Origin of the sequence: Streptomyces sp. NPDC048172, assembly GCF_043202595.1 — a bacterium.
Classification (GTDB): domain Bacteria; phylum Actinomycetota; class Actinomycetes; order Streptomycetales; family Streptomycetaceae; genus Streptomyces.
Window position 1 is genome coordinate 278,689 of record NZ_JBIDAT010000007.1, and the last position, 57,671, is coordinate 336,359.

Here is a 57,671-nt window from a genome sequence, read left to right on the forward strand (position 1 = left end):
GATCTGCGTGCGCTCGCCGTTCTGGCGGACGATCATCTCCCGCTTGACCGCCTCGCGGCGCGCGAGGAACTCGGCCTCAGTGATGATCGGCACCCGGCGACGGCCCTGCTCGCGCCCCTCGCGGCGGCGCTGCTTCTTGGCCTCCAGACGCGTGGAGCCCTTGATGGCCTGCACCTCGTCGGAGGGCTCGCTGTCCTTCTTCTTACGAGGCTCGCGAATCTTGACGACGGTGCGCTCGGGGTCGTCGGCACCGGAACCAGAACCGGAGCCCGAACCGGAGCCGGTCCCCTGGCCGTCGGCCTGCCCCTCGCCGTCACCCGAACGACGACGACGCCGACGCCGCCTGCGCGAGCTGCTGCTGGAGCCGCCGCCCGAGCCGGACTCGCCGTCCGACGCGTCGCCGTCCCCGGCACCGTCCTCGCCGTCGGCGGTCTGCTCGCCGTCGGCCACGCTCTCGTCCGACTCGCCGTCCTCGTCGCCCTCGCCGCTCCCGGCGGCCTCGGCGCTCTCGCCCCGGCGACGGCGACGGCCGCCCCTGCGGCGGCGCCGCGCGGGACGCTCCCCGGCCTCGCCGGACTCGTCGGCGTCGGAAGCGGACTGCGCGTCCTCGTCGCCCTGCTCGGCGTCGTCGTCCGCCTCGGCGGACGCGGCGTCGGCGGTGGCGCCGGTGCCGTCGGTGCTGTCCTCGGCGCTCTCCGCGCGCCTGCGGCGGCGACGGCGCGACGCGGTGCCGCCCCGCTCCTCGGTCACCGGCTCGGCGGCCTCCGGCGTCGCCTCGGTCTCCTCTTCCTCCTCCTCGGCAGCGGTCTCACCGGCGAGCATCTCGGCGGCGGCGCGCTGCGGGGTCTGGAAGGCGGGCTCGGTGAAGACGGGCGCCTGGAACATCGCCACGGGCGCGGGCGCCTTCCGCTTCCTCCCCGCCGGAGCGGAGCCGGAAGCGGAAGCGGAGTCGGCCGACGCGGCCTCCTTCTCGCCCTTCCCGTCCTTGGCGTCCTTCGCGCCCTTCGCGTCCTTTGCCGCCTTGGCGCCCTTCGCGTCCTGCGCGGGCGCGGCGGCCTCGGGCTCCTCCGTCTTACGGGTCGCACGGCGACGACGGCGCGGGGCCTCGGCCTCGGCTTCCGCCTCGGCGGGCGCGTCGGCGGGCTTCTCGGCCTTCGGGGCGGGAGCGGCCTCCGCCGTCTCCTCGACGGCAGCCGCGACGGTCTTACGGGTCGCACGACGGCGCGTCCGCGGAGCCGGAGCCTCAGCTTCCTCGGCGGGCGCGGCGGCCTCCTGCGGCGCTTCCGCGGCGGGGGCCTCAGGCGTCTCGGGCGCGGCGGTCTTACGGGTCGCACGGCGACGCGTACGCGGAGCCGGAGCCTCAGCGGGCTCAGTCGGCTGCTCGGCCGGTTCAGCGGCCTCGGGCGCGGCGGTCGGCGCCTCGTCGGTCGCCTCCGCCGTACGGGGCGCGCCCGCGGGTGCGGTCGCCTTGCGCGTGGCCCGGCGCCGGGTACGGGCGGGCGGAGCCGCGGCCTCCGTGGGCTCGGGCCCGGATTCGGGCGCGGGGGCGCTCGGCGCCTCCGTCGCGGCCGTGACAGCCGTCACGGCCTTGTCCGCCGGGGCCGAGTCCGCGGCCGAGACGGCGGGCGGGCCCGCCGGGCGGCTCGCGGCGCGGCGGCGGCGCCGGGGCGGCAGGGTGTCGCTGGGGGTGGAGCCCGAAGCGGTCTCCGCGTCGCTCCGAGGAGCTGACTGTGCGGTGTCCGGAGCTTCTGCGGCTTCCGTCGATTCAGTTGGTTCGAGCATGCGGGCGGTTCTCCCGTCACGCTCCCGGGCGCCGCGCCTCGTACGTACCGGGGCGGCCCGCACGAGGTGCGTGGACCGCTCTCCGGGGCGCGGGCACCGCGCGGGAGCTTGTTGTCTCACTCGCCGGTTCCGGTCCTTCTCTGGCCCGGCTACGGCGAAAGTCTGCTGGTCAGTGCGCTCGCCTTCCGCACCGCGGCCCGGGTGGCTCCCTGGCGTGCGTCGGCGGCGGCGGCGCTTCCTACGACGGCGGTCCTACGCGGAGCCGCCTCGCACCGTCGCGGCGCTGGAAAGATCTCCTGAGCCGGTGGGCCCTGAGAGAGCGTCGCGGTCGGGCGCGAGCGGGTCGGTCACCGTGCCTGTCTCCTCATCGAGCGGCCCCTGCGCCAGCCTGGTCACCGCTGCGGGGACCGGCGGCGCCAGGCCGGCCGCAGCGCGGAGACCGGACAGGACGTCGTCGGGTCGTACGGCAGGTGTCAGGTGCCGTACTACCAGCCGCAGTATCGCACAGGGAGCGCCGCCCGGCCTATCGGCCCTGGTGGCGGAGGTGCCGTCGACGGCCTCCTCGGCCAGGGCCAGGGAGGTGACGGCGGCGCGCGCGTCGAAGGTACGGAGGCCCTTCTTCGTCTGCCGCTGGACCTCGACCGACTCCGCGGCGAGGAAGGCGGCGACGGCCGCGCGGGCCTCTTCGGGGGTGACGCCGTCGAGCCTCAGCTCCCACTCGGACGCCTGGAGACGGTCGGTGAAGTCGGAGGTTCCGGCCTCGACCGCGTCGATGATGTCGAGCCCCGTGGGCATGCACGTGTCGAGCTGTGCGCGCAGGCCGTCGGGGTCCTGGTGACGCGTGAGGGCGATCTCCAGGTACTCGGCCTCGCTGCCGGTGCCGGTGGGGGCGGCATTGGCGTAGGAGACCTTCGGGTGGGGGGTGAAGCCCGCGGAGTACGCCATGGGCACCTCGGCCCGGCGCAGCGCCCTCTCGAAGGCACGCTGGAAGTCGCGGTGGCTGGTGAACCGGAGGCGGCCGCGCTTGGTGTAGCGCAGTCGGACGCGCTGCACAGCGGGTGCGGGCGGCGGGCCTTCGGGCTGTCGCTTGCCCAGTGCTTCTCTCCTCGGTGCAAGGGCGGCACCCGGGGAGCTGCCGCCCTTCGTGGACAGGACGAAATACGGAGGCGGAGGTCCGCGGCCGCGGCGCGTCACGTGCCCGGGGCACGGGACGCGTTGTGCGTTTGTGCGGATGATCCTTCTGCCTAGGGTACGCGGCGGCCCTCCGGCAGCTGCTCCCGCTCCTGGGTTCGGCTGCCGCCGAAGAGGGCACGGCGTATCTCTGCCCGCGTCTCGCGGACCGATGCCCGTACGGACGCGAACGCTGCGCGTACCGACCGGGCGGTCTCCCTCATGGCCTGCGCGATCGGCCTGCAGACGGGGCGGACGACGTGTCGCCAGGTCCACACGAAGGGCGTCACGAAGACCGCGCGCAGCAGCCGTCCGAGGAAGCCGAAGACGGAGCGGGAGACGCGTCCCGCCGCGCGCCAGGCGAAGGCGAGCCCGGCGCCGGTCTCGCGCGCGACGACCGCGAGGACCCGCCCGACCGGGGTCAGTACGTAGCGGTACACCGCCACCACGGGGACCACGATCAGGTACCGGCCCAGCCAGGCGAGCGCCGCGCCCGTGCCCCGTACCACCGCGACCACGGCGTGTCCCACCGGAGTCAGCACATACCGGTACACCGCCACCACGGGGACCACGATCAGGTACCGGCCCAGCCAGGCCAGTGCCGCGCCCGTGCCCCGTACCACCGCGACCACGGCGTGTCCCACCGGAGTCAGCACATACCGGTACAGGGCCACGGCGGGCACGACGAACAGGTACCGGCCCAGCCAGCCGCAGCCCGAGCCGAAGCCCCCGACGAGGGCGGCGAGCGCGTGCCCTATGGGCGTGAGGACATGGGCGTACGTCCAGGAGAGCGGGACGACGACGAGGACGCGCCCGAGCCACGCGAGCCCGGCGCCGGTCCAGCCGAGGAAGGTGCCGATGCCACGCCCCACGGGGGCGAGGACGTACCGCCACAGTCCGACCCACGGCCAGACGAACAGGGCCTTGCCCGTCCACATCAGCGCGAGGCCGACGCCCCGGACGACCGGCATGACCAGCGTCCGCCCGAGCCACAGGAACGCGCCCCCGATCGCGCGCCCGCACGGCCGCAGCACGGTCCGGTGCAGCGCCTTGCCGCAGGCGGCGAGCGCGTCCCACACCATCCGCACCGGAAGCACCAGGACGAACATCACGATCCGTACGGGCATCCGTACGGCCGCCACCAGACACCCCTCTGACTCGCGCGCCGCAGCGGCCGGGTCGGCGCCGTGCCGAGGCCGGTAGGGCTTCTGAAATCGATCAGGGGTGTGGCTCATGCGTTCAACGACGCGCGTGGTGGGGCGCCGGTTCGGTCACTCCGTGGCGATCCAGTAACGAAGCTTCCGCCCCCGCCGGTCCTCCAGCACGCCCCCGCACCTCTCGATCACCGTGCGGGAGGCGTCGTTGTCCACGTCGCAGGTGAGCAGCACGGAGACGATCCCGAGCTCGCGCGCGTACGGGAGCGAGGCGCACAGCATCGCGGTGGCGTGCCCCTGACCCCGGGCCGAGGGCCGTACGTGGTACCCGATGTGCCCGCCCTGCTCGTACAGGTGCGTGGTGAGCCGGTGCCGGAGGGAGAGCCGCCCGAGGTACTCGTCGCCCTCCGTCCACCACAGCGTGGTGGAGCCGACCCAGCCCGGGTGCCAGGGCGTCCGCTCGTCCTCGGCGGCCCGCACCCGCTCCAGATACCGCCGGAACCCCTCGGCGCTCTCCCAGACCCCCGTGTACTCCTGGATCTCCTCCGCCGCCGTCGCCCGGGGGTCCCCCTCGCCCACCCTCTCGTCCTCGCGCTCCTTCATCGCGGCGAGGAAGGAGGCGTGGAAGGCGGGTGAAGGCTCTGTGAGACGCGGCATCGCGCCAGTGTCACCAAGCGGCACCGCGCGACGCGAGGGCTTTTCCGCGCGGGACGGCCTCGTGCCAAAAGGTGTTACGTGCACGGGAGTCGGGCACTACGGTGGCGGGCGTTCGCAGTCGGTATCGGTGTCATTCCGGGGGGCACGGGGGCGTGGTCGAGGCGTTGGGGCCGGAGGATCCGGCCGAGGTGGCCGGGTACCGGCTGCGGGGGCGGCTGGGTGAGGGCGGCATGGGTGCCGTGTATCTCGCGCACAGCCGCGGCGGGCAGCCCATGGCGCTCAAGGTGATCCGCCGGGAGTTCGCCCGGGACCCCGAGTTCCTGCGGCGCTTCGCCCGGGAGGTCGACGCGGCGCGGCGGGTGCAGGGCCCGTACACGGCGGCCGTCGTGGACAGCAGCGTCGAGGGACCGCGGCCCTGGCTGGCCAGCCAGTACGTGCCGGGTCCCTCGCTCTCCCAGGCGGTGGCCCGGCACGGCCCGCTGCCGCTGCGGACGGTGCTGTCGCTGGCCGCGGGGATCGCCGAGGCGCTCCAGTCCGTCCACCGGGTGGACGTGGTGCACCGCGACCTCAAGCCGTCGAACGTGCTGCTCGCGGCCGACGGCCCCCGCGTGATCGACTTCGGCATCGCCCGCGCCCTGGACGCGACCGCCCTGACGGGCACAGACGTCCGCCTCGGCACCCCCGGCTACATGGCCCCGGAACAGGTGTCCGGGCAGACCGCCGGACCGGCGCTGGACGTGTTCGCGCTGGGGCTCGTGGTGTTCTACGCCGCGTCCGGCGGCCATCCGTTCGGCGAGGGCGGCGGCGCGGCGATGCTCTACCGGATCGTCGAGCAGGAGCCGGACCTGACGGACTGCCCGGAACAGCTGGTTCCGCTCATCCGTGGCTGTCTGGCGAAGGACCCCGGACAGCGGCCCGGGCTCGACGCGTTCATCGACGCCTGCAACGGCGTCGCGCAGGCCAACGGCATCACCCTGCTGCGCGAAGCGGGACGCTGGCTGCCTCCGGCGGTCGCGGAGGCGGCGGGAACGGCGGGAACGGCGGCAGCCGAGGCGGCCCCGCCCGATACGGCTCCGACCGCCGCCGCGGCTCCGGCCGAGCCGCCGGTCCCCCCGGAGTCCACCTTTCCGCTGGGGCGCCGCGCGCCGTACACCCCCACCGTCCACGAGCCGGATCCCCCGCCCCGCAAGCGTTCGCGCGGCAGGCTCGTCGGCATCGGGCTCGCGGCGCTGGCCGTGCTCGCGGGCGGCACTCTCGTCGCCATGAAGCTGCTGGGGTCGTCGTCGGACGGGCCCAAGGAGTCGCCGGGCTGGACGATCACCAAGAAGAGCGTCCCGCTGACGATCCCGGCCCCGCACTACACCACCCACTCGGGATGGGCCAATTCCGGCAATACCTGCGACAGCATCAGCGACGGGGCGGCGCCGCCGACCTCCGTCTACGTCAGCCTCAAGTCGTTCGAAGCCTTCTCCCGGCAGAAGGACATGGCCGACTCCAAGGCCCAGGCCGACCGCACCATCCGCTACACCGACTGCGCGGACGGCAGCTTCAACATGCCCGGCAAGGGCGGCGGCGCGGGCCCCACCAGCGGCTTCAAGCTGCTCGACGGCCGCGGGAAGTGGGGCCTCGTCGAGAAGCACGACAGTTCGGCGGAGGACTGCCGCCGCTCGGCCCGTTCCGGCGCGCTGCCCAACAAGATCAGCATCAAGCAGATCCAGCGCGACTCGGTGCTCCAGGAGGGCAAGGGCCTCTGCGTCCTCGCGCCGGACGAGAAGACGGTGACCCTGCTCTGGATCACGAAGGTGACCCCTCAGCCCAAGAACGACAAGCTGAGGGAGTACGACGTCGAGCTGACCCGCTGGAAGCCGTCCGGGGACGCCAAGGGCTGAGCCGGAGCCTGAGCCCGGCCCGGCCCGGCCGCTACTTGTTGACCACGCTCAGCGGCAGCAGCTTCTTGCCCGTCGGGCCGACCTGGATCTCGGTGTCCATCTGGGGGCACACGCCGCAGTCGAAGCAGGGGTCCCAGCGGCAGTCGGGGACCTCCGTCTCGTCGAGGGCGTCCTGCCAGTCCTCCCAGAGCCAGTCCTTGTCGAGACCGGAGTCGAGGTGGTCCCAGGGGAGGACCTCCTCGTAGGAGCGCTCGCGGGTGGTGTACCAGTCGACGTCGACGCCCTGCTCGGGCAGCGTCTTCGCGGCGCACTCCATCCACAGGTCGTACGAGAAATACTCGCGCCAGCCGTCGAAGCGGCCGCCCCGCTCGAAGACCTCGCGGATGACGGCGCCCACGCGGCGGTCGCCGCGCGAGAGGAGGCCCTCGACGATGCCGGGCTTGCCGTCGTGGTAGCGGAAGCCGATGGAGCGGCCGTACTTCTTGTCGGCGCGGATCTTGTCGCGCAGCTTGCCGAGGCGGGCGTCGGTCTCCTCGGCGCTCAGCTGCGGCGCCCACTGGAACGGGGTGTGGGGCTTGGGCACGAAGCCGCCGATGGAGACGGTGGCCCGGATGTCGTTGGACTTGGCGACCTCGCGGCCCTTGGCGATCACGTTGACCGCCATGTCGCCGATCTGGAGGACGTCCTCGTCGGTCTCGGTGGGCAGGCCGCACATGAAGTAGAGCTTCACCTGCCGCCAGCCGTTGCCGTACGCCGTCGCGACCGTACGGATCAGGTCCTCCTCCGAGACCATCTTGTTGATGACCTTGCGGATGCGCTCGCTGCCGCCCTCCGGCGCGAAGGTGAGGCCCGAGCGGCGGCCGTTGCGCGTCAGCTCGTTGGCCAGGTCGATGTTGAAGGCGTCGACGCGGGTGGAGGGCAGGGAGAGGCCGACCTTGTCCTCCTCGTAGCGGTCGGCGAGACCCTTGGCCACGTCGCCGATCTCGCTGTGGTCGGCGGAGGAGAGGGAGAGCAGGCCGACCTCTTCGAAGCCGGTGTTCTTCAGGCCCTTGTCGACCATCTCGCCGATGCCGGTGATGCTGCGCTCACGCACCGGGCGGGTGATCATGCCCGCCTGGCAGAAGCGGCAGCCGCGCGTGCAGCCCCGGAAGATCTCGACCGACATCCGCTCATGGACGGTCTCCGCGAGCGGCACGAGGGGCTGCTTCGGGTACGGCCACTCGTCCAGGTCCATCACCGTGTGCTTGGAGACGCGCCACGGGACGCCGCTGCGGTTGGGGACGACGCGGCCGATGCGGCCGTCCGGCAGGTACTCCACGTCGTAGAAACGCGGGACGTAGACCCCGCCCGTCTTGGCGAGGCGCAGCAGCAGCTCGTCCCGGCCGCCCGGACGGCCCTCGCTCTTCCAGGCCCGGATGATCTCCGTGACCTCCAGGACGGCCTGCTCGCCGTCGCCGATGACCGCGACGTCGATGAAGTCGGCGATCGGCTCCGGATTGAACGCCGCGTGCCCGCCCGCCATCACGATCGGGTGATCGACGGTGCGGTCCTTGGACTCCAGCGGGATGTCCGAGAGTTCGAGCGCGGTGAGCAGGTTGGTGTACCCCAGCTCGGTCGAGAAGGAGACACCGAAGACGTCGAAGGCGCCGACGGGACGGTGCGCGTCGACCGTGAACTGCGGGACCTTCTGCTCCCGCATCAGCTTCTCCAGGTCCGGCCAGACGCTGTACGTGCGCTCGGCCAGCACCCCCTCGCGCTCGTTCAGCACCTCGTAGAGGATCATGACGCCCTGGTTGGGCAGCCCCACCTCGTACGCGTCCGGGTACATCAGTGCCCAGCGGACGTCGGTCTCGTCCCACTCCTTCACGGTGGAGTTCAGCTCTCCGCCGACGTACTGGATCGGCTTCTGGACGTGCGGGAGCAAGGCCTCAAGCTGGGGGAAGACCGACTCGACGGGCATCTCGGCGCGCTTTCGTAGGACGTGACAGGGTCAGTCCTCCAGCGTAACCCCCTCCCGCTCACGGGAACGACGCCGCGTCCCGCATGATCGCCGACCACAGGCCCGGCAGCGCGGCCTCGCGCTCCGCCGCGATCTCCCGCTCCCGGGCGTACACCAGGCCGTACGTGAAGGACGGCTCGCCCGCCGCGTGCGCCTGCCCGGCGAGGTCCCTCAGGGCGAGGCGCGCCACGACGCTGTCCTGGTGGTCGCCGAGCAGCTCCTGCAGCTCGGTCATCCGGGAGACGAACCGTTTGGCGTCCCGGCCGAAGGCGGGCCGCGCGGCCTCGGCCGCGTACCGCGCGCGCTTGGCGCACTTCCGCGCCTCGTGCACGGCGAGGTCCCGCTCGTCCCCGGGCGGTGCGGCCAGGGCCTCCCCGATGTGCGCGGCGAGCCGGTCGTAGTCGCGCCGTACGGCCTTGCGGATCACCTCTTCCGGGGGTTTGGCGGCCGACTTGACCCTGAGCGGAGGGTGAACGGCCAGCGCGTCCAGCGTGGTCAGCAGCTCCAGATGGCGCGCCCCGTCCAGGACGGCGAGCAGATGGCGGCGGGAGCCGGTGCGGCGGGCGTGCGAGAACGTGCGCAGCCGCCCGCTCACCGGGCCGAGCCGCAGCGGACGGGGCACCTCCGCGAGCCGTTCGGCCAGCCGCGCGGTCAGCACCTCGCGGTCGCGGTCCACGCCCAGCTCGGCGGCGAGCCACTTCAGCTCCTCGCCGACGGGCCGCGTGACGGACCGGTCCAGCACGGCGCCGTACGAGCGGAAGGCGCTGCGCAGCCTGCGGGTGGCGACGCGCATCCGGTGCACCGAGTCGTCCACGTCGCGCCGCACGGCGGGGTCCAGCTCGACGACGGCGGTGACCTGCGCGCGTACGTACGCCATCACGACGTCGGCGGCGGTCTCCCCGCGCGCCCCGTCCAGCTCCGGGGGCCCCTTCCTCCGGCTCTTCCGGTGCTTCCGGTGCTTCTTCTCCGCCTTCGGCGCGGTCTCGTCCAGCGCGCGCCGCAGTTTGGACGGGGCTGACGAACGGCGCAGCCCCGCGTCCCGGAGGCGTGCGTCGATCGCGTCGAGCAGCGCCGGGTCCTGCCCCTGGCCCAGCTCGGCCTCGATCTCGGTCCACGCGGCGGTCCCCCCGCCGGGCCCGTACCGCTCGGCGCGCACCTCGTCCACGCCGACCTCGGCGAGCGGGACGCCGTCCGCGTCGCGCAGCTCGCGCACGGTACGCCGCTGGCGCAGCCGCATCACGGGCAGCAGCGGCTCGCCGCGCACCCGCGAGCGTACGAGCGAGGCCAGCGCGGCGGGCAGCTCGTCGGCCACGGGGGCGTGCACCTCGTCGCGCACGCCGGGGTCCTTGGGGTCTGCGGGCAGCTTCAGGTGCCACCCGGCGTCCTGGCCTCCGACCCGCCGCCGGAGCGTCACATGCCCCTGAGCGAGCCGCTGGTCCTCGGTGTCGTAGTAGGTCGCGTCCAGTTCGAAAGGTTCTTTGTCGACAACGGATGCCACTCCGGGCAGCCCGCCGAGCTCCGGCAGCCCGCCGAGCCCTGTCCCGTCCGTGGCCTCGTACTTCCGCTCGATCTCCCGCACAACGTCCGCCATGTCCGGAACGTAGAACCGCGCCCCGCTCCCGGCAATGGGAACGGGGCGCGGAACGCCGAAGGTCAGCCGCCCGCTACGCGGCCACCGGCCGCTGGGTTCTGATCGACTGCAGCAGCCCCACCGCGATCCATACGGCGAACATGGACGTACCCCCGTAGGAGACGAAGGGCAGCGGGAGTCCCGCGACGGGCATGATGCCCAGGCACATGCCGATGTTCTCGAACGCCTGGAACGCGAACCAGGCCACGACACCGGCCGCGACGATCGTCCCGTACAGCTCCGAGGACTCCCGGGCGATGCGGCAGGCCCGCCAGATCACCACGCCCAGCAGGACGATGATGAGGCCGCCGCCGATGAAGCCCAGCTCCTCCCCCGCGACCGTGAAGACGAAGTCCGTCTGCTGCTCGGGGACGAACTGCCCGGTGGTCTGGGTGCCCTCGAAGAGCCCCTTGCCGCCGAGGCCGCCCGAGCCGATGGCGATGCGGGCCTGGTTGGTGTTGTAGCCGACACCGGCCGGGTCGAGCGCGGGGTTGGCGAACGCGGCGAAGCGGTTGATCTGGTACTCGTCGAGCACGCCGAGCGCCCAGATCAGCACCGCGCCGCCGGTCCCGGCCAGGATCAGCCCGAGCACCCAGCGGTTGGAGGCACCGGAGGCGAGCAGCACCCCCAGCACCGTGACGACCAGCACCATCACCGAACCGAGGTCCGGCATCAGCAGGATGACGACGATCGGCAGGGCCGCCATGCCCAGCGCGTGCACCACCGTGCGGTGGTCGGGGTGGTCGCGGTCGCCCGCGTCCACCTTCGCGGCGAGCATCATCGCCATGCCCAGGATGACCGTGATCTTGATGAACTCGGCGGGCTGGATGGTGAATCCGCCGCCGAGGTTCAGCCAGGCCCGCGAGCCGTTGATCGTGGCGCCCAGCGGGGTGAGCACCAGGACGGCGAGGAAGACCGAGACCCCGTACAGGACCGGCACCGCGCCGCGCAGCCGCCGGTGGCCGAGCCAGACCGTGCCGCCCATCATCGCGACGCCGATGACCAGGAAGATCGCGTGCCGCATCAGGAAGTAGTGCGGGTCGCCCTGGTTCAGCTCGGTGCGGTTACGGGTCGCGGAGTAGACCAGTATCGAGCCGATGACCGAGAGCGCGAGCCCGGCCAGCAGCATGATCCAGTCGAGCCGCCAGACGACGGAGTCGCGCGCGGTCAGCCTGCTCCACGTCGAGCGCCGCCGCGCGCTGTAGCGGCCGAGCGGGTAGGAGTGCGTGCTCAACGGACGTCCTCCTGCTCACGCCTGGCCGCCTGCGCCTGGTCCCCGCCCGCCTGCGCGGGGTTCCCCGCGTTCCCGGGCTGGTTCCCCGGCTTCGGCTTCTTCTTCCCGTCCGTGCCGAAGGTCTTGTCCTTCTCGGCCTCGATGGCGCCGTCCTTGTCGATCTTCGGCAGCTTCGTCGCCGGCTTGGGCAGCAGCGCCTTCTTCTTGTCGATGCTGCCGTCCTTGCCCACGCCGTATATGGCGTCGTAGATCTTCCGTACGGCCGGACCGGAGGCGCCCGATCCGGTACCACCCTGGGAGATGGTCATGACGACCGTGAAGTCGTCCGTGTACGTCGCGAACCACGAGGTCGTCTGCTTGCCCGCGACCTCCGCCGTACCGGTCTTGGCCCGCATCTTGATCTTGTTCTGCGGCCAGCCCGCGTCCCCGAAGCGCCAGGCGGCGGTGCCCCGCGTCGCCACGCCCTGGAGGGCCTTGTCCATCTGCGTGAGGGTCCGCTTCCCTATGGGCAGCTTGCCGTGCGACGTGGGCTTGATCTTGTTCACGTGCTTGCCGTCGGCGCTGATGACGGCCTTGCCGAGGGTCGGGTCGTAGAGCGTGCCGCCGTTGCCGAGCGCGCCGTAGATCGTGGCCATCTGGATCGGCGTCACCAGGGTGTCGCCCTGGCCGATCGAGTAGTTGACGCTGTCACCGGCGCGCATCTTCATGCCGGAGACGCAGTTCTCCTTGGCGATCTTGTCGGCGTACGTCTTGGCGTCCTTGGCCTGCGCGCACCAGGCGTCCTTGTTGGCCTTCCAGTAGTCGCGCTTCCACTTGCGGTCCGGGACGCGGCCCTCGACCTCGTTCGGCAGGTCCACGCCGGTCTTCGCGCCGAGGCCGAACTGGTGCGCCGTCTTGTAGAACCAGTCCTTGGCGCCCTTCCCCGGCTTGTTGCCGCCGTCCTTCTTCCACTGCTTGTACGCCAGGTCGTAGAAGACGGTGTCGCAGGAGACCTCCAGGGCGCGGCCCAGGTTGATCGTGCCGTACCCCTTCGACTCGAAGTTCTTGAAGACCTGTCCGCCGACGGAGTACGAGGAGCCGCAGTTGTAGCCCCCGTTGAAGTCGTAGCCCGCGTTGACGGCGGCGGCGGTCGGGATCACCTTGAAGATCGAGCCGGGCGCCGCGAGGCCCTGGATCGAGCGGTTCAGCAGCGGGTAGTTCGACTTCTTCCCGGTGAGCCGCGCGTACTCCTTGCCGGAGATCCCGCCGACCCACGCGTTCGGGTCGTACTCGGGGTTGGACGCCATCGCGACGACCCGCCCCGTCCGGTTCTCCATGACGACGGCGGCGCCCGCGTCCGCCTCGTAGTTCCGCCCGGTGTTCTTGTCGTGCTCCTTGCGGGCGGTCTTCATGGCCAGGTCGAGCTGCTTCTCGGTGACGGCCTGGACGCGGGAGTCCATCGAGGTGACGAGGTTCCCGCCCGGCTTCGCCTTGTCGCTCTTGGCCCGGCCCATCACCCGGCCGAGGTTGTCCACCTCGTAACGCGTCACGCCCGAACTGCCGCGCAGCTTGTTGTCGTACGACCGCTCCAGCCCGGAGCGCCCGATCTCGTCGGACGGCAGGAACGGCGAGTCGCTGTCCTTCGCCTTCTCGATCTCGTCGTCGGTGACGGGCGAGAGGTAGCCCAGCGCCTGCGAGGTGTTCGCGCCGTACGGAGCGGGGTAGCGGCGCACGGCCATGGGCTCGGCGGTGATGCCGGGGAAGTCCTCGGAGCGCTCACGGATCTGGAGCGCCTGCTTCGGCTTGGCGTTGTCCGTGACCGGGATCGGCTGGTAGGGCGAGCCGTTCCAGCAGGGCTGCTTCGTCTTCGCGTCGCAGAGCCGGACCTTCTCCTTGACGGTCTTCGCCTTCATGTCGAGGACCCGCGCGAGCCGTTCGAGCACGGCCTCGCCGTCGTCGTCCTGCTTCATCAGCTCGGTGCGCGAGGCGGAGACGACGAGGCGGGTCTCGTTGTCCGCGATGGCCACGCCGCGCGAATCCAGTATCGAGCCGCGCACGGCGGGCTGGACGACCTGCTGGACGTGGTTGCCCGCGGCTTCCTTCTCGTACTCGTCGCCGTTGCGGATCTGGAGGTACCACAGCCGTCCGCCGAGCGTGAGCAGGAGCGACATCACCAGGATCTGGATGGCGATCAGCCGGATGTTGACCCGCTGGGTGCGGCCGGTCTCCGGGATGTTGGTCACAGGCGCTTGACCCCCTTGATCTTCCCTGCCTTGTTACGGGCCGAGCGCCCCAGCAGATTGCCGCGCTGGCTGCCGATGCCCACGCCCTTGCTCCGCTTGCCCCCGAACAGGCCGCCGCTCCCGCCGCCCAGCCCCGCGCCGGAGGTGAGCCAGCCGTACGTACGGTCGCCGCCGCTCGCGCTGCCGCCCCCCGCGCCCGCGCCGTCGCCCAGCGGGTCCTTCTCGGAGCGCCGGGCCAGCGCCATGATCAGCGGCACCGTGAAGGGCGCCAGCAGCAGGTCGTAGATGGTGGCGGTGACCAGCAGCCCGGTGAGGCCGACCTGCCGCGCCGCGGTGTCGCCGACGAGGGCGCCCACCCCCGCGTACAGCAGCGTGGAGCTGATGGCGGCGCTGGCCACGACGAGCATGGGCACGGTCGCCGAACGGTGCTGGCCGTTGTCGGGCTTGGTGAGGCCCGCCGCGTACCCGATCACGCAGAGCACCAGCGCGTACCGCCCCACCGCGTGATCGGCGGGCGGGGCGATGTCGGCGAGGAGCCCGGCGGTGAAGCCGACCAGGGCGCCCGCCGTGTGTCCGTAGACCAGCGCGAGGCCGAGGACGACGAGCAGCAGCAGGTCGGGCACGGCGCCGGGCAGCTGCAGCCGGGCGAGCACGGTGACCTGGACGATGAGCGCGACGACGACCAGCGAGGCCGAGAGCAGAATCCGGTTGAGGATCATCGGGCGACTCCAGTGGCTCCGGGCGCCGGGGTGTTGGTGGCGGCGCCGCTCGGCTGTCCGCCGCCCGGCTGCTCACCGTTCCCCTTGTCCGCCTTCGGCGTCTTGGTGACGGTCACGGTGGGCGCGGGCTTCGGCTTCTTCGCCTTGAGCACCTCGTCCCGCGGGTCGGAGCGCGGCGGCTCGACGACCACGCCGACGATGTCGAGCTTGGTGAAGCCCACGTACGGGCGGACGCTGACGGTGCGGGTCAGATCGCCCTTGTGCCGGTTGACCTTGGTGACCTTGCCGACGGGCACGCCGGGCACGAAGGGCTTGTCGGCGCGGGAGCCGAAGGTGACGAGGCGGTCGCCCTTCTTCACCTTGGCCTTGCCGTTCATGAGCTGGACGTTGAGCGCGTTGCCCCCGCGGCCCGTGGCGAAGCCGAGCTCGCTGCTCTTCTCCAGCCGGGTGCCGACGGTGAAGTCCGGGTCGTTGGCGAGCAGCACGGTGGCCGTGGAGGGGCCGACCGTGGTGACGCGGCCGACGAGCCCGTCCCCGTTGAGCACCGTCATGTCGCGGCGCAGGCCGTCGTTGCTGCCCGCGTCGATGGTGACGGTCCAGGAGAATCCCTGCGCGGCGCCGATCGCGATGACCTGGGCGCCCTTGACCCCGTATCCCCCGGCGCCGGCCGTCTTGAGGAGCTTGTCCAGCTCCCCGGCGCGGGCGCGGTTCCGGTCCTTGGAGCCGATCTCGTGCTTGAGCTGCGCGTTCTCGCGCTCCAGGCGGCTGATCCTGTCGTGTCTCTCGCCCGAGTCGCGGACGGCGCCGATCGCGTTCCCGACGGGGTCCACCGCCGACGCTACGCCGTTCTCGACAGGTCCCAGGACGGACGCGGCCCCCGACCGCGCACCGTCGAGCGGTGACTGCTCGCCCCCTCTGAGATCCACCGTGATCAGTGCGAACGCGATGGCGATCAGCAGGACGAGCAGCAGCCGGCTTTCTCGTGTGTCCCTCACGTGCGGCGGCCGTGCCTTTCTTGGTCGGACCGTGTCGTGTCGTGCGCTCTTACGTATCTTCTGTTGTGGGTGCTGCCCCGGTGCGCGGGCGGCGGGCCGCGGGCGCGTCGCGATCACTCACACGGTCCCCGCGCCCCTGAAGCGCCCCTGTGGGGCACCACATACGGCTAACGCCTCGGCTGGGCGTCCAGTACCTGCTGGAGCGCCTCGAATTCCTCGACGCACTTGCCGGAGCCCAGCGCCACCGAGTCGAGCGGGTCCTCCGCGATGTGGATCGGCATGCCGGTCTCGCGGCGCAGCCGCTCGTCGAGGCCGCGCAGCAGGGCGCCGCCGCCGGTGAGCACGATGCCCCGGTCCATCACGTCGCCGGACAGCTCGGGCGGGCACTTGTCGAGGGTGGTCTTGACCGCGTCCACGATCGCGTTGACGGGCTCCTCGATGGCCTTGCGGACCTCGCCGGCCGAGATCACCACCGTCTTGGGCAGGCCGCTGACCAGGTCACGGCCGCGGATCTCGGTGTGCTCGTCCTTGTCCAGCTGGTTGGCCGAGCCGATCGTGATCTTGATGCTCTCGGCCGTGCGCTCACCGAGCAGAAGGCTGTACTCCTTCTTGATGTGCTGGATGATCGCGTTGTCCAGCTCGTCGCCCGCGACGCGGATCGACTGTGCGGTGACGATTCCGCCGAGCGAGATCACGGCGACCTCGGTGGTGCCGCCGCCGATGTCCACGACCATGTTGCCCGTCGCCTCGTGGACGGGGAGGCCGGAACCGATCGCCGCGGCCATCGGCTCCTCGATGATGTGCACCTGGCGGGCACCCGCCTGGGTCGACGCCTCGATCACCGCGCGGCGCTCCACTCCCGTGATGCCGGACGGGACGCAGACGACGACACGCGGCCGGGCGAGATACCGCCGCTTGTGGATCTTGAGGATGAAGTAGCGCAGCATACGCTCGGTGATCTCGAAGTCGGCGATCACGCCGTCCTTCAAGGGGCGCACGGCCACGATGTTGCCAGGGGTCCGGCCGATCATCTTCTTCGCTTCGGCGCCGACCGCGAGGATGCCGCCCGTGTTCGTGTTGATCGCGACGACGGACGGCTCGTTGAGGACGATCCCGCGACCCCTGACGTACACCAGCGTGTTGGCGGTCCCGAGGTCGACAGCCATATCACGGCCGATGAACGACATGTTGGTTGCCATGGATGCGTCTGGCCTTCCAAGTGGGGCGATGGTGTGTGAGGGAACGGCAGGAAGTGTGAACGCGCCGACACCGAGCCTGGCGGAGCGCGCGGGTTCCATCGTAGACGCGCTTGCTCGAACACGTAGAGACGGTTCCTCCGCCATTGTCAGCGGAACCCCGACCGTCCCCCGTAATGGTGACGTCGTGTCGGAGTGATGGGTTCCCCTGCCCTTCCCTCTTCAGCCCCCGTGAGGAGAGCCCCCGTCAGACGAAGTCGGGGAAGAAGATCTTCAGCTCCCGCTCGGCGGACTCCTCGGAGTCCGACGCGTGGATCAGGTTCTCACGGACGATCGTGCCGAAGTCACCCCGGATCGAGCCCGGCGCGGCGGCGATCGGGTCGGTCGGCCCGGCCAGCGTCCGCACGCCCTCGATCACGCGCTCACCCTCGACGACCAGCGCCACGGAGGGACCGGAGAGCATGAACTCGACCAGGGGCTCGTAGAAGGGGCGGCCCTGGTGCTCCGCGTAGTGCGTCTCCAGGGTGGACTTGTCGAGGGTGCGCAGCTCCAGCGCCGTGATCTTCCAGTCGGCCTTGGCCTCGATACGGCCGATGATCTCGCCGACCAGCCCGCGACGAACGGCGTCCGGCTTGAGAAGGACGAGGGTGCGCTGGGACATCGTGCGGACTCCTTGAGGGTGTGACTCTGCGGTGCGTAGAGGCTACACGGGTGAGAGGACGCCGTATTACGCAGCGTCCGGCTCAGGCCCACCCTCGGGTCCACCGCCGGGCCCGGCCCCGGACTCCGCCATCGCGGCGAAGCGGGCCTTGGCCTCGTCGATCTTGCGGCCGTAGTGCACCGAGGCCCACCACAGGCCCGCGAAGCAGGCGCCGAGGAAGAACATCGCGGGGACCACGAAGCCGCTGATGATCAGGCCGATCTGCAGGGCCCAGCCCAGCTCGACGCCGCCACGCCGGGTGATCATTCCGCAGAGCAGCACGCACAGCACCATCGCGACGCCGCAGACCGTCCAGACCGTGGCCTTGGACAGATCACTCGTCTGCATGGCGACCAGTCCCGCGAATGCCACGACGAAGAACTCACCGATCAGCGTCGACGCGCACAGCATCCGCATCAGCGCTTCCCTCCCAGCAGCAGCCGCGCCTCGCCGACCGTGAAGACGGAGCCCGTGACCAGGACGCCGGCCCCGGCGTACTCCCCGTCCTCCTCGGCCAGGGTGATCGCCTCCTCGATCGCGCTGTCCAGCCGCGGTTCGACCTGCACCCGGTCCTCGCCGAAGACCTCGACCGCGAGGGCGGCCAGCTCGTCGACGTCCATGGCGCGGTGGGTCTGGTGGCGGCTGACGACGACCTCGGCGAAGACCGGCTCGAACGCCTCCAGCACGCCGCGCACGTCCTTGTCCCTGCTCGGCGCGACCACGCCCACGAGTCGGCTGAAACCGAACGCCTCGCTCACGGCCTCGGCCGTGGCGCGCGCCCCCGCCGGGTTGTGCGCGGCGTCGAGCACGACGGTCGGGCTCTTCCGGACGACCTCCAGGCGGCCCGGGGAGGTGACGGAGGCGAACGCCTCGCGGACCACGTCGATGTCGAGCGTGCGGGCCTGCTGCTGGCCGATGCCGAAGAACGCCTCGACGGCGGAGAGCGCCACCGCGGCGTTGTGCGCCATGTGGGCGCCGTGGATCGGCAGGAAGATGTCGTCGTACTCACCGCCGAGGCCGCGCAGCGTGAGCTGCTGGCCGCCGACGGCCAGTTCGCGGGAGACGACGCCGAACTCCATGCCCTCGCGGGCCACGGTCGCGTCGACCTCGACGGCCTTCTTCAGCACGACCGAGGCGGCCTCGACCGGCTGCTGGGCCAGCACGACGGTGGCGTCCGGCTTGATGATCCCGGACTTCTCGACGGCGATCTGCTCGGGCGTCTCGCCGAGCCGGTCGGTGTGGTCGAGGGAGATGGGGGTGATCACCGCGACGTTCCCGTCGATGACGTTCGTCGCGTCCCAGGAGCCGCCCATGCCGACCTCGACGACGGCGATGTCCACGGGGGCGTCCGCGAAGGACGCGTACGCCATTCCGGTGAGGACCTCGAAGAACGAGAGCCGGTACTCCTGCTGGGCGTCGACCATCTCGACGTACGGCTTGACGTCCTCGTAGATCTCGACGAACTTCTCGGCCGGGACCGGGGCCCCGTCGATGCTGAGGCGCTCGGTGATCGACTGGACGTGCGGCGAGCTGTACCGCCCCACGCGCAGGTCGAAGGCGCCGAGCAGGGCCTCGATCATGCGGGCCGTGGTCGTCTTGCCGTTGGTGCCCGTGATGTGGATCGAGGGGTACGAGCGCTGGGGCTCGCCCAGCACGTCCATCAGCGCGGAGATCCGCTTGACGGAGGGCTCCAGCTTGGTCTCGCCCCAGCGGGTCGCCAGCTCGTCCTCGACCGCGCGCAGCGCCGCGTCGAGCTCGGGGTCCTCGGGGCGCGTCGGCACCACGTCGGGCTGCGGACCCGCCTGGGCGCGCAGCGTCCGGCTGCCCGCCTCGATGACGGCGAGGTCCGGGTCGCGGTCGGTCGCCTCCCCGACGATCTCCTCGAACGGGGAGGACTCGGGCTCATCGCCCTCGGGCTCGTGGGGCTGGGGCTCGTCGCTCACGCGGACCAGTCTACGTAAGCCCGCCGTTCCCTTCCGGCCGGGCGGCGGCCGGGCGGCGGGCGGGCCCTCCCCGGACTAGGGTGACCGCACGAGGGGGGCTCGGGGCAGTTCGCGGTGAGGAGCGTGGCCGTGGTCCGGGACCCCTTTCTTCCCTCCGTACCGCCCGCGCACGTACGGGTGCTGCGCGCGGCGCTCCAGGCGGCGCCGCTGGGCGTGCTGTGCCAGGGGACGGACGGCCGGATCGTGGCGTCGAACGACGCGCTCGGCACGATGTTCGGCCTCGGCCCGGAGTGCGACATCTCGCCGGGCGCCCCGGCCGTCGCGGTGCTGGACGCGATCGCGCTGCGCTATGTGCCGGGCCACCCGGCGGCGCGGACCTCGCCGCGCGACCACGGGCCCCGGATCCGCCGGGTGACCGAGATCCCGCTGCGCGACGGCCGGGTCGTCAACCGGGAGACCGTGCCGCTGCAGGACGGGGACGCGCACGTGGGCTTCCTCTGGACGTACCGCGACGTCACCGAGGCCAAGCGGACCGAGCACGATCTGCGGCGGGACAACGAGGACCTGGAGCGGGTGCTGCGGGAGCGGCGGGAGTTCACCGCGACCGCCTCGCACGAGCTGCGCACGCCGCTCGCCGCCGTCGTCAGCTTCTGCGAGCTGCTGGCCGACCCGGTGAGCGGCACGCTCGACGCCCACCAGCGGGACTTCCTCGCCGCCATCGCCCGCAACGCGGAGAACATGCGCCAGGTCATCGCCCGACTGCTGCCCACGTCCGGCGCCCCCGGCGGACCCGCCGGGCCGCACGGGCTGGAGCTGGGCGAGGTGCGGGTGCCGCGGCTGCTGGAGCACGCGCTGGACGCCCGGATGGCGGCGGTCGAGGAGGCCGGGGTCTTCCTCACGGTGCGCTGCGCCGACGGGCCCCCGCTGCGCGGGGACGAGCACCTGCTGGAGCGCGTGGTGACGAACCTGCTGGGCAACGCCGCGAAGTACACCCCGGCGGGCGGCGACGTCCGGCTGACGGCGGCGCCGCGCGGCGCGGCGTGGGAGATCGAGGTCGCGGACACCGGGATCGGCGTCCCGGAGGAATCCCGGAACGCGATCTTCCAGACCTTCGCGCGGGCCCCCAACGCCGAGCGCGGCGGCTATCCGGGCAGCGGCATCGGGCTCGCCGTCAGCCACGACATCGTGCGGCTGCACGGCGGCACGCTCACCGTCGGCGGCGCGGAGGGCGAGGGCGGCGCGGAGGGCGAGGGCGCGGTCTTCCGGCTGCGTCTGCCGATGGAGGGGCCGGACGGCGGGACGGGGGTCTCATGAGCGGCGTACGGATCCTCGTCGTCGAGGACGAGCCCGATCTGCGGCTCGCCCTCACCACGCTGCTGGGCCGCGCCGGGTACGAGGTGACCACTGCGGCCGACGGGCGCGAGGGGCTGCGGCTGCTCTTCGAGGCGCGCCCCGCGCTGATGGTGCTGGACATCGGGCTGCCGGGGCTGAACGGCTGGGAGGTCCTGGACCGCACCCGCGACCTGACCGACGTCCCCGTGCTGATGCTGACGGCGCACGGCTCCGAGCCCGACCGGGTGCGGGGGCTGCGCGCGGGCGCGGACGACTATCTGCCCAAGCCGTTCGGCAACGACGAGCTGCTCGCCCGTATCGAGGCCCTGCTGCGGCGCCGTACGCGCGACGCGGACGGCACGGACGGCGTGGACGGCACGGCCGACGCGGAGGCCGCCGGTCTCGTCCTGGTGCCCGAGCGGCGCTCGGCGGTGTGGCAGGGGGCCGAGGTGCGGCTGAGCGAGATCGAGTTCCGGCTGCTGCGGACGCTCGTACGGAACCGGGGGCGGATCGTCACCACCGAACAGCTGCTCGACATGGTGTGGGACGACCCGACGGGGACCGGCAGGGAGCGGGTGAAGTTCGCCGTGCTGCGGCTGCGCCGCAAGCTCCGCGAGGCGGGCGGCGGCGGCCCCGAGGACCCGCTGGAGGCCGTACGGGGCACGGGGTACCGCTTCCGGCCCCCCGAAGGCTGATCAGGGACTCGGAAAAAGCAACCGTCGCGCTACCGGAGCGCACCGGTCCGCGCGACCGTGGCCCGCCACTCTGGCCGCTGTACGCCGCCCGCGAACAGCACCAGGAGCCCGGATGCCCGCCCTCTCCCCCACGCCCCACGACAGCCACGGCAACGGCACGGCCGTCGTGCTCGGCACCCGGCCCGAGCTGGTCAAGGTCACCGAGCTGCTGCGGCTGCTCGGCCCGGAGGCCCGGCTGATCCACACCGGGCAGCACTACGACGAGGAGATGTCGGGCCGCTTCCTGACGGAGCTGGGGCTGCCGGAGCCGACGTTCCTGGACGGGGTCGGCGGCAGGCCGCGCGCCGGGCAGCTCGCGGCCGCGCTGGAGCAGCTCGACGCGCTGTTCGCCGCCGCTCCCCCGGCCTCCGTCGTCGTGCAGGGCGACACCAACGCCGCGCTCGCCGGGGCGCTCGCCGCCAACGCGCGGGGCATCCGGCTCGTGCACGTCGAGGCCGGGCTGCGCAGCCACGACCGCGCCATGCCCGAGGAGCACAACCGGGTGCTGATCGACTCCGTGGCCGACGTGCTGTGCGCGCCGACGGAGACCGACCGCGCCGCGCTGCGCGCCGAGGGCGTGCCGGACGAGCGGATCGAGGTCACCGGCAACACCGTCGTGGAGGCCGTGCGCCACCATCTGCCCTCGCCGGACGAGCGGGCCGCGCTGCGCGCCCGCCACGGCCTGCCCGTCGACGGCTACGTGCTGGCCACCCTGCACCGCCCCGAGAACACCGACGACACCGCGGCGCTGCGCGCCACCCTCGCCGAGCTGGGCGCGCTCGCCGCCGCCGGTACGCCCGTGCTGCTGCCCCTCCATCCGCGTACCCGCGCCCGGATCGACGCGTCCGGGCTCGCGCCGCTGCTCGCGGGGCTGACCGTCACCGGGCCGCTGGGCTACGGCGCGTTCCTCGGCCTCGCGCGGGAGGCCGCGCTGCTCGTCTCGGACTCGGGCGGCGTCCAGGAGGAGGTCACCGTGCTGGGCCGCCCGCTGGTCGTCGTCCGCCGCTCGACCGAACGGCCCGAGGCGCTGCGGGACTTCGCCGAGCTGGTGTCGCCGGGCGCGGCGGTCGGGGAGGCCGCGCGCCGCAGGCTCGCGCAGGGCGCGCTGGGGCTGCGCCGCCTCGCCGCGCTGCCCAGCCCGTTCGGCGACGGCCGCGCCTCGGAGCGGATCGCCGCGCTGCTCGACCCGGCGTCGTCCGCGTACCTCGCGGCCGCATGACCCCTCTTACGGAAGGAGCCCCGTTGCTCGTCGTCCTCCCCCTCCTCCTGCTGGGCGCTTTCCTGCTGCACTGGGTGAGCGTGCTGCACGCCCTCGCCCGCCGGAGGCCCTCGGCGCCGGGCGAACCGGCCGCCTTCGACTGGCACTTCTTCGTGCCGTGCCGCGACGAGGAGGCCGTCATCGGCACCACCGTCGCGCGGCTGCGCGGCAGCTTCCCCGACGCCCACGTCTGGGTGATCGACGACGACAGCGACGACCGTACGGGCGCGATCGTCGCCGCCCTCGCCGCCCGCGATTCGCGCGTACGGGTCGTGAGCCGCCGCCGTCCGCACGCCCGCCTGGGCAAGGGCGCGGCGCTCAACGCGGCGTACGGGGAGCTGAACCGGTTCCTGCCGGAGGGCACCGACCGTTCACGGGTGATCGTCTGTGTCGTGGACGCCGACGGGCAGCTCGACCCGCACGCCCTCGCCCCGGTCTCCGGCCCCTCCGGCTTCGGCGACGACGACATCGGCGGCGTCCAGGTCGACGTGCGGATGCGGAACGTGGACGAGCCGCACCCCCGCGCGCTGGGGCGGCTGCTGGTGCGGGCGCAGGACATGGAGTTCGCGATGGCCTGCTCGGGCACGCAGGCGCTGCGCTCCCGCTCGGGCGCGGCGGGCCTGGGCGGCAACGGGCAGTTCACCCGGCTCGCGGCCCTCGACCGCATCGCCGCGGCCGAGCGGCACCCCTGGCAGGGCGGCGCGCTGCTGGAGGACTACGAACTCGGCCTGCACATGCTGCTGAACGGCTACCGCACCACGCACCTCGCGGACACCCACGTCACGCAGGAGGGCCTGCCGGACCCGCGCAGGCTGCTCACCCAGCGCACCCGCTGGGCCCAGGGCAATCTCGCCTGCGCCCGCTACGCGCCGCGCGTCCTCGCCTCCCGGCACTTCTCGGGCACGGCCGTGCTGGAGGCGCTCTACACCTTCGTGCAGCCGCTCGCGCATCTGCTGGCGCTCGCGGTCGCCGCGACGGCCGCCACGCTGACGGGCCTCACCGTGAGCGCGTACGGCTGGGCCCCGGTGGGCGAACGGGCCGCCGCCGTATGGCCGTTGCTCGCGGCGCTGACGCTGGTCTCGGTGCTGCCGTTCCTGGGCTGGGGGCTGCGCTACCGGCGTACGTACGCGCCGACGCGCTCCTGGCCGACGGGACTCGGGTGGGGGCTGGTGCTGTGGCTGTACGCGTACCACCTCTTCCCGGTCTCCGTCCGCGCCCTCGCGCGCGCCGTACGGGGACGGGGTGGCTGGGCCAAGACCCGCCGCAACGCGGAGCGTTCACCGGCGGGTCCTGTCGCGCTCGACCACTGAGGGCCGGGCTCAGCCCAGCTTCTCGATCTGGCCCTTCAGCCGGTCGATGTCGGCCTCCGCCGCCGCCTTCCGGGTGCGGATCTTGTCGACGACCTGGTCGGGGGCCTTCGCGAGGAACGCCTCGTTGCCCAGCTTCGCCGTCGTCTGCTTCAGCTCCTTCTCGGCCGCCGCGAGGTCCTTCGCGAGGCGCTTGCGCTCGGCCTCGACGTCGATCGCGCCGGAGAGGTCCAGCGCGACCGTCGCGCCCACGACGGGCAGCGAGGCCGTGGCCTGGAAGCCGTCCTCGGCGGGCTGGAGGCGCAGGAGCTGGCGGATCGGCTCCTCGTGCGCCGCGAGCGGCGTCCCGTCCAGGTCGAGCCGGGCGGGGACCTTCTGGCCGGGCTGCAGGCCCTGGTCGGCGCGGAAGCGGCGGACCTCGGTGACGGCCTGCTGGACGGCGGCGAGTTCGGCCTCGGCCGCCGCGTCGCGGAAACCGGAGTCCGACGGCCAGTCGGCGACCACGACGGACTCCCCGCCCGTGAGCGTCGTCCACAGCGTCTCGGTGACGAAGGGGACGACCGGGTGCAGCAGCCGCAGCATGACGTCGAGGACCTCGCCGAGGACACGGCCCGAGACCTCCGCCGGGCGGCCGCCCGCGAAGAAGGTGGTCTTGGACAGCTCGACGTACCAGTCGAAGACCTCGTCCCAGGCGAAGTGGCGCAGGGCGTCGGAGAGCTTCGAGAACTGGTAGTCCTCGTAGAACGCGTCGACCTCGGCGACCGTGGCGTTCAGCCGGGAGAGGATCCAGCGGTCGGTGGCCGACATCTCGGAGGGGTCCGGGAGGGGGCCCTCGACCGTGGCGCCGTTCATCAGCGCGAAGCGCGTGGCGTTCCAGATCTTGTTGGCGAAGTTGCGGGACGCCTTGACCCAGTCCTCGCCGATCGGCACGTCGGTGCCGGGGTTGGCGCCGCTGGCCAGGGTGAAGCGCAGGGCGTCCGAGCCGTAGGCGTCCATCCAGTCGAGCGGGTCGACGACATTGCCGAAGGACTTCGACATCTTCTTGCCGTGCTCGTCGCGGACGAGGCCGGTGAGCTGGATGGTGTGGAAGGGGACCTCGTCCATCACGTACGTACCGAACATCATCATCCGGGCGACCCAGAAGAAGATGATGTCGTACCCCGTGACCAGGACGTCGGTCGGATAGAACTTCGCGAGGTCCGCCGTCTCGTCGGGCCAGCCGAGCGTGGAGAACGGCCACAGGCCCGAGGAGAACCAGGTGTCCAGGACGTCGGGGTCCTGGGTCCAGCCCTCGCCGGCCGGGGGCTCCTCGTCGGGGCCGACGCAGACGACCTCACCGTTCGGCCCGTACCAGACCGGGATGCGGTGGCCCCACCAGAGCTGGCGGGAGATCGTCCAGTCGTGCATGTTGTCGACCCAGTCGAAGTAGCGGGACGACATGTCGGCGGGGTGGATCTTCGTACGCCCGTCGCGGACGGCGTCGCCCGCGGCCTGGGCGAGGGGCGCGACCTTGACCCACCACTGCATGGACAGCCGCGGCTCGATGGTCGTCTTGCAGCGCGAGCAGTGCCCGACGCTGTGCTTGTACGGCCGCTTCTCCTCGCGGATCCGGCCCTGCTCGCGGAGCGCCGCGACGATCGCCGAGCGCGCCTCGAAGCGGTCCAGGCCCTCGAACGGGCCGGGCGCGGTGATCACGCCGCGCTCGTCCATGACCGTGACCATGGGCAGGTCGTGGCGGCGGCCGATCTCGAAGTCGTTGGGGTCGTGGGCCGGGGTGACCTTGACCTGGCCGGTGCCGAACTCGGGGTCGACGTGGGTGTCGGCGACGACGGGGATGGTGCGGTCGGTCAGCGGCAGCTTGATCTGCTTGCCGATCAGGTGCTGGCAGCGCGGGTCGTCCGGGTGGACGGCGATGGCGGTGTCCCCGAGCATCGTCTCGGCGCGGGTCGTCGCGACGACGACCGTGTCCTCCCCCTCGCCGTACTGGATCTGGACGAGCTCGCCGTCGTCCTCCTGGTACTCGACCTCGATGTCGGAGATCGCGGTGAGGCAGCGCGGGCACCAGTTGATGATCCGCTCGGCGCGGTAGATCAGCCCGTCGTCGAACATCTTCTTGAAGACGGTCTGGACGGCGCGCGAGAGGCCCTCGTCCATGGTGAAGCGCTCGCGGCTCCAGTCGACCCCGTCGCCGAGGCGGCGCATCTGGCCGAGGATCTTCCCGCCGTACTCGTCCTTCCACTGCCAGACGCGGCGGACGAACTCCTCGCGGCCGAGGTCCTGGCGGGACTTGCCCTCCTCGGCGAGCTGCTGCTCGACCTTGTTCTGCGTGGCGATGCCCGCGTGGTCCATGCCGGGCAGCCACAGCGCCTCGAAGCCCTGCATCCGCTTACGCCGGGTGAGGGCGTCCATCAGCGTGTGCTGGAAGGCGTGGCCGAGGTGCAGGGAGCCGGTGACGTTGGGCGGGGGGATGACGATCGTGTACGGAGTCCGCTCGCTCTTGGCGTCGGCCTCGAAATAGCCCCGCTCCACCCAGCGCTCGTACAGCTTCCCCTCTACCTCGGCCGGCGCGTACTGGGTCGGCAGATCTGCGGGGGTCTCTGGGCGCTGAGTGTTCTCGGTCACGACGGTCAGTGTACGGGCGTCAATGTCCCGGTCTCGAATCGGTTTGGGGACCGATGCGGCGCCCGCGCGCGGGATCAGTCAGGATGTACCGAGCGTATTCACGTATGCGAGATGGCATACGTTCACGGAGGGAATCGCCGCGTCACGGAACTCCCCGCCCGCACGGGCGGAGAGGTGCGGTCCGGGAGCGGGGTGTCCGAGCAAGGAGTTCTGATGAGCAACGACCAGCCCGGTCCGTACGGGCAGCAGCCCCAGCAGCCGGGGCCCTACGGACAGCAGCCCGGCCCCTACGGCCAGCAGCCGGGACCGTACGGCCAGCAGCCTGGCGGCCCGAACCCCTATGCCGGAGCGCAGGGCGACCAGGGACAGCAGGGCGGGTACGGCTACCCGCAGCAGGGCGGCCAGCCCGGCCAGCCCGGTCCCTACGGCCAGCAGTCCGGTCCGTACGGCCAGCCCGGCCAGCCCGGCATGCCGATGCCCCCGCAGGGCGGCGGTGGCGGCAAGGGCAAGACGATCGGCATCATCGTCGGCGCCCTGGTGGTCGTGGGCGCCATCATCGGCGGCGTCCTCCTCTTCACCGGCGGCGACGACGACGGTGGCAAGGGCGGCAAGGGCGGCGGCTCGGTCGCGGACGACGGCAAGAAGTACAAGCTGACGACCCCGGCCACGGTCGCCGAGGAGTACAAGAAGGACAACTCCTCGGGCGCCTCCGCCTTCGGCGGCAACGACACCGACAAGCTCGCCTCGTTCGGCGTCGAGAACCCGAAGTCCGTCAACGCCGCCTACAAGTCCGGCACCGGCGAGATCGCCAAGCAGCTCCACTTCGGCGGGGCCTACGGCAAGATCGCCGACCCGGACAAGGTCGTCGACGTCGCGTTCGCGGCGCTGGCCAAGGAGGCCGTGAAGGACCCGGACACGGGCGGCGGCGGCAAGGCGCAGCTGGAGGGCTCCCCCGAGGAGGTCAACGCGCCGGGCCTGGAGGAGGGCGCGGTCCTCAAGTGCCAGAACATCAAGTTCAGCGCACCTCCCGGCAGCAGCTCGTCCATCGACAGCTTCAAGATCCCGTTCTGCATGTGGGGCGACACCAGCACGATCGGCTTCGTGATGGTGGCCGACCCGGGCGCCGTCCTCACCGGCAAGAGCATGTCGATCGACGACGCGGGCGCGACCACCGCGAAGGTCCGCTCGGATTCCCGGGTGGAAATCAAGTAACTCCGGGGTCACAGAAAAAGCACAGTTGGCAGCGCCCGGCGGGTACCCGCCGGGCGCTGTCATTTCCCCATCTAGGCGGACATGCCACCCGTGCTTCTTCACGATCTCGCACCCGGGGGGCTGCGATTTCGCTCCCCCAGGGGCGGTGCCTCGCGTGATGGGAGAGGATGTGCGGCGCGCATTCAAGCATTTGTTCACGGAGGGGAAGCGCCACCATGAGTGACAACCAGCCTGGGCCCTACGGCCAGCAGCCCGGCCCGTACGGGCAGCAGCCCCAGCAGCCGGGCCCGTACGGCCAGCAGCAGCCGCAGTACGGTGGCGCGCAGGGTCAGCCCGGTTACGGCTACCCGCAGCAGGGCCAGCAGCCCGGCGGGTACCAGCAGCAGCCCCCGCCCCAACAGCAGGGCGGCTACGGCTACCCGCAGCAGGGCCAGCCCCAGCAGCCCCAGCAGCCGTACGGTCAGCCCGGCCAGCCCGGCATGCCGATGCCCCCGCAGGGCGGCGGCAGCAGCAAGGGCAAGACGATCGGCATCATCGTCGGCGCCCTGGTGGTCGTGGGCGCCGTGATCGGCGGCATCCTGTTCTTCACCGGCGGCGACGACGACGGTGGCGGCGGCAAGGTCGCGGACGACGGCAAGAAGTACAAGTTGATAACCCCGGCCACGGTCGCGGGCAGTTACCAGAAGAGCCCGTCCGGCGGCGGCTCCGGCTTCGACTCCGAGGCCAAGAGCGACTTCGAGGAGTTCGGCGTCAAGAACCTCAAGGACGTCAACGCCGCGTACAAGTCCGGCTCCGGCATGAGCGCGAAGCAGCTCCAGTTCGCCGGCGTCTACGGCGACATCGACGACCCGGAGAAGGTCCTGGACGCCGCCTTCGGCAAGATGGCCCAGGAGGCGTCGAAGGAGGGCGGCAAGACCAAGCTCGAAGGCAGCCCGGAGAAGGTCAGCCCCGCGGGCGCCGACGACGCGGTCATGAAGTGCCAGAACGCCTCGACGGAGGCCAGTCCCGGCAAGACCGTCAAGATCCCGTTCTGCATGTGGGCCGACCACAGCACCGTCGGCACCGTCATGTCGGTGGACCTCGCCGCGGCCATGACCGGCAAGAGCGCACCGATCTCCGAGGCGGCCGAGACGACCGCCAAGGTCCGTAAGGACACCCGCGTCGAGATCAAGTAGTCGCACACCACACTCGGGACGGCGTCCGGCGGAGCTCCGCCGGACGCCGTCCTCTTCACACTGACCGGCAGAGAGGACACGTCAGCATGAGCCAGCCACACGCCGGGCCGGGAATGCCTCCGCCTCCCCCGCCCGCGCAGCCGCCCGGCGGCGGGGGCAAGGGGAAGACGATCGGCCTCGTCGTCGGCGCCCTCGTGGTCGTCGGCGCCCTCGTCGGCGGCCTCTTCGCGACCGGCGTCGTCGGCGGCGGTGACGACACCTCGTACAAGCTGACGGCCCCCAAGACGGTCGCCGGGGACTACACGCTCAAGGAGAAGCCGAAGAAGGGCAAGAGCGGCGAGGTCTTCACCAAGGACGGTCCCGGCGGCGGCAAGAAGATCCCCGGCCTCAAGGCGGACGGCGACCTCACGGCGCAGTACCGGGCGGGCACCAAGCAGCTCCAGCTCGGCGGCGCCTACGGGGAGCTGGACGACCCGAAGGCGGGCGTCGACTGGCTCGTCCAGCAGATGCAGAAGGAGTTCGCGCCGATAGGCAAGCCCACGGGCAAGCCGAAGGCGTACAGCCCCTCCGGCTTCGACGGCGACTCCCTCAAGTGCCAGGAGTTCAAGGTCGACACCCTGAGCATGAAGATCTGCGTCTGGGGCGACTCCAGCACCATCGGCGCGGTCTCCATGGCCGACATGTCCGGCGGGCTCTCGCTCGACAAGGCGGCTCAGCTGGCGGCCGACGTCCGCTCCGACGCCCGTGTGAAGGTCTGATCGCGCGCACAGGCACGTACGAGAAGGCCCCGCCCCGGTTCTCCGGGGGCGGGGCCTTCTCGTACGTTCGTACGGCCGCGCTACGCGCTCTTCTCGTGGCGCTGGTCCGACTGTTCGGTGCCGCGGGCGCGCGGGACGAGGGTCGGGTTCACGTTGGAGTGCACGGCCTCCTCCGTGATGACGACGCGCTCGACGTCCTTGCGCGACGGCACCTCGTACATCACCGACTGGAGGACCTCCTCCATGATGGCGCGCAGGCCGCGCGCGCCGGTGCCGCGGAGGATCGCCTGGTCGGCGATGGCCTCCAGCGCGGGGCGGTCGAAGTCCAGCTCCACGCCGTCGAGTTCGAACAGCCTTTGGTACTGCTTCACCAGCGCGTTACGCGGCTCCATGAGGATCTGGAGCAGGGCCTCGCGGTCGAGGTTGTGGACACTGGTGATCACGGGGAGGCGGCCGATGAACTCCGGGATCATCCCGAACTTCACCAGGTCCTCCGGCATGACCTCCTCGAACTGGTTGCTCGCCTCGATCTCGCGCTTGGAGCGGATGTCCGCGCCGAAGCCGATGCCCTTGGCCCCGGCCCGGGACTCGATGATCTTCTCCAGGCCCGCGAAGGCGCCGCCCACGATGAACAGCACGTTCGTCGTGTCGATCTGGATGAACTCCTGATGCGGGTGCTTGCGCCCGCCCTGCGGCGGCACCGAGGCCGTGGTGCCCTCCAGGATCTTGAGCAGTGCCTGCTGCACGCCCTCACCGGAGACGTCCCGCGTGATCGACGGATTCTCGCTCTTACGGGCGACCTTGTCGATCTCGTCGATGTAGATGATGCCGGTCTCGGCCTTCTTGACGTCGTAGTCGGCGGCCTGGATCAGCTTCAGGAGGATGTTCTCGACGTCCTCGCCGACGTATCCCGCCTCCGTGAGCGCCGTCGCGTCGGCGATCGCGAACGGCACGTTCAGCATCCGGGCGAGCGTCTGCGCGAGCAGCGTCTTGCCGGAGCCCGTGGGGCCGAGCAGCAGGATGTTGGACTTGGCCAGCTCGATGCCGTCGTCCCGGCCCTGGCCGGTGGCGTTCTCACCGGCCTGGACGCGCTTGTAGTGGTTGTAGACCGCGACGGAGAGAGCCTTCTTCGCGGCCTCCTGGCCCACGACGTAGCTCTCCAGGAACTCGTAGATCTCACGCGGCTTGGGCAGTTCGTCCCAGCGCACCTCGGAGGACTCCGCGAGCTCCTCCTCGATGATCTCGTTGCAGAGATCGATGCACTCGTCGCAGATGTACACACCTGGTCCCGCGATGAGCTTCTTCACCTGCTTCTGGCTCTTGCCGCAGAACGAGCACTTGAGCAGATCGCCGCCATCACCGATGCGTGCCACGAGGAGCTTCCCCTTCGCCTGGGATCCGCGGGTGGATGCGGACCGAGGTACGTGCTCTCCGACGGTACCTTGCCCGGCCGCCGGAATGGGCCCCCCTTGGACGGACCGTCTGATCCTGCCCGGTCGGTCCAAGGGGGTGCGGGAACTTGTGCGGGATCCCTGAGGGAATCCGACGGATCGCCGTCAGACTCCGACCGAGGACTTACGGGTGGTCACGATCTGGTCGATCAGCCCGTACTCCAGGGACTCCTCCGCGGTGAGGATCTTGTCGCGCTCGATGTCGGACGAGATGGTCTCCCGGTCCTTGGTCGAGTGCTTCGCGAGCATGTCCTCCAACTGGTCACGCATGCGCTGGATCTCGTTCGCCGCGATCTCCAGGTCGGAGACCTGGCCGCGGCCGGTCTCGCTGTACGGCTGGTGGATCAGGATGCGCGCGTTCGGCAGGGCCATCCGCTTGCCGGGCGTACCGGCCGCGAGCAGCACGGCCGCGGCGGACGCCGCCTGGCCCATGCAGACCGTCTGGATGTCGGGCTTCACGAACTGCATCGTGTCGTAGATGGCGGTCAGCGCGGTGAAGGAGCCGCCGGGAGAGTTGATGTAGATCGAGATGTCCCGGTCGGGGTCCATCGACTCCAGGCACAGGAGCTGCGCCATGACGTCGTTGGCCGACGCGTCGTCGATCTGCACGCCGAGGAAGATCACGCGCTCCTCGAAGAGCTTCGCGTACGGGTCGTACTCGCGCACGCCCTGCGAGGTGCGCTCGACGAAGCGCGGGATGACGTAGCGGGACTCGGCGTTCGGGCCCGTGTAGAGCCCGGAGCCGGAGGCGTTGAGGGAGGTCATCGGAAGGTTCTCCTGGAGAGGGGCTGGCTGCGGACGGCGGACGGGCTGGACGGGGCTCACGCGCCCGTACCGCCACCGCCGGGGAGCTGCGCCGCGGAGCCGTAGACCTCGTCGATCAGGCCGTACTCCTTGGCTTCCTCGGCGGAGAACCAACGGTCACGGTCGGCGTCGCGGGTCCACTGGTCGACGCTCTGACCGCTGTGCGCGGCCGACAGCTCGGACATCTTCTTCTTGGTCCGCAGCAGCTGCTCCGCGTGGATCTTGATGTCCGTGGCCGAGCCCGCGAGACCCGCGGAGGGCTGGTGGATCAGGATCTCGGCGTTCGGCAGCGCGAAGCGCTTGCCCGGGGTGCCCGCGGTGAGCAGGAACTGCCCCATCGAGGCGGCCAGGCCCATGGCGATCGTGACCACGTCGTTCTTGATGTACTGCATGGTGTCGTAGATCGCCATGCCGGCCGTGATCGAGCCGCCCGGGCTGTTGATGTAAAGGAAGATGTCCTTGTCCGGGTCGGCCGCGAGGAGCAAGAGCTGCGCGGTGATCTTGTTGGCGATCTCGTCGTCCACCGGCTGGCCGAGGAAGATGATCCGCTCATTGAGCAGCCGGTTGTAGACCTGGTCGCCGAGGCCACCACCGAAGTTGGGCTCAGCGGCGGCGGAAGGCATCGGAAGCGTCACGTGTCCACCTGCTCGTATCCGGACGGCTGCCCGGGGGCCCGCCGTCACTGGGGTCTTCGTCTACTGGGACCCTAACGCGCACGTTGCCGGAGGCCATCCCGCGATAAGACCTGTTCGCTGTGAGCGCAGGTTGCGCCTTCTCCCTAGGGGCGCGGGGAACTGCGCGCGCAACCAGGGGCCGCTCGCGGAGGCCGACGGCGTGCGCCCGGCAGACGCGTCTGCCCCGGCCGCGCCGACGCCGGGTGCGGCACCCGGCCGGTTGCTCGCGCAGTTCCCCGCGCCCCTTACAGGGCGAAGAAGACCCCCGGAACGGTGTTCCGGGGGTCTTCGTACGAGCGGAGGAAGATCAGGCGTCTTCCTTCTTGGCCTCGTCCTTGGTCTCGGCCTCGGCCTCGTCGGACTCGGTGGCGGCCTCGGCCACCTCCTCGACGGCTTCCTCGTCCTCGTCCTCGTCGTCCAGGTCGACGACCTCGCCGTTGGTGTCCTTCACGGTGGCGGACTCGACGACAGTCGCCAGCGCCTTGCCGCGGGCGACCTCGCCCACGAGCATCGGCACCTGGCCGCCCTCGACAACGGCCTGGGCGAACTGGTCGGGGCTCATGCCGGAGGACTGGGCGCGGCGCATGAGGTGCTCGGTGAGCTCCTCCTGGCTGACGTTCAGCTTCTCCTTGTTCACCAGCTCGTCGAGGACGAACTGGGTGCGGATGCCCTTCTCGGCCTGCTCCTTCAGCTCGGCCTCGAAGTCCTCCTCGGTCTTGTCCTGCATCTTCAGGTACGACGCGAGGTCCAGGCCGAGCTGGCCGAGCTGGTGGTTGACCAGGTTGTGCTTACGGGTCTCGACCTCGTCCTGGAGGAGCTTCTCCGGGACCGGGATCTCGATGAGCTCCAGGAGGGCGTCGAGCACCTTCTCCTGGGCCTGGGTCGCCTGGTCGTACTTCTTCTGCTCGGCGAGGCGCTTGCGGCTGTCCTCGCGCATCTCCTCCAGCGTGTCGAACTCGCTGGCGAGCTGGGCGAACTCGTCGTCCAGCTCCGGGAGTTCGCGGGCGGAGACGGTCTCGACGGTGACCGTGACCTCGGCCTCCTGGCCGGCCGCGGAGCCGCCCTTGAGCTCGGAGGTGAAGGTGGCGGTGCCGCCGGCCTCCAGGCCGGTGACCGCGTCGTCGATGCCGTCCAGCAGCTCGCCGGAGCCGATGGTGTAGTCGACGCCCTGGGCGACGCCGTCCTCCAGGACCTCGCCGTCGACCTTGGCCTCCAGGTCGACCTTGACGACGTCGCCCTCGGCGGCGGCGCGCTCGACGACGGAGGTGGAGGCGAAGCGCTCGCGGAGCTGCTCGACGGCCTTGTCCACGTCCTCGTCGGCGACCTCGGCGGCCTCGACCTCGACCTCGATGCCGGAGTAGTCCGGGATCTCGATCTCGGGGCGGATGTCGACCTCGGCCGTGAAGGCCAGCAGCTCGTTGTCCTTCAGTTCGGTGATGTCCACCTCGGGCTGGCCGAGCGGGTTGAGCTCGCCCTCCTCGACGGCGGACTGGTACAGCTTCGGCAGTGCGTCGTTCACGGCCTCTTCGAGGACGGCGCCGCGGCCGAAGCGCTGGTCGATCACTCGCGCAGGGATCTTGCCCTTACGGAAGCCAGGCACCGTGACCTGCTGGTTGATCTTCTTGTACGCCGCGTCGAGGCTGTCCTTGAGCTCCTCGAAGGGCACCTCGACAGTGAGCCGAACCCGGGTCGGGTTCAGGGTCTCCACGGCGCTCTTCACGGTCGGTCTCCTTGGGGCTGGCTTCTTGGGGGTTGATCTTGAGGGGCGCCCCGTATGCGGACCATCGAGCACCGTGATCAGCAGCTGCAGCAGCGCGATCACGAGAATGCGGACACGGCACAGGCACGCGCGTCTCTCATAGTACGTGGTCGGGGTGGCCGGATTCGAACCGACGACCTTCCGCTCCCAAAGCGGACGCGCTACCAAGCTGCGCCACACCCCGTCGGTGCGACACGTAGAGTACATGCCGTACGATGCAGTCCGTGCCGCTCCGGGCCTGCCGGATGTCCGTCCGACGTCCAGGCAGAGCGGGTGCGGTCGCCACGCGGGCGTAGCTCAATGGTAGAGCCCTGGTCTTCCAAACCAGCTACGCGGGTTCGATTCCCGTCGCCCGCTCCACCCCTCCGGACGGAGGGAAGGCCCGGCCCCCTCGGGGGGCCGGGCCTTCGTCGTGCTCAGAAGTTGATCGAGTTGATCGAGTCCGCGAGCGAGCTGAGGAAGCGGTTGATCGACGGGGCCATGCCCGTGGAGGCGAGGAAGAAGCCGAAGAGCACGGCGACGACCGCGGGACCTCCCTTGATGGAGCCGTTCCGGATCAACATGACCAGGATGACTGCCAACAGCAGCACTACGGACAGTGAAATGGCCACAACTGCTCACACCCTCGTGGTCGGAACGCCTCACCCGCCCAGGGGGTCTGCCAGCGCTGCCACACCCCCGCGCCCGTCCATCGTGCCACCAACTTCCGCCCGGGTGGACCCGGGTGACGCATCATCGGGGGAAGCTCAGGGGCGATGACGACGGAGAGTGGCGACCGGGCCCGCGCGGCGCGGGTGCCTCCCCCGGGCGGGCACCGGGCGCCGGGGGCGTCCGTATAGACTCGCCGTTGGGTATACGTCCCTCATTCGGCCAGAAATTCGGCCTGATCAATGCGCCATACAGCAGGCGTGCACGTGGTGCATTACTTTCGGCACCCGGTGCCGCGAGCGGAAGTGAATTCCCGGAAGTGAACCGGGATTTGTGGCCTCGGTCACATGCGTCACAGACTTCCGCCAATGGGGCATTCCTCAGGCGTCCCACGCGGCACATATGCCCCCTTTAACCAGGACATACCGCTTGAAATCGAACATTCCTCGCAAGGAAAGCCAACTCCCTTCCGCCACGCGGGGAATAGGAAGCGGAGTACAGGGAAGACGTGCGGCGGCAGGAATTTACGACCCCCAGGTTTAGCCGCTATGGTGCGGCAGATGTTGCACGCTGGTTATGAGCGGGCGCCGCTCCCCCCGGTCCGCCAGGAGCCCCCCACCTCCGACACACCGCCTGTGGCGCAGAAGCCGCCAGCCCAGGCGGAGAAGAAGCCAGTAGCCAAGAAGCGTGACCCCTTCTTCGACAACGCGAAGTACCTCACCATCGTGCTCGTCGGCATCGGGCACGCCTGGGACCCGCTGCGCGACGACAGCCGCACGGCCGAGGCGCTCTACTTCGTGATGTACACGTTCCACATGCCGGCGTTCATCATCATCTCCGGCTATCTGTCCCGGAGTTTCGAGGGCAAGCCGAACCAGGTCAAACGTCTGATCACCGGCGTGGTCGTCCCCTACCTCGCCATCCAGTTCGGCTACACGTACTTCATGCGCTGGGCCAACGACGACCCCGACCGGGAGTTCCACTTCCAGGAGCCCGGGTTCGCGCTCTGGTTCCTGGTGGCCCTCTTCCTGTGGCGCCTCACCACCCCCATCTGGAAGAGCCTGCGCTGGCCGATGCCGGTCGCGCTGGGGGTCGCGGTCGCCGCGAGCGTCACGCCGTCCATCGGCGGCGACCTCAACCTGATGCGCGTCGCGCAGTTCCTCCCCTTCTTCGTGCTCGGGCTCCAGCTCCGTCCCCACCACTTCCAGCTCGTCAAGCGGAAGCAGATGCGGTACATCGCGGTGCCGGTCACGCTGCTCACCTGTGTCTTCGCCTACTGGGCCGTGCCCAGGATGTCCAAGGCCTGGTTCCTGCACGACAAGGCGGCCGCCGACATGGGCGTCCCGTCCTGGGTCGGCGCGGTGATGTACCTGGCGATCTTCGGCTGCGGCCTGGTGATGACCGCGTGCTTCCTCTCCTGGGTGCCGCGCCGCCACATGTGGTTCACGGCGCTGGGCGCCGGGACGCTCTACGCGTACCTGCTGCACATCTTCTTCATCCAGGGCTCGCGCCAGTTCGACTGGTACGAGATGGACTGGGTCGACCACCCGCTGAGCCGGGTCGCGATCACCGTGCTCGCCGGGACCATGATGACCGTGCTGTGCACGCCGTGGATCACCAGGCTCTTCCGGTTCGTCATCGAGCCGAAGATGGAGTGGTTCTTCAAGCGGGACGCCGCCGCGATGGCCCGCCAGCGCGAGTCCGTGCCCTCCCAGAGCCAGGGCGGCACCGGACGGCGGCCCGGCTCGCACCGCCGCCCCAAGTGACCGGATGAGCGTGCGGCACGGAAGCTGACGGAAGCTGTGAGCGGGCTGCGAGCCCCGGGGGACTCACAGCCCGCTCACAGCCCGAGCACCATGCGGGCGACCATGAAGTAGATGACCAGGCCCGTCGCGTCGACCAGGGTCGTGACCATGGGGGCCGAGACCACGGCCGGGTCGATGCGCAGGCGCTTGGCGAGCAGCGGCATCGTGCCGCCCACCGTCGCCGCCCAGGCACAGATGATCACCAGCGTGACGCCGACGACCAGGGCGATGTCCGGGCCGACGAAGACCGAGCCCACCGCCAGTCCGAGCGCCGCCAGGAGCAGCCCCAGGACCAGCCCGACGCGGCACTCGCGCCAGATGACCGCGAGCAGGTCCGAGCCGCGCACCTCGCCGACCGCGAGCGCGCGTACGGCGGCCGTCGCCGCCTGCGCGCCGGTGTTGCCGCCGGTGCCGATGAGCAGCGGGATGAACATCGCGAGCTGGGTGACCTGCTCCAGCGTGCCCTCGAAGGCCTGCGTCACGCTCACCGTCAGCGTCGCCGCCAGCAGCAGGAGCAGCAGCCACACCACGCGGTAGCGGGCGAGCTGCCAGACGGAGGCGGCCATGTAGTGGCCCTCCCACGGCGCGGAGCCGGACTGGCGCGCGACGTCCTCGGTGTCCGCCGCCTCGATCACCTCGACCGCGTCGTCGATGGTCAGCAGCCCGACGAGCCGGTCCTCGCTGTCCACGACGGGCAGGTCGAGCACGTTCGTCTCGCGCATCAGCCGCGCCGCGTCCTCGGCCGGGTCCGTCGCCTGCGCGCGCGGCGCCTCGGTGACGACCAGGTCGGCGACCGTACGGTCCGGGGGACTCAGCACCAGCTCGCGCAGCTCCACGATGCCGGTGAGGCGGCGCCCGGAGTCGACGACCGGGAGCGTGTAGACGGTCTCGGCGTCGGCGCCCCGCGCCCGTACGCGCGCGAGGGCCTGCTCGACGGTGAGGTGCTGGTTCAGCGGGACCGTCTCGGGCGTCATGTAGCGGCCGACGGAGCCCTCGGGGTAGCCGAGCAGCGCCGCGGTGAGGCGGCGCTCGCGGGCGCTGAGGCCCGCGAGCACGCGCTGGGCGATCTTCGCGGGGGCCTCGCGCAGCATGCGGACGCGGTCGTCGGGGTCCATGCCCTCGACGACCTCGTGGAACGCGGTGTCGCGCAGGCCCATCAGGATGGCCTGCTGGTCGACGGGTTCCAGCTCCTCGAAGACGGTGATCGCCTGGTCCTTGGCCAGCAGCCGGAAGGCGATCACGGCGTCGACGTTGTCCATGCGGGCCAGCTCGTCCGCGATCAGGTGCGGCGGGCTGCCGTCCAGCCAGCGCTGGGCGCCGGTCAGGTCGTGGTTCTCCAGGGCGTCCTGCAGGCCGGTGGGCAGCTCGTCGGGCAGCTGGGCTTGCGTCATGGCAGGGGTCCTCGTCAGACGGTGGGGAGGGATCGCTCACACGCACGAGTACGCACGCGCCGTCACCCACCGGTGAGGTGTCCGCCTACGGGGAAGGGGCTACGGCGTCCGCGTACCGGGGTGGTCGACTAGGAGGCTCACTGCGCATCGCGGACCACCTCCCTCTTCTCGCCGTCGCCGGTGCGACAAACCGCGGGCCAGGATACCGGGTTCCCCTTTCACGGCTGTTTCACCCCTTCCGCTCAGCGGGTTCAGCGGGTTCAGCGGGTCCGGGCCACCGCGCGCAGGGCGTTGCGGGCCGGGAGCGTGGTGGAGAGGAGGGCGAGGGCGAGGACCGACCCGGCGAAGGCGGCGTAGAGCGCCGGAGGGACGTACGGGTCCGCGTCGAAGAGGCCGTCGATCATGGGCACGAGCGTGGCGAGGGAGATCGCCGTGCCCAGCCCGATGCCCGAGATCGCGACCAGGACGGCCTCCCAGTGCACCATGCGGAGCACCTGGCGGCGGGTGGAGCCGATGAGGCGCAGCGTGCCCAGTTCGCGGCGGCGCTCGGCGATCGTCATCACGAGGGTGTTCGCGGCCGCGACCGCGGCGAAGCCCGCGAGGACGGCGGCCATGGTCATGTTGCCCCAGGCGTTGACCGCGCGGTCCCTGTCCAGGGCCTGCGCGTAGCTGTCGCGGTCGGCGACGTCGCCCAGCGGCGCGAGGGACCGCGCCACCTCAGCGCCGTCCGCGCCGGGCGCCTCGCGGACCAGCACCTCGCTGTCGTACTCCGAGTCCGCATGGGACGCCAGGGTGGCGCGGGGCAGGGTGACCGCCGGGAGGCCCGTACCGCGGGCGTAGACGGCGGCGAGCCTGGGGCGGGTCTCGGTGCCGTCCGGAAGGGTGAGGCGGACGCGGTCGCCGGGGTGGGCGCCCGCGCCCTTGGCGAGGAGCCGGTCGAGCGCGACGGTGCCCGCGCGCAGCCCGTCGAGGGAGCCCTCGCGCACGTCGAGGTCCTGGACGCGCGCGAGCGCGCGGCCGGTGCCGCCGACGCCCTGGGTCTCGGCGGACTGGAGGAGCGGCTCCCCGCCGGAGCGGACCTTGACCAGGACCTGGGTGCGCAGGACGCCGACCGCCTCGGAGACGCCGGGCGCCTCGGCGGCGCGGGCCGCTGCGGTCGTGGGCAGGCCGGTGTCGCCGCCGCTGACGATGTGGTCGGCGCGCATCCCCGCGCGCTGCTGGACCTCGGTCTCCCTGTCCTGGCTGGTCTGCAGGAAGACCAGCGTGGAGCAGAAGGCCATGGCGAGCACGACGGGCGTGACGGCGGAGGCCAGTCGGCGGGCGTGGGCCCAGGAGTTGGCCGCTGCCAGCTCCGTGGAGGCCGATCCGGCGCGCAGCGGAAGGCCGAGGAGCCAGGAGCAGGCCTTGGCGAGGTACTGCCCGAGCAGCGCGACGGCGAGCATCAGGCACATCACGACGCCGAGGGCGAGGTTCGCGGCGTCCTCGCCGCCCTCGGTCGCGGCGAGGCGGGCCAGCAGGAGGCCGCCGACCAGGGCGGCCACGCCGAGGAGCGTACGGACGACGCCGGGCCGGAAGCGTTCGACGGCGGACTCGGCGAGCGCCTGGCCCGGCTTGATCTTCGAGGGGCGGCGCGCGGCCATGTACCCGGCGAGCAGCGCGGTGCCGACGACGGTCCCGGCCGCGCTCCAGACGGGGATCGCGGACGTATGGAGCTCGACGCCCTCGGGGACGGCGCCGCGCGAGCGCAGTTCGCCGAACCACCAGCGGGCGAGGGCCAGTCCTGGCAGGCAGCCGAGGAGCCCGGCGAGGGGCGCGACGAACAGCGCCTCGGTGGCGATCGAGCGGCGGATCTGGCGCGGCGTCGCGCCGATCGCGCGGAGCAGCGCGAACTCGCGGCGGCGCTGCGCGACGGAGAGCGCGACGGTGCCGGAGGCGGTGAAGACGGCGGTCAGCGCGGCGATGCCGCCGAAGGAGAAGCCGAGGCCCTCCAGGGCCTCCTTCGCGTAGCCGACGTCGGAGCCCTCGGCCTCGCCTCGCCCGTCGCCGGTACGGACCGAGGCGCCGCTGGACGCGGTGGCCTTGTCGAACGCCTTGTCGTCCTTCAGGGCCCGTGCGACGGCCCCCGCCGAGGCGCCGCGCTCGGGGAGCACGGCGAGCGCGTCGGCCTTGCCGGGGTGCCCGGCCAGCGCCATCGCCCGCCGGTCGGTGAACCAGACTGCGGGCCCCTGCCCTGCCCCGCTCCCGCTGCCCTTGGCGGCGGCGATCCCGGAGACGCGGACCTTCCGGTCGCCGTGCGGGGTGGTGAGGGCGATCCGGTCGCCGGGCCGGGCGCGCAGCCGCTCGGCGGTCGCCGCGTCCACGACGGCCTCGTCGGCCGTACGGGGCGCGGAGCCGCTGGTGAGCCGGGCGCCGGTGAAGGCGTGGGAGCCCCAGCCGTGCGCGGTCAGAGTGGTGTCGCCGTGGCGCAGCGCGAAGGTGACGTCGGGCACGGCGCGGGCGACGCCGTCCACGGCCCGGGCCGCGCGCACGGCGGGCCCGGCGTCGAGGCGGGCGGTGCCGGGCAGCATGACGCCCTCGTCGGCACGGTCCTCGCCCTTGCCGGTGATCAGATGCGCCTTCTGGTCGGCGGTGGCGACGACGGGCGCCTCCGCGTACCGCTCGGGCGGCACGGAGGCACGGACGCCGGACTCGGCGAGGAAGCCGCAGGCCGAGATGATCATCGAGGCCATGAGGAGCGCGACGAAGGTGCCCGCGAAGGAGGCGGGCTTGAAGCGGACGGCCGCGCGGGCGAGGCCGTTGGGGACGAACGAGCGGGGATTCGGCATCAGGCGGCGACCCGGTCCGTGGTGTGCGGGGTCCCCGCGGGGGCCCCGGCGGCGGCGCGCGGCGCGGTCAGCGCCGTCATGCGGGCGGCGATCCGCTCGGCGGCGGCCGGGGTGCCGTGGCCGCCCTCGCGCTCCAGGCTGTCCGCGAGGACGCCGTCGGCGAGGAAGAGCACGCGGTCGGCCCAGGCCGCGGCGGCCGGGTCGTGGGTGACCATGACGACGGTGGCCCGGAGGTGGTCCACGGCGTGCCGGAGCAGGCCCAGCACCTCGGCGGCCGTGGTCGTGTCGAGGGCGCCGGTCGGCTCGTCCGCGAAGATCACGTCGGGCGCGGTGACGAGCGCGCGGGCGAGCGCGACGCGCTGCTGCTGGCCGCCGGACATCTCCCCGGGACGGCGCCTGGTGTACTCCCCCAGCCCGACCTGGCCCAGCACCTCGGCCGCGCGCCGCCGGTCGGGACGGCGCCCGGCGAGCCGCAGGGGCAGCAGCACGTTCTGCTCGACAGTGAGCGAGGGCAGCAGGTTGAAGTGCTGGAAGACGAAGCCGAGGCGGGTGCGGCGCAGCGCGGTGAGCTTGTTCTCGCTGAGCGAGGTGATCTCGGTGCCCCCGAGCCGTACGACGCCGCTGGTGGGCCGGTCGAGCCCGGCGGCGCACTGCAGGAACGTCGACTTGCCGGATCCCGAGGGGCCCATGACGGCGGTGAAGCTGCCGTGCGGGAGGGCGAGGTCGATGCCGCGCACGGCGTGCACGGTGCCGCGCGCGCGGCCGTAGCGGCGTGTGACGCCCCGCAGTTCCACGGCGCACGGCGGCTGCGCGTACGCCTGCGCGTGCGCCGCGCTCCCGGCGCCGTCCGTGGTCTCGCGCTTCGAACGCAGCCGCATGGGTGAGTCCGCCTCTCCTGTACCGGCCGTGTGGAGCCGGTGGCCCGTGGTCCGTGGTCCGTGGTCCGTGGTCCGTGAACCGTGATTCGTTGACGTTCACGAACGTACGGAGCGGGGGGCGGTACGGACCATGGCGGCTGCTGCCGGATCCGGGGTGGGGTAAACCCCCGGTCACCCGCTCGGTCGCGACCTCGGTCGCGGCCTCAGTCGCGGCAGATGAGGAGCAGCGCCCGGTCGTCGTTGACGTCGCGCGCGACGGACTCGATCAAGTGCCAGGCGGCGCCGTGGAAGCTGGAGGCGACGTAGCGGTCGGCCTCTCCGGTGAGCCGGTCCATGCCCTCGGTGAGGTCCCGTTCGGCCGTCTCGACCAGCCCGTCGGTGAAGAGCATCAGGACGTCGCCGCGGCGCAGCGTGCCCTTGGCGGGGTCGAACTGCGCCCCGTCGTAGACCCCGAGGAGCGGGCCCTCGGCGGCCTTCTCCTCCCATTTCCCGCTGCCCGCGTTGAGCTGCATCGCGGGCACATGGCCCGCGGACAGCAGCTCGTAGTCGCCGCTGTCGAGGTCCAGGACGAGGTGGACGGAGGTCGCGAAGCCCTCCTCCCAGGACTGGCGCAGCAGATAGCCGTTGGCGGCGGGGAGGAAGGCGTGCGGGGGCAGCGAGCCGAGCAGCCCGCCGAAGGCGCCGGAGAGCAGCAGGGCGCGCGAGGCCGCGTCCATGCCCTTGCCCGAGACGTCGGTGAGGACGACCTCCAGGGTGCGATTGCCCGGCCCGGTGCGCGCCGCGACGACGAAGTCGCCCGAAAACGACTGTCCGCCCGCGGGCCGCAGCGCCATCTCCCGGTGCCAGCCGGCGGGCAGCTTGGGCAGCTTGCTCTGGACGCGGATGCGCTCGCGCAGGTCGAAGAGCATGGTGCCGCCGCGCCGCCAGGGCACCCCGACGCGGCTGCGGAACTGGGCGACGAGCAGCCCGGAGAGCCCGGCCGCCGCGACGACCAGGATGGTGCCTGGAGTGACACGCGCGGCCCCGTCCTCGTACGGGCCGAGCAGCACGGACTCGACCATCAGCGCGATGGCGGCGGCCGCATAGAGCGCGAGCAGGCTGGCGGGCCGCAGCAGCAGCCCGCCCGCGATGATCGGCAGGACCAGTGCCTCCGGCGCGCACCACAGCGGGGTGAGCACGGTGGCGCAGGTCAGCGCCGGGATGGTGAGCAGCAGTCCGGCGAAGGCGACCCAGTCGGAGGCGCCGCCGCGGAAGTAGTCGACGGCGGACCGGCGCAGGTTTGTACGGACCCGGTGCAGCGCCTTGTGCGCGTGATGCAACCGGGCCGTCAGGGGTGAGGGTCCCGCGCGGCGTTCCGCCATGCCCCGGGACCTTATCCACCCGTTCGGTGGCGCGTCGATTCCCGGCACGCCGTCCGGCCACGGCGGGCCGTGCAGACGCACGTGCAGACGCTCAGGCGTAGCCGGAAATACGTTCGCCGGGCCACGATTGCGCTGGTAGGCATGGATGTATGACAACCGAACTCCGGACGCTCCGCCCCGCCGAGTGGGACGGCTGGTACGACAATTTGCTGAGGACGTTCAGCGTCGCCGAGTCCGCCGAGGAGCGGGACGTGTACCGCGAGTTGACGGAAGCCGACCGCGGGCTCGGGGTCTGGGACGGGGACCAGGCCGTCGCGACGGCCGGGGCGTTCTCGTTCCGGATGACGGTCCCGGGCGGGGCCGCGGTGCCGACGGCGGGCGTCACGATGGTGAGCGTGTCCCCCACGCACCGGCGGCGCGGGCTCCTGCGCTCCCTCATGCGGCGGCAGTTGGACGACGTCCGCGAGCGCGGCGAGCCGCTGGCGACGCTCACCGCCTCCGAGCCGGAGATCTACGGCCGGTTCGGCTACGGGCTGGCGTCGCGCGAGCTGGCCGCCACCGTCGACCTCGGCAGGGTCTCGCTGGACGTCCCGGAGGGCGCGGACGACGTCCGGCTGCGCCTCACGCACGACCCGGCGTCGGTGAGCGAGGCGTGCGAGGAGCTGTACGGACGCCTGGTCCCCCGCCGCCCGGGGATGCTCGAACGGCTGCCCGGCTGGGAGCGGTTGACGTACCTCGACCCCGAGGCCAAGCGCGAGGGCGCCAGCCCCCTGCGCTGCGTGACGGCCGAGCGGAACGGCGAACTGGTGGGGTACGCGCGCTACGCGGTCAAGCCCGCCTGGGACGAGTACGAGCTGCCGCGGGCCACCGTGGTGCTGCGCGACCTGGACGCCGTGGACCCGGCGGCGCACGGCGCGCTGTGGCGCTATGTCTTCACCCTCGACCTCGCCTCGACGCTGAGCATGACGGGCCGCCCGCTCGACGACCCGTGGCTGCACATGGTGAGCAACCTCCGCCGGTGCGCGCCGCACTGGAACGACGGGCTGTACGTGCGGCTCGTCGACGTGGGCGCGGCCCTGGCGGCACGGACGTACGCGGTGCCGGTGGACGTCGTGTTCGAGGTGGAGGACGCCTTCTGCCCGTGGAACACGGGGCGTTGGCGGCTCTCGGGCGACGCGAAGGGCGCGCAGTGCGCGCCGACGCGGGACGCGGCGGACCTCACGCTGAACGTACGGGAACTGGGCGCGGTCTTCCTGGGCGGCATCCCGCTGAGCGCGCTGGCGGGGGCCGGACGGGTGCGCGGGAGCGAGGGCGCCCTGCGGGAGGCGTCGACGGCGTTCCGCGGCGATGTGGAGCCGTGGCTGCCGCACGGCTTCTGAAGAGTTAGCGGCGCTGGCAGCTCGGGCACCAGAAGAGGTTGCGGGCGGCGAGCTCCGCCGTCCGCACCTCGGTGCCGCACAGGTGGCACGGCTGGTGCGCGCGCCGGTAGACGTACACCTCGCCGCCGTGGTCGTCCACGCGCGGCGGGCGGCCCATGGCCTCGGGCGTGTGCTCGGGCCGTACGGTGTCGATCCGCCCGGTGCGTACGCCCTCGCGCATCAGGGTCGCGAGGTCGGACCAGATCGCGTCCCATTCGGCGCGGGTCAGATCGCGGCCCGCGCGGTACGGGTCGATGCCGTGCCGGAAGAGGACCTCGGCGCGGTAGACGTTGCCGACCCCGGCGACGATCTTCTGGTCCATCAGCAGCGCGGCGACGGTCGTCCGGCTGCGGGAGATGCGTGCCCAGGCGGCCTCGGGGTCGGAGGCGGGACGCAGCGGGTCGGGCCCGAGTCGGTCGTGGACGGCGTCCTTCTCGCCCTCGGTGATCAGCTCGCAGCGGGTGGGGCCGCGCAGGTCCGCGTGGTCCTCCGGCGTCGCGAGCCGCAGCCGCACCTGGCCCACGGGGGCCGGGGCCGGTCCCGTACCGAAGCGGAACGTGCCGTAGAGGCCGAGGTGGATGTGGACCCAGCCGGCGGGTCCGAAGCCGAGGAAAAGGTGCTTGCCGTGAGCCTCCGTGCCGGTCATTTTTTGGCCGTCGAGGAGTGCGGCCCCGTCGGCGAACTTGCCCTGCGGGCTGCTCGCCCGGACCCTGCGGCCCTCGAACCGCGCCCGGCACTCGCCAGCGAGCCTGTGCAGAGTGTGACCCTCGGGCACCTTCACTCCTCCTCTTACGTGCAGCTACCCGGCATGGGGGCTGCGCTTGCCAGCCCTGCGCCTTCGCGCAGACCTCCCAAGCACAGAAGGGAGGAGCAGACGCACCCTCTCCTCAAGCGGGCGCCGCGCAGCGGGCGCCGCGCAGCGGGCGCCGCGCAGCGGGCGCCGCGCCCCTGAAGCAGCCCCGGAGGGGCGCTTCAGGGGCGCGGGGAACTGCGCGGCCAGCCACAACGTGCCCGCGCCCGGCGATGGCGCTCCGGGGGCTAGGCCTGGTCCGGGCTCGGGTGGTGGGCCGGGATCGGCGGGAGGTCCCGCGTCTCCTCGTAGTCGGACAGCATCCGGATGCGACGGATGTGACGGTCGCCCTCAGAGAACGGCGTCCGCAAAAACGTGTCGACGAACTTCACCGCCTCCTCCGTGGTGTGCATCCGCGCCCCCACGCTGACGACGTTGGCGTCATTGTGCTCGCGCGCCAGCGCGGCCGTCTCCTCGCTCCAGGCGAGGGCGCAGCGGACGCCCTTCACCTTGTTCGCGGCCATCTGCTCACCGTTGCCGGAGCCGCCGATGACGATGCCGAGGGCCCCCTCGTCCGCCGCCGTGCGCTCGGCGGCGCGGAGGCAGAAGGGGGGGTAGTCGTCGTCGGCGTCATAGATGTGGGGGCCGCAGTCCACGGGCTCGTGGCCCGCCTCCCGCAGCCACTCGACGAGGTGGTTCTTGAGTTCGTAACCGGCATGATCGGAGCCGAGGTACACGCGCATACCGGGGAGTCTATGACGCCCCCAACACAACCCCGGCCCCGGCTCAGTCGCGGCGGCCGGCCAGCTTCCAGGCGGCGGGCAGCGCGCCCATGGCCAGCGCGGCCTTCAGCGCGTCGCCGACGAGGAAGGGGACGAGCCCGGCGGCCACGGCCTCGCTGAGCGACATGCCGGTCGCCAGCGCGAGGTAGGGGACGCCGATGGCGTAGGTGACGGCCATTCCGGCGGCCATGGTCCCCGCCGTACGCAGCGCGCCGCGGTCGCCGCCACGACGGGCGAGTGCACCGACGACGGTGGCGGCGAGCAGCATGCCCAGCACGTAGCCGAACGAGGGCATGCCCACGCCGGAGGTGCCCTCGGCGAACCAGGGCATGCCCGCCATGCCCGCGAGCGCGTAGAGCGCCAGGGAGAGGAAGCCGCGGCGGGCGCCGAGGCCGACGCCGACGAGGAGCGCGGCGAAGGTCTGCCCGGTGACGGGCACGGGCGAGCCGGGGACGGGCACCGAGATCTGCGCCGCGAGGCCGGTGAGGGCCGCGCCGCCGACGACGAGAGCTATCTCACGCCCGCGGGCGCGGGCCGCGGTGCTCGTCGCGGGCAGCAGATCGGCGAGCACGGCTCCGGGTCGGGGTGTTACGGCGGCGGATGTGAGGGCACTCATCAGGGCGTCTCCGTCCATGGGCGGTCGTAGGCGGTCGTTCGGACCGTTCGACGCTAGCCGAAGCCGGGCGGGGTACGGCCGTGAGCTTGGTGACAAAATCGGCGCCCGGACCTTGAGGGAAGCCATAATTCCGGCTGTGCCGGGTGAGCGTGGAGCCGCGATCATGTCCGTATCCCGGAATGCGGTGCACGATTATTGAAGTCCTGGGAGCGGCTGCCGAGACTGATGCGAGCACAACAACATCACGTCCCCGCACCGACCCCTCAGAAACGGCTCCCTCATGACGCGTACCGAGTCCTCCCACGCGCCGTCGGCGCAGGACTCCGAATCCCCGGGCGACCCCGCACAGCGGACGCTCTCGCACGGCCTCAAGCAACGCCATCTGTCCATGATCGCCCTGGGCGGAGTGATCGGGGCCGGGCTCTTCGTGGGCTCCGGCGCCGGGATCGCCGCCGCGGGACCGTCCATCGTGCTCGCCTACGCGGCCTCCGGGCTGCTGGTGATGCTCGTGATGCGGATGCTCGGCGAGATGTCGGCGGCGCGTCCGGCCTCGGGCTCGTTCTCCGTGCACGCGGAGCGGGCGCTCGGCCCGTGGGCCGGGTTCACGGCCGGGTGGATCTACTGGACGCTGCTGTGCGTCGCGATCGCGACCGAGGCGACGGCCGCCGCGAAGATCATGACCGGCTGGCTGCCGGACACCTCGTCGTGGATGTGGGTCGCGCTGTTCATGGTGGTCTTCTGCGCCACGAACCTCGCCTCCGTGCGCAACTTCGGCGAGTACGAGTTCTGGTTCGCCACCCTCAAGGTCGTCGCGATCGTCGCCTTCCTGGTGCTCGGCATACTCGCGATCGCGGGGGCCCTGCCGGGCACGGACGCGCCGGGCTCCGCGAACCTGACGGGCGAGGGCGGCTTCTTCCCCGCCGGTACGGACGGGCTGATCGTCGGACTCCTCGCCTCCGTCTTCGCCTTCGGCGGCCTGGAGACGGTCACCATCGCGGCCGCCGAGTCCGAGAAGCCGGTCTCCGGCGTCGCGAAGGCGGTCCGTACGGCGGTCTGGCGCATCGCGATCTTCTACGTCGGCTCGATGCTGGTGATCGTCACGCTGATCCCCTGGGACGACAAGTCGGTGCTGGACGGCCCGTACGCGGCGGTGCTCGACTACATCGGCATCCCCGCCGCGGCGCAGATCATGAACGTCGTGGTGCTGATCGCCCTGCTCTCCGCGATGAACGCGAACATCTACGGCGCCTCGCGCATGTCGTACTCCCTCGTCGAGCGGGGCGAGGGTCCGGCCTTCCTCAACCGGCTGAGCGGCGCGGGCGTGCCCCGGTACGCGGTGATCGCCTCCTCCTTCTTCGGCTTCGTCGCCGTGCTGCTGAACTTCCTGTGGGAGGAGACGGTCTTCCGGTGGCTGCTGAACATGGTGGGCGCCGCCACGCTCGTGGTGTGGGGCTTCATCGCGGTCTCGCAGCTCATCACGCGGCGTCAGCTGGAGCGTGAGGCGCCGGAGAAGCTCGTGGTGCGCATGTGGCTCTTCCCGGGGCTGACGATCGTGGCGCTGGCGGGCATCGCCGCCGTGCTGCTGCTGATGCTGCGCGAGGGCGACACCCGTACGCAGCTCGCGTTCACGGCCGGGCTGACGGTGGTGCTGGCCGTCGCCGGGTACCTCCGGCAGCGCGCCAAGCAGGGCACGGAGGAGAGCTCGGAGGAGCGTTCGGCACAGAGCTGACCTGGCGTCACCGGGCCCCGCGGCCTAGGACGAATGGACGAGCGGAGCAGTCCCCCTCCGAGGGGGCTGCTCCGCTTTTTCGTATGCAGTTGCTGCTACCTTCTTCTTGCAAGTAATGTGCAATAGCGTTAGCGAAGGGTGAGAGCGCATGGCCATCTACACCTTGCCGGAGCTGCCGTACGACTACTCCTCACTGGAGCCGGTCATCAGCGGCGAGATCATCGAGCTGCATCACGACAAGCACCACGCGGCGTACGTGAAGGGGGCGAACGACACCCTGGAGCAGCTTGAGGAAGCCCGTGACAAGGACGCGTGGGGCAACATCAACGGCCTGGAGAAGAACCTCGCGTTCCACCTCTCCGGCCACATCCTGCACACCATTTACTGGCAGAACATGACCGGTGACGGCGGCGGCGAGCCCCTGGAGAAGGACGGCACTGGCGAGCTGGCGGACGCCATCGCCGAGTCCTTCGGCTCCTTCGCCAAGTTCAAGGCCCAGCTCTCCAAGGCCTCGGCCACGACGCAGGGCTCCGGCTGGGGCGTGCTCGCCTACGAGCCGGTCACCGGTCGCCTCATCGTCGAGCAGGTCTACGACCACCAGGGGAACGTGGGCCAGGGCTCGGTCCCGATCCTGGTCTTCGACGCCTGGGAGCACGCCTTCTACCTGCAGTACCGGAACCAGAAGGTCGACTTCGTCGAGGCCATGTGGCGCGTCGTGAACTGGCAGGACGTCTCCAAGCGCTACAACGCCGCCAAGGAGCGCGCGAACAACCTGCTGCTGGCCCCGTAACCGTAGCCATAGCCGTACCGGTACGGATCCGGACCCGGACTTCCCGCTCCTCGTGATCGTCTTCTCACCCTTCACGGCGGGCGGGCAAGAAGAGGGGGCCCTGTGTGGACGTGACACACAGGGCCCCCTCGGTCATTCCCGGGCGCTCGCGGCGGGCGTCAGTCGAAGATCGGGTCCTTGTCGCGGGTGCGCTTGATCTCGAAGAAGCCCGGCGTGGACGCCACCAGCAGCGTGCCGTCCCACAGCTTCGCCGCCGCCTCCCCCTTGGGCGCCGGGGTGACCACGGGCCCGAAGAAGGCGATCTGCTCGCCCTCGGGGCCCGGCACGGCGATCACGGGGGTGCCGACGTCCTGGCCGACGAGGTCGATGCCCTCCTTGTGGGAGGCGCGCACCGCCTCGTCGTACTCCTCGCTCTCCGCGGCGTCGGCCAGGCTCCTGGGGAGGCCCACCTCCTCCAGCGCGGCCTCGATCACGTCACGGCCGCGGCCCTCGCCGCGGTTGTGGGTACGGGTACCGAGCGCCGTGTAGAGCGGGCCGAGGATCTCGCTCCCGTACTTCTGCTCGGCCGCGATGCAGACGCGCACCGCGCCCCACGCCTTCAGGTTGAACTCGCGGTACCAGTCCGGCAGCTCGTCCAGCTTGTTCTCATTGAGGACGGAGAGGCTCATGACGTGCCAGCGGACCTCCACCGGCCGCACCTTCTCCACCTCCAGCATCCAGCGCGACGTCAGCCAGGCCCACGGGCACGCGGGGTCGAACCAGAAGTCAGCGGGCGTCTTTTCCGACACGGTTTCTCCTCGTACGGGCGGGGCGCTTCCGGCCTCGCCAACAATAGGCACCTTGAGCGGAGCAACGCGGTCGCGCCGGGGCGCATTCCCCGATGTGTCGTGTCACCGGCCCGTGCGATGCTGATCGACGTCGTTCACGATGCGAGACGACCCATCCGAAGCAGAGAAGAGGGAGCCGCGCTGTGCCCGGAGAGAACCTGACCCGCGAGGAGGCCCGGCGCCGGGCCGGACTGCTGACGGTGCACGGGTACGAGGTGGCCCTGGACCTGCGGTCCGCGACCGCGCCGCCGCCGTCCGAGGGTCCGCGCACGTTCCGCTCCACCACCACCGTCCGCTTCGACTGCGCGGAGGAGGGCGCCACCAGCTTCGCCGACCTGATCGCGCCGCACGTCCACTCGGTGCGCCTCAACGGCGAGTCCCTCCGGGTCGAGGAGGTCTTCGACGGCACCCGCGTCGCCCTCCCCGACCTGCGCGCCACCAATGAGCTGACGATCGACGCCCAGTGCGCCTACAGCCGCACGGGCGAGGGCCTGCACCACTTCCTCGACCCCGAGGACGGCGAGACGTACCTCTACACCCAGTACGAACCGGCGGACGCGCGCCGGGTCTTCGCCAACTTCGAGCAGCCCGACCTCAAGGCCCCCTTCGACTTCACCGTGACCGCGCCCGCGCGCTGGACGGTGCTCAGCAACGGGGCGCGGGAGGGCGAGCCCCAGCTCCTGGACGACGGCTCCGCGATCTGGCGCTTCGCCCGCACCCAGCCCATCTCGACGTACATCACGGCCGTCGTCGCGGGCCCGTACCACTACGTCTCGGACACCTACCGCCGTACGTTCGAGGACGGCACCGAGCTGGAGGTCCCGCTCGGCGCGCTGTGCCGCAAGGGCCTCGCGAAGCACTTCGACGCGGACGACATCTTCACCGTCACCAAGCAGGGCCTGGACTTCTTCCACGACCACTTCGACTTCCCGTACCCCTTCGGGAAGTACGACCAGGCGTTCGTGCCCGAGTACAACATCGGCGCGATGGAGAACCCGGGCTGCGTCACCTTCCGCGAGGAGTTCGTCTTCCGCGGCAAGGTCACCCAGGCGTCCTACGAGGGCCGGGCCAACGTCATCCTGCACGAGATGGCGCACATGTGGTTCGGCGACCTGGTGACCATGGAGTGGTGGGACGACCTGTGGCTCAAGGAGTCCTTCGCGGACTTCATGGGCGCCTTCGCGCTCGTCGACGCCACCCGCTTCACCAACGGCTGGATCACCTTCGCCAACCGCCGCAAGTCCTGGGCGTACCGCGCGGACCAGCTCCCCTCCACCCACCCGGTCACGGCCGACATCCGCGACCTGGAGGACGCCAAGCTCAACTTCGACGGGATCACCTACGCCAAGGGCGCCTCCGTCCTCAAGCAGCTCGTCGCCTACGTGGGCCAGGACGCCTTCCTGGAGGGCGCCCGCCGCTACTTCAAGCGCCACGCCTGGGGCAACACCCGCCTGGAGGACCTCCTCTCCGTCCTGGCGGAGACCTCCGGACGCGACATGGGCGAGTGGGCCAAGGCCTGGCTCCAGACGGCGGGGGTGAACACGCTGACGCCCCAGCTCACCTACGACGAGCGGGGCCGCGTCACCGAACTCGCCATCCTCCAGGAGGCCTCGGCCTCGCACCCCGAGCTGCGCCCGCACCGCGTCGCCGTGGGCCTCTACCGCCGCGACCCGGCCGCCGGGACCCTGGAGCGGTACGCGCGCGCGGAGGTGGACGTCTCCGGCGCCCGTACGTCCGTGCCGGAGCTCGTCGGCTCCGAGCGGCCCGACCTGGTGCTGGTCAACGACGAGGACCTCACGTACTGCAAGATCCGCTTCGACGAGGTCTCCCTCGCCACCCTGCGCGAGCACCTGGGCGAGATCACCGACCCCCTGGCCCGCGCCGTGTGCTGGTCCGCGGTCTGGAACCTGACCCGGGACGGGCTGATGCCCGCGCGGGACTTCATCCGGCTGGTGCTGCGGTTCGCGGGCGCCGAGAGCGAGATCGGCGTGCTGCAGATGCTGCACGCGCAGACCAGGCTCGCCCTCGACATGTACGCGGCGCCCGCGTGGCGCGAGGAGGGCGCGCGGCTCCTCGCCGAGGGCGCCGTCTCCGAGCTGCGCCGCGCCGAGCCCGGCAGCGGGCACCAGCTCGCCTGGGCGCGCTTCCTCTCCGCGGTCGCGGGCGGCGAGCAGGAGCTGCGCCTGCTCGCCGGCCTGCTGGCCGGTACGGGGCGCGTCGACGGCCTCGAAGTCGACCAGGAGCTGCGCTGGACGTTCCTGGAGACGCTGACGGCCGAGGGGCTCGCGGACGAGGAGGCGCTCCGCGCCGAGCTGTCCCGCGACGACACGGCCTCGGGCAAGCGGCACCAGGTCCGCTGCCTGGCGGCACGCCCCTCGGCGGCGGTCAAGGCCCAGGCCTGGGCCTCGGTCGTCGAGTCGGACACGCTCTCCAACGCGCTCGTCGAGGCGACGATCAGCGGCTTCACCCAGCCCGGTCGCGATCAGCGTGCGCTGATCGCTCCCTATGCCGGGCGGTACTTCGAGGTCATCGAGTCGATCTGGGAGAGCCGGTCGATCGAGATCGGCATGGCGATCGTGCGGGGTCTGTACCCCGCGCTCCAGACGACCTCGGAGACCCTGGAGGCGACGGACGCGTGGCTGGCGGACCATGAGTCCTCGGCCCCCGCTCTGCGCCGCCTCGTCCTGGAGTCCCGCGACGACCTCGCCCGAGCGCTTGACGCGCAGCGCGCGGATGCCGACGCCGGGTGAGCCCACTGTGACAGCCCCCTGAGGTGCGTGCGCGAGTGCGGATGCGCCGTGGCTGGCCGCGCAGTTCCCCGCGCCCCTGAAACGACGCCCCTTCGGGGCGCGTTTCGAGGGGCGCGGGACCGGGCCGATCTGCGGCTCCGCCGCGTGCGCACGGCAGCGTGAGACGGCAACCTCAGGGGCGCGGGGAACTGCGCGAGCGAGCACGACGCGCCCGCAGGCGGCAGCGGCGCGCAAGGGGCAGCCCGGAAGCCGGAAGGGGAGAAGGGGTCAGGCCACGAAGGGGAGTACCGCTCCTTCGCGGCGGGTGTGGAGCCACCGGCGGTACGCCTCGCTGCTCCAGGCCACTTCCTCGTACGCCGCGCGGAGGTCGCCGAAGACCGCCTCGCCCTCCGCGCCGAGGCCCCATCCGGCGCGGAACGCCACCATCAGGCGCACGCCCAGGGGGTCGCCGCGCAGGGGCCTTATGGCCATGCCGGGCCTCGTGCGGGACGTGGGCTGGCAGGGGGTGACGACCTCGCCCGCGGCGACGAGGTCGGCGGCCGTCAGATAGTCCCCGTAGACGACGCGGGGATCGAGCCCGGCCTCGGAGAAGACGCGGCGCAGTCCGTCCCAGTCGCCGTCCACGGTCGGGTCGACCATCCACTGGTCGTCCGCGAGATCGGAAAGGCTCGGCGCGGTGCGCGCGGCGGCGGGGTGGGTGGTGGGCAGCGCGACGAACTGGGGCTCACGGTGCACCAGGACGCGCAGCTCGACCCCGTCGGGGACGCGCAGGGGCGAGCCCTCGACCTCGTGCACGAAGGCCGTGTCGAGCTGGTTGGACGCGACCATCCGCAGCAGGGTGTTGGCGGAGACGTCGGTCTGGAACGTGATGTCGGTGTCCGGCAGCCGCGCGTGCAGGCGGCGCAGCCAGCCGGGAACGGCTCGGCTGCCGGTGCTGCCCAGCCGGAGCCGCGCGTCTCCCCCGGCCGCGCCCCGGCCCGCCGCGTCCCGCGCCTCGGTGACCAGCGTGGTCATCTGGGCGACGATCGGGCGGGCACGCGTGAGGACCGTACGGCCCAGGGGCGTCGGCCTGCTGCCCGTCCGCTCGCGGGAGAAGAGCTGGCCGCCGATGGCCTGCTCTATGCGGCGCAGCTGGGTCGTCAGGGAAGGCTGCGTCATGCCCAGCTGGCGGGCCGCCTTGTGCACGCTGCCCGTATCGGCGATCGCACACAGCGCACGAAGGTGCCTCACTTCGAGCTCCACAGGCGGGAGCATAACGGCGCTCACGCACGCCACACCAGATATCACGGTGCCGCGAACGTCCGGCACGCATCAGGTGATTGCACGGTCCTATCGCCACTTGGCATCATCCGCGCGGCCCCGCTCTCGCACAGACTCTCCGTCAGCAGGATCCCATCCGGAGGGACCGGCACCGCCCCCCACCCGCACCACCCCCACAGCGCGGACGCCGGCCCGGACGAGTAGGAGACCCCCCATGAGACACCGCAACTCTGCCCTGGCGGCGACCGCCGGACTCGCACTGACCGTGGGCCTGGGCCTGGGCGCCGTGCCCGCCTCGGCCGACGACGGGCACACCCCGGCGGCCCCGGAGAAGGCCACGGTCCAGGGCTACACCGGTGAGAGCCAGAAGGCCAACGACGAGTTCTTCAAGGCCGTCGTCAAGGACGCCCTGAAGAAGCAGGCGGCGAAGCCGGGCATCCAGGAAGTCACCGTCACGTACGACGCCAGCGGCGCGCCGAAGTTCAAGGACCAGATAGCCAACAGCACGTCCGTCTGGAACTCGGCGGTGAAGAACGTCCAGCTCAAGGAGGGCAGCGGCGGCTCGTTCGACTACCGCGAGGGCGACGACCCGCGTGGTTCCTACGCCTCGACGGACGGCCACGGGAACGGCTACATCTTCCTCGACTACGCGCAGAACGAGGAGTACGACTCCAACCGCGTCGTCGCGCACGAGACCGGCCACGTGCTCGGCCTGCCCGACACGTACGACGGCCCGTGCGAGCAGCTGATGTCCGGCGGCGGCCCCGGCCCGTCCTGCACCAACGACAAGCCGAACGCCGACGAGAGCGCTCAGGTCGAGCAGCTCTGGGCGAACGGCGTGGCGGGCGTCGCCTTCGACAAGGTGGCGTTCGGCAAGTAGGCCGTACGAGTAGGCCGTACGACTCAGTCGTAGCGGCTCCGCACCTGGCACCACCTCCCCCACACGTCGGCCCCCGGTAGCGAACCCGGGGGCCGATGCGTGTCTCGGCGAGGGGCGGACAGCCCGACGGCTCAGCGGCCGGCGGCCTCGTCGGCCTTCTGGGCGTTGAGCGCCCGCTCGACGCCCGCGCGGGACTCGGTCACCAGGCGGCGCAGCGCGGCGCCCGGCTCGGCGGAGGCCAGCCAGGCGTCGGTGGCGTCGAGGGTGTCCTGCGAGACCTGCAGCGCGGGGTAGAAGCCGAGGGCGATCTGCTGCGCCATCTCGTGGCTGCGCTTCTCCCAGATGTCCTTGACGACCGCGAAGTACTTCTCCGTGTACGGAGCGAGCAGGTCGCGCTGGTCGGTCTGGATGAAGCCGCCGATGACGGCCTCCTGCACCGCGTTGGGCAGGGTGTCGCTCTCGACGGCCGCGGCCCACGCCTCGGCCTTGGCCTCGGCGGTCGGGCGTGCGGCGCGGGCCGAGGCGGCGTTCCGCTCGCCCGCCGAGGTCGCGTCCCGCTCCAGCTCGGCGGCGATCTCCGGCTCGTCCGCGCGGCCCGTGGCGGCGAGCCGCCCGAGCAGGGACCAGCGCAGATCGGTGTCGACGGCGAGGCCCTCCAGGGTCTCGCTGCCGTCGAGCAGCCCGGCCAGCAGGTCGAGCTGCGCGTCCGTACGGGCCGCGGCGGCGAAGGAGCGGGCCCAGGCGAGCTGGTGGTCGCTGCCCGGCTCGGCGGCGCGCAGCTGCTCCAGGGTGACGTCGGCCCAGCGGGCGAGGCCCGTCTCGCGCCACTCCGGCGCCGCGTACAGGTCGAGGGCGAGCTTGACCTGCCGCTGGAGGGACTGGACGACGCCGATGTCGGACTCCTTGCCGACGCCGGAGAGCACCAGGTCGAGGTAGTCGCGGGCGGCCATCTCGGCGTCGCGGGTCATGTCCCAGGCGGAGGCCCAGCACAGGGCGCGGGGCAGCGACTCGGCGAAGTCGCCCAGGTGCTGGGTGACGACGGCCAGGGACTCGGCGTCGAGGCGGACCTTGGCGTAGGTGAGGTCGCCGTCGTTGAGCAGCACCACGTCCGGGCGCTTGCGGCCCGCGGGGAACGGCACCTCGGTCAGCTCGCCGTCGACGTCCAGCTCGATCCGGTCGGTGCGGACGAGCTTGCCGTTCCCGTCCAGGTCGTAGAAGCCCACGGCGAGGCGGTGCGGGCGCAGCGTGGACCGCCCTGTGGCGCCCGCGGGGAGCGCCGGGGCCTCCTGGCGGACGGCGAAGGAGGTGAGCGTGCCGTCGTCGGCGGTGGTGATCTCCGGGCGCAGGACGTTGATCCCGGCCGTCTCCAGCCACGCCTTGGACCAGGTCTTCAGGTCGCGGCCGGAGGTCTCCTCCAGGGCGCCGAGGAGGTCGGAGAGGCGGGTGTTGCCCCACTCGTGGCGCTTGAAGTAGGCGCGGACGCCCTGGAAGAACTCGTCCATGCCGACGTAGGCGACGAGCTGCTTGAGGACGGAGGCGCCCTTGGCGTACGTGATGCCGTCGAAGTTGACCAGCACGTCGTCCAGGTCGCGGATGTCCGCCATGATCGGGTGCGTGGAGGGCAGCTGGTCCTGGCGGTAGGCCCAGGTCTTCATCTGGTTGGCGAAGCTGGTGAAGGCGTCGGGCCAGAGGCTGTCGGGCGAGTACGCCTGGCAGGCGATGGAGGTGTAGGTGGCGAACGACTCGTTCAGCCACAGGTCGTTCCACCACTCCATGGTGACCAGGTCGCCGAACCACATGTGGGCCAGCTCGTGGAGGATGGTCTCGGCCCGCGCCTCGTAGGCCGCGTCGGTGACCTTCGAGCGGAAGACGTACTGGTCGCGGATGGTGACCGCGCCCGCGTTCTCCATCGCGCCCGCGTTGAACTCGGGGACGAAGAGCTGGTCGTACTTCTCGAAGGGGTACGGGTAGTCGAACTTCTCCTGGAACCAGTCGAAGCCCTGCCGGGTGACCCGGAAGATCGCGTCGGCGTCGAGGTGCTCGGCGAGCGAGGGGCGGCAGTAGACCGCGAGCGGCACGCTGCGGCCCTCGCCCTCCCAGGAGCTGTGCACCGCGTGGTACGGGCCCGCGACCAGCGCCGTGATGTAGGTGGAGATGCGCGGGGTGGGCGCGAAGCTCCACACGTTGTCGCGCGGCTCGGGCGTCGGGGAGTTGGAGACCACCGTCCAGCCCTCGGGCGCGGTCACGGTGAACCGGAAGGTGGCCTTCAGGTCGGGCTGCTCGAAGCTCGCGAAGACGCGGCGCGCGTCCGGGACCTCGAACTGGGTGTAGAGGTACGCCTGCTGGTCGACCGGGTCGACGAAGCGGTGCAGGCCCTCGCCCGTGTTGGTGTACGCGCAGTCGGCGACCACGCGGAGTTCGTTGCGGCCCGCGGCCAGCCCGTCCAGGGCGATGCGGGAGTCCTCGAAGGCGGTCGCCGGGTCGCGCCGCTCGCCGTTCAGGACGATCTCGTGGACCGCCGGGGCCACCAGGTCGATGAAGGTGG

At 71.6% G+C, this 57,671-nt stretch carries 44 protein-coding genes and 2 tRNA genes (2 of these 46 only partly in view); 15 read left to right on the plus strand and 31 right to left on the minus strand.

Annotated elements, in window-relative coordinates; translation table 11 throughout:
* The 4 genes from ACGF3A_RS30735 to ACGF3A_RS30750 all read right to left on the minus strand — a co-directional run.
* On the minus strand, positions 1–1,782 hold the 5' portion of the coding sequence (locus tag ACGF3A_RS30735) for a ribonuclease E/G (protein ID WP_393733646.1). Its footprint begins 2,151 nt before the window's first position; 1,782 of the gene's 3,933 nt are visible here — the first part of the coding sequence; its start codon is at positions 1,780–1,782; its stop codon lies beyond the left edge, outside the window.
* A 252-nt stretch (positions 1,783–2,034) separates the two neighbouring features.
* On the minus strand, positions 2,035–2,835 hold the full coding sequence (locus ACGF3A_RS30740; protein WP_393733647.1) for a TIGR03936 family radical SAM-associated protein: 801 nt from the start codon (positions 2,833–2,835) through the stop codon (positions 2,035–2,037).
* A gap of 191 nt (positions 2,836–3,026) precedes the next feature.
* Positions 3,027–4,187, minus strand: a complete 1,161-nt coding sequence (locus ACGF3A_RS30745; protein ID WP_393733648.1) for a hypothetical protein — start codon at positions 4,185–4,187, stop codon at positions 3,027–3,029.
* Between the two features lie 36 nt (positions 4,188–4,223).
* On the minus strand, positions 4,224–4,763 hold the full coding sequence (locus ACGF3A_RS30750; RefSeq protein ID WP_393733649.1) for a GNAT family N-acetyltransferase: 540 nt from the start codon (positions 4,761–4,763) through the stop codon (positions 4,224–4,226).
* A 152-nt stretch (positions 4,764–4,915) separates the two neighbouring features.
* Between ACGF3A_RS30750 and ACGF3A_RS30755 the strand changes: the two genes are divergently transcribed.
* A complete protein-coding gene (locus ACGF3A_RS30755) occupies positions 4,916–6,652 on the plus strand; it encodes a serine/threonine-protein kinase (RefSeq protein WP_393733650.1) in 1,737 nt (578 codons plus the stop codon).
* Positions 6,653–6,683: 31 nt separating this feature from the next.
* Here the strand turns inward: ACGF3A_RS30755 and ACGF3A_RS30760 are convergent, their stop codons facing one another.
* From ACGF3A_RS30760 to ACGF3A_RS30805, 10 genes are all read right to left on the minus strand, one after another.
* Positions 6,684–8,612 carry a TIGR03960 family B12-binding radical SAM protein gene (locus ACGF3A_RS30760; protein WP_393733651.1) on the minus strand — a complete coding sequence of 643 codons (1,929 nt, stop codon included), beginning with the start codon at positions 8,610–8,612 and terminating at the stop codon, positions 6,684–6,686.
* A gap of 58 nt (positions 8,613–8,670) precedes the next feature.
* Positions 8,671–10,242 (minus strand): CHAD domain-containing protein, encoded by a 1,572-nt coding sequence (locus tag ACGF3A_RS30765; protein WP_393733652.1) that lies wholly within the window; start codon positions 10,240–10,242, stop codon positions 8,671–8,673.
* Positions 10,243–10,315: 73 nt separating this feature from the next.
* Positions 10,316–11,515, minus strand: a complete 1,200-nt coding sequence (gene rodA, locus ACGF3A_RS30770; protein ID WP_393733653.1) for a rod shape-determining protein RodA — start codon at positions 11,513–11,515, stop codon at positions 10,316–10,318.
* Positions 11,512–13,737 carry a penicillin-binding protein 2 gene (gene mrdA, locus ACGF3A_RS30775; RefSeq protein WP_393733654.1) on the minus strand — a complete coding sequence of 742 codons (2,226 nt, stop codon included), beginning with the start codon at positions 13,735–13,737 and terminating at the stop codon, positions 11,512–11,514. Before mrdA ends, rodA begins: the two co-directional genes overlap by 4 nt.
* The gene (gene mreD / locus ACGF3A_RS30780; protein ID WP_393733655.1) at positions 13,734–14,456 is read right to left on the minus strand and encodes a rod shape-determining protein MreD; all 723 of its coding nucleotides are present in this window, start codon (positions 14,454–14,456) and stop codon (positions 13,734–13,736) included. Before mreD ends, mrdA begins: the two co-directional genes overlap by 4 nt.
* Positions 14,453–15,451, minus strand: a complete 999-nt coding sequence (mreC, locus tag ACGF3A_RS30785) for a rod shape-determining protein MreC (RefSeq protein ID WP_393733656.1) — start codon at positions 15,449–15,451, stop codon at positions 14,453–14,455. The genes mreD and mreC overlap by 4 nt, the downstream gene beginning before the upstream one ends.
* A 167-nt stretch (positions 15,452–15,618) precedes the next feature.
* Entirely contained in the window at positions 15,619–16,638 is a 1,020-nt protein-coding gene (locus ACGF3A_RS30790; RefSeq protein WP_393733852.1) for a rod shape-determining protein, read from the minus strand.
* A 256-nt stretch (positions 16,639–16,894) separates the two neighbouring features.
* Complete coding sequence (ndk, locus tag ACGF3A_RS30795; protein ID WP_393733657.1) at positions 16,895–17,308, minus strand: nucleoside-diphosphate kinase; 414 nt, start codon at positions 17,306–17,308, stop codon at positions 16,895–16,897.
* Between the two features lie 66 nt (positions 17,309–17,374).
* On the minus strand, positions 17,375–17,764 hold the full coding sequence (locus ACGF3A_RS30800) for a DUF4233 domain-containing protein (protein ID WP_393733658.1): 390 nt from the start codon (positions 17,762–17,764) through the stop codon (positions 17,375–17,377).
* Complete coding sequence (locus ACGF3A_RS30805; RefSeq protein WP_393733659.1) at positions 17,764–19,290, minus strand: bifunctional folylpolyglutamate synthase/dihydrofolate synthase; 1,527 nt, start codon at positions 19,288–19,290, stop codon at positions 17,764–17,766. The genes ACGF3A_RS30800 and ACGF3A_RS30805 overlap by 1 nt, the downstream gene beginning before the upstream one ends.
* A 129-nt stretch (positions 19,291–19,419) precedes the next feature.
* Between ACGF3A_RS30805 and ACGF3A_RS30810 the strand changes: the two genes are divergently transcribed.
* From ACGF3A_RS30810 to ACGF3A_RS30825, 4 genes are all read left to right on the plus strand, one after another.
* The gene (locus ACGF3A_RS30810; protein WP_393733660.1) at positions 19,420–20,604 is read left to right on the plus strand and encodes an ATP-binding protein; all 1,185 of its coding nucleotides are present in this window, start codon (positions 19,420–19,422) and stop codon (positions 20,602–20,604) included.
* Positions 20,601–21,317 (plus strand): response regulator transcription factor, encoded by a 717-nt coding sequence (locus tag ACGF3A_RS30815; protein WP_393733661.1) that lies wholly within the window; start codon positions 20,601–20,603, stop codon positions 21,315–21,317. Before ACGF3A_RS30810 ends, ACGF3A_RS30815 begins: the two co-directional genes overlap by 4 nt.
* 112 nt (positions 21,318–21,429) lie before the next feature.
* Positions 21,430–22,575 (plus strand): non-hydrolyzing UDP-N-acetylglucosamine 2-epimerase, encoded by a 1,146-nt coding sequence (gene wecB, locus ACGF3A_RS30820; RefSeq protein ID WP_393733662.1) that lies wholly within the window; start codon positions 21,430–21,432, stop codon positions 22,573–22,575.
* A 23-nt stretch (positions 22,576–22,598) separates the two neighbouring features.
* Positions 22,599–23,924, plus strand: coding sequence for a glycosyltransferase (locus tag ACGF3A_RS30825; protein WP_393733663.1), 1,326 nt, complete (start codon positions 22,599–22,601; stop codon positions 23,922–23,924).
* A 9-nt stretch (positions 23,925–23,933) separates the two neighbouring features.
* On the opposite strand, the gene ACGF3A_RS30830 is transcribed toward ACGF3A_RS30825, so the two are convergent.
* Positions 23,934–26,543 carry a valine--tRNA ligase gene (locus ACGF3A_RS30830; protein WP_393733664.1) on the minus strand — a complete coding sequence of 870 codons (2,610 nt, stop codon included), beginning with the start codon at positions 26,541–26,543 and terminating at the stop codon, positions 23,934–23,936.
* Between the two features lie 213 nt (positions 26,544–26,756).
* Here ACGF3A_RS30830 and ACGF3A_RS30835 point away from each other — a divergent pair, with 213 nt between their 5' ends.
* From ACGF3A_RS30835 to ACGF3A_RS30845, 3 genes are all read left to right on the plus strand, one after another.
* Entirely contained in the window at positions 26,757–27,755 is a 999-nt protein-coding gene (locus tag ACGF3A_RS30835) for a hypothetical protein (RefSeq protein WP_393733666.1), read from the plus strand.
* A 215-nt stretch (positions 27,756–27,970) separates the two neighbouring features.
* Positions 27,971–28,930 (plus strand): hypothetical protein, encoded by a 960-nt coding sequence (locus ACGF3A_RS30840; protein ID WP_393733667.1) that lies wholly within the window; start codon positions 27,971–27,973, stop codon positions 28,928–28,930.
* An 86-nt stretch (positions 28,931–29,016) separates the two neighbouring features.
* On the plus strand, positions 29,017–29,688 hold the full coding sequence (locus tag ACGF3A_RS30845) for a hypothetical protein (RefSeq protein ID WP_393733668.1): 672 nt from the start codon (positions 29,017–29,019) through the stop codon (positions 29,686–29,688).
* A gap of 80 nt (positions 29,689–29,768) precedes the next feature.
* Here ACGF3A_RS30845 and clpX read toward each other — a convergent pair whose 3' ends face one another.
* The 5 genes from clpX to ACGF3A_RS30870 all read right to left on the minus strand — a co-directional run bounded on the left by clpX (position 29,769) and on the right by ACGF3A_RS30870 (position 34,560).
* The gene (gene clpX / locus ACGF3A_RS30850) at positions 29,769–31,061 is read right to left on the minus strand and encodes an ATP-dependent Clp protease ATP-binding subunit ClpX (protein WP_393733669.1); all 1,293 of its coding nucleotides are present in this window, start codon (positions 31,059–31,061) and stop codon (positions 29,769–29,771) included.
* A gap of 183 nt (positions 31,062–31,244) precedes the next feature.
* Positions 31,245–31,904, minus strand: coding sequence for an ATP-dependent Clp protease proteolytic subunit (locus ACGF3A_RS30855; RefSeq protein WP_393733670.1), 660 nt, complete (start codon positions 31,902–31,904; stop codon positions 31,245–31,247).
* Positions 31,905–31,960: 56 nt separating this feature from the next.
* Positions 31,961–32,566, minus strand: coding sequence for an ATP-dependent Clp protease proteolytic subunit (locus tag ACGF3A_RS30860; protein WP_393733853.1), 606 nt, complete (start codon positions 32,564–32,566; stop codon positions 31,961–31,963).
* Positions 32,567–32,924: 358 nt separating this feature from the next.
* Positions 32,925–34,337 carry a trigger factor gene (gene tig, locus ACGF3A_RS30865; protein WP_393733671.1) on the minus strand — a complete coding sequence of 471 codons (1,413 nt, stop codon included), beginning with the start codon at positions 34,335–34,337 and terminating at the stop codon, positions 32,925–32,927.
* A 146-nt stretch (positions 34,338–34,483) separates the two neighbouring features.
* Positions 34,484–34,560 (minus strand) — tRNA-Pro (locus tag ACGF3A_RS30870).
* A 102-nt stretch (positions 34,561–34,662) separates the two neighbouring features.
* Between ACGF3A_RS30870 and ACGF3A_RS30875 the strand changes: the two genes are divergently transcribed.
* Positions 34,663–34,736: transfer RNA gene (locus ACGF3A_RS30875), tRNA-Gly, on the plus strand.
* A gap of 56 nt (positions 34,737–34,792) precedes the next feature.
* Here ACGF3A_RS30875 and ACGF3A_RS30880 read toward each other — a convergent pair.
* The gene (locus ACGF3A_RS30880; protein ID WP_393733672.1) at positions 34,793–34,987 is read right to left on the minus strand and encodes a hypothetical protein; all 195 of its coding nucleotides are present in this window, start codon (positions 34,985–34,987) and stop codon (positions 34,793–34,795) included.
* A 585-nt stretch (positions 34,988–35,572) separates the two neighbouring features.
* Here ACGF3A_RS30880 and ACGF3A_RS30885 point away from each other — a divergent pair.
* A complete protein-coding gene (locus ACGF3A_RS30885) occupies positions 35,573–36,790 on the plus strand; it encodes an acyltransferase family protein (protein WP_393733673.1) in 1,218 nt (405 codons plus the stop codon).
* Positions 36,791–36,864: 74 nt separating this feature from the next.
* Here ACGF3A_RS30885 and mgtE read toward each other — a convergent pair whose 3' ends face one another.
* The 4 genes from mgtE to ACGF3A_RS30905 form a co-directional block, all read right to left on the minus strand.
* Entirely contained in the window at positions 36,865–38,220 is a 1,356-nt protein-coding gene (gene mgtE, locus ACGF3A_RS30890; RefSeq protein ID WP_393733674.1) for a magnesium transporter, read from the minus strand.
* 260 nt (positions 38,221–38,480) lie between these two features.
* Positions 38,481–41,045 (minus strand): ABC transporter permease, encoded by a 2,565-nt coding sequence (locus ACGF3A_RS30895; protein ID WP_393733675.1) that lies wholly within the window; start codon positions 41,043–41,045, stop codon positions 38,481–38,483.
* A complete protein-coding gene (locus tag ACGF3A_RS30900) occupies positions 41,045–41,923 on the minus strand; it encodes an ABC transporter ATP-binding protein (RefSeq protein WP_393733676.1) in 879 nt (292 codons plus the stop codon). Before ACGF3A_RS30900 ends, ACGF3A_RS30895 begins: the two co-directional genes overlap by 1 nt.
* A 203-nt stretch (positions 41,924–42,126) precedes the next feature.
* Positions 42,127–43,284, minus strand: coding sequence for a PP2C family protein-serine/threonine phosphatase (locus tag ACGF3A_RS30905; RefSeq protein ID WP_393733677.1), 1,158 nt, complete (start codon positions 43,282–43,284; stop codon positions 42,127–42,129).
* A 149-nt stretch (positions 43,285–43,433) separates the two neighbouring features.
* Between ACGF3A_RS30905 and ACGF3A_RS30910 the strand changes: the two genes are divergently transcribed.
* Positions 43,434–44,663 (plus strand): GNAT family N-acetyltransferase, encoded by a 1,230-nt coding sequence (locus ACGF3A_RS30910; RefSeq protein WP_393733678.1) that lies wholly within the window; start codon positions 43,434–43,436, stop codon positions 44,661–44,663.
* A 4-nt stretch (positions 44,664–44,667) separates the two neighbouring features.
* Here ACGF3A_RS30910 and ACGF3A_RS30915 read toward each other — a convergent pair whose 3' ends face one another.
* From ACGF3A_RS30915 to ACGF3A_RS30925, 3 genes are all read right to left on the minus strand, one after another.
* Complete coding sequence (locus tag ACGF3A_RS30915; protein ID WP_393733679.1) at positions 44,668–45,477, minus strand: Fpg/Nei family DNA glycosylase; 810 nt, start codon at positions 45,475–45,477, stop codon at positions 44,668–44,670.
* Between the two features lie 263 nt (positions 45,478–45,740).
* Positions 45,741–46,235: a ribose-5-phosphate isomerase gene (locus ACGF3A_RS30920; RefSeq protein WP_393733680.1), complete on the minus strand. Its 495-nt coding sequence runs from the start codon at positions 46,233–46,235 to the stop codon at positions 45,741–45,743.
* Between the two features lie 43 nt (positions 46,236–46,278).
* Positions 46,279–46,890: a biotin transporter BioY gene (locus ACGF3A_RS30925; RefSeq protein WP_393733681.1), complete on the minus strand. Its 612-nt coding sequence runs from the start codon at positions 46,888–46,890 to the stop codon at positions 46,279–46,281.
* A gap of 280 nt (positions 46,891–47,170) precedes the next feature.
* Here ACGF3A_RS30925 and ACGF3A_RS30930 point away from each other — a divergent pair, with 280 nt between their 5' ends.
* Positions 47,171–48,619, plus strand: coding sequence for an amino acid permease (locus ACGF3A_RS30930; protein ID WP_393733682.1), 1,449 nt, complete (start codon positions 47,171–47,173; stop codon positions 48,617–48,619).
* Positions 48,620–48,767: 148 nt separating this feature from the next.
* Positions 48,768–49,409 carry a superoxide dismutase gene (locus ACGF3A_RS30935; RefSeq protein ID WP_393733683.1) on the plus strand — a complete coding sequence of 214 codons (642 nt, stop codon included), beginning with the start codon at positions 48,768–48,770 and terminating at the stop codon, positions 49,407–49,409.
* A 158-nt stretch (positions 49,410–49,567) separates the two neighbouring features.
* Here ACGF3A_RS30935 and ACGF3A_RS30940 read toward each other — a convergent pair whose 3' ends face one another.
* A complete protein-coding gene (locus tag ACGF3A_RS30940; protein WP_393733684.1) occupies positions 49,568–50,197 on the minus strand; it encodes a DsbA family protein in 630 nt (209 codons plus the stop codon).
* Positions 50,198–50,379: 182 nt separating this feature from the next.
* Between ACGF3A_RS30940 and pepN (ACGF3A_RS30945) the strand changes: the two genes are divergently transcribed.
* Positions 50,380–52,986, plus strand: a complete 2,607-nt coding sequence (gene pepN / locus ACGF3A_RS30945) for an aminopeptidase N (protein ID WP_393733685.1) — start codon at positions 50,380–50,382, stop codon at positions 52,984–52,986.
* Positions 52,987–53,253: 267 nt separating this feature from the next.
* On the opposite strand, the gene ACGF3A_RS30950 is transcribed toward pepN (ACGF3A_RS30945), so the two are convergent.
* Positions 53,254–54,240: a LysR family transcriptional regulator gene (locus ACGF3A_RS30950; protein WP_393733854.1), complete on the minus strand. Its 987-nt coding sequence runs from the start codon at positions 54,238–54,240 to the stop codon at positions 53,254–53,256.
* A gap of 220 nt (positions 54,241–54,460) precedes the next feature.
* Here ACGF3A_RS30950 and snpA point away from each other — a divergent pair, with 220 nt between their 5' ends.
* Positions 54,461–55,126, plus strand: a complete 666-nt coding sequence (snpA, locus tag ACGF3A_RS30955; protein ID WP_393733686.1) for a snapalysin — start codon at positions 54,461–54,463, stop codon at positions 55,124–55,126.
* 131 nt (positions 55,127–55,257) lie between these two features.
* On the opposite strand, the gene pepN (ACGF3A_RS30960) is transcribed toward snpA, so the two are convergent.
* Positions 55,258–57,671 carry the 3' portion of an aminopeptidase N gene (gene pepN, locus ACGF3A_RS30960; RefSeq protein ID WP_393733687.1) on the minus strand. 160 nt of this gene lie beyond the right edge of the window, so the window shows 2,414 of its 2,574 coding nt (coding positions 161–2,574); its start codon lies off the right edge, out of view; its stop codon occupies positions 55,258–55,260.

What these genes read in the sequence shown, in the direction of transcription:
- ACGF3A_RS30840 (WP_393733667.1), top strand. Translation starts at nt 27,971, where the DNA reads ATGAGTGACAACCAGCCTGGGCCCTACGGCCAGCAGCCCGGCCCGTAC.
- snpA (WP_393733686.1), top strand. Translation starts at nt 54,461, where the DNA reads ATGAGACACCGCAACTCTGCCCTGGCGGCGACCGCCGGACTCGCACTG.
- ACGF3A_RS30895 (WP_393733675.1), bottom strand. Translation starts at nt 41,045, where the DNA reads ATGCCGAATCCCCGCTCGTTCGTCCCCAACGGCCTCGCCCGCGCGGCC.
- ACGF3A_RS30905 (WP_393733677.1), bottom strand. Translation starts at nt 43,284, where the DNA reads ATGGCGGAACGCCGCGCGGGACCCTCACCCCTGACGGCCCGGTTGCAT.
- ACGF3A_RS30750 (WP_393733649.1), bottom strand. Translation starts at nt 4,763, where the DNA reads ATGCCGCGTCTCACAGAGCCTTCACCCGCCTTCCACGCCTCCTTCCTC.
- ACGF3A_RS30745 (WP_393733648.1), bottom strand. Translation starts at nt 4,187, where the DNA reads ATGAGCCACACCCCTGATCGATTTCAGAAGCCCTACCGGCCTCGGCAC.
- ACGF3A_RS30935 (WP_393733683.1), top strand. Translation starts at nt 48,768, where the DNA reads ATGGCCATCTACACCTTGCCGGAGCTGCCGTACGACTACTCCTCACTG.
- ACGF3A_RS30860 (WP_393733853.1), bottom strand. Translation starts at nt 32,566, where the DNA reads ATGCCTTCCGCCGCCGCTGAGCCCAACTTCGGTGGTGGCCTCGGCGAC.
- ACGF3A_RS30925 (WP_393733681.1), bottom strand. Translation starts at nt 46,890, where the DNA reads ATGAGTGCCCTCACATCCGCCGCCGTAACACCCCGACCCGGAGCCGTG.
- ACGF3A_RS30765 (WP_393733652.1), bottom strand. Translation starts at nt 10,242, where the DNA reads ATGGCGGACGTTGTGCGGGAGATCGAGCGGAAGTACGAGGCCACGGAC.
- ACGF3A_RS30760 (WP_393733651.1), bottom strand. Translation starts at nt 8,612, where the DNA reads ATGCCCGTCGAGTCGGTCTTCCCCCAGCTTGAGGCCTTGCTCCCGCAC.
- ACGF3A_RS30900 (WP_393733676.1), bottom strand. Translation starts at nt 41,923, where the DNA reads ATGCGGCTGCGTTCGAAGCGCGAGACCACGGACGGCGCCGGGAGCGCG.
- ACGF3A_RS30930 (WP_393733682.1), top strand. Translation starts at nt 47,171, where the DNA reads ATGACGCGTACCGAGTCCTCCCACGCGCCGTCGGCGCAGGACTCCGAA.
- ndk (WP_393733657.1), bottom strand. Translation starts at nt 17,308, where the DNA reads ATGTCCCAGCGCACCCTCGTCCTTCTCAAGCCGGACGCCGTTCGTCGC.
- ACGF3A_RS30835 (WP_393733666.1), top strand. Translation starts at nt 26,757, where the DNA reads ATGAGCAACGACCAGCCCGGTCCGTACGGGCAGCAGCCCCAGCAGCCG.
- ACGF3A_RS30855 (WP_393733670.1), bottom strand. Translation starts at nt 31,904, where the DNA reads ATGACCTCCCTCAACGCCTCCGGCTCCGGGCTCTACACGGGCCCGAAC.
- mgtE (WP_393733674.1), bottom strand. Translation starts at nt 38,220, where the DNA reads ATGACGCAAGCCCAGCTGCCCGACGAGCTGCCCACCGGCCTGCAGGAC.
- ACGF3A_RS30845 (WP_393733668.1), top strand. Translation starts at nt 29,017, where the DNA reads ATGAGCCAGCCACACGCCGGGCCGGGAATGCCTCCGCCTCCCCCGCCC.
- ACGF3A_RS30800 (WP_393733658.1), bottom strand. Translation starts at nt 17,764, where the DNA reads ATGCGGATGCTGTGCGCGTCGACGCTGATCGGTGAGTTCTTCGTCGTG.
- mreD (WP_393733655.1), bottom strand. Translation starts at nt 14,456, where the DNA reads ATGATCCTCAACCGGATTCTGCTCTCGGCCTCGCTGGTCGTCGTCGCG.
- ACGF3A_RS30790 (WP_393733852.1), bottom strand. Translation starts at nt 16,638, where the DNA reads ATGTCGTTCATCGGCCGTGATATGGCTGTCGACCTCGGGACCGCCAAC.
- ACGF3A_RS30815 (WP_393733661.1), top strand. Translation starts at nt 20,601, where the DNA reads ATGAGCGGCGTACGGATCCTCGTCGTCGAGGACGAGCCCGATCTGCGG.
- ACGF3A_RS30920 (WP_393733680.1), bottom strand. Translation starts at nt 46,235, where the DNA reads ATGCGCGTGTACCTCGGCTCCGATCATGCCGGTTACGAACTCAAGAAC.
- ACGF3A_RS30950 (WP_393733854.1), bottom strand. Translation starts at nt 54,240, where the DNA reads ATGCTCCCGCCTGTGGAGCTCGAAGTGAGGCACCTTCGTGCGCTGTGT.
- ACGF3A_RS30885 (WP_393733673.1), top strand. Translation starts at nt 35,573, where the DNA reads ATGGTGCGGCAGATGTTGCACGCTGGTTATGAGCGGGCGCCGCTCCCC.
- wecB (WP_393733662.1), top strand. Translation starts at nt 21,430, where the DNA reads ATGCCCGCCCTCTCCCCCACGCCCCACGACAGCCACGGCAACGGCACG.
- ACGF3A_RS30910 (WP_393733678.1), top strand. Translation starts at nt 43,434, where the DNA reads ATGACAACCGAACTCCGGACGCTCCGCCCCGCCGAGTGGGACGGCTGG.